The following is a 57,671-nucleotide window of genomic DNA, read 5'->3' as shown; positions in this document are numbered from 1 at the left end:
GCGACTGACCTTGCCACGCCGCGCCTTCGGCCAGCGCCGCTTCAGCTGCGGCGGCAAAATTATACGTGTGAGGCCCCAATAAAACCGGGCAGCCTACTGCGCACGCTTCAATAAAATTTTGGCTACCAAATGGCAACAAAGAACCACCCATCACGGTGATATCGGCAGCCGAAAACCAAGCCAGCATTTCCCCCATACTGTCGCCCAACAGTATATCGGCTGCGACCACCGTCTCGCTCTGCCATTGGCTACGGCGAAGCACGCTAAAGCCTTGGTTGGCGATTAAATCCGCCACTGCATCGAAACGCTGTGGATGACGCGGCACAATGATCAGCAGCGGCACTTGCTGCGTAAATAGCCCGCGCCATTGCGCGAGAAACTCAGCTTCTTCGCCATCACGACTCGACGCCAATAACACCACGCGACGGCTCGCAAACTGCGAACGCCATTGCTGACCTAGCTCGACTTTCGCCAAATCAATTTGATTATCAAACTTCACCGAGCCCATCACTTGCGGCGCAATCGCACCGAGCTGCGCCAAGCGCGCAGCATCGGCTGGTGCTTGTGCCAGTACGTTCGCCCAGCGCGCCATTGCCGGGCGAATTAAGGCGCGTGCTTTTTGATAACCCCGATAAGATTTCTCTGAGAGCCGCGCATTAGCCAGCACCAGCGGAATACCCGCATCGGCACATTCATGGATTAAATTAGGCCAGATTTCGGTTTCCATCACCACACCGCATTGCGGCTGAAACGTGCATAAAAAGCGACGCATCGCCGATGGATAATCGTAAGGCAGATACACAATCGTCGCGAAAGCACCGAATAATTCCTGCGCGGTGGCGCGCCCTGTCGGTGTCATGCAGGTCAGCAACAAGGGGCGTGTCGGATAGAGCTGGCGCAGCGCCGCAATAACAGGCGCACTGGCGCGCATTTCACCAACAGAAACAGCGTGCAGCCAAACCGGGGATGTATTTGACTGCAGGAATTGCTGCTTAATAGCTAGCGAGTAATACCCCAGCCTTTCCAACCAGAAATCGCGATATTCTGGCTGCTTTTTACTGCGCTTGAGTAAGTACAGCCAAATCAGCGGAAACACCAGCCATAGCAACAGCCGATACAAACCACGAGCGATCACGGCAAACGCCCAGACTGTACCGCATCCCAGACTTGCTCTACGCTTGGTGGTGTGCCATTGCCGCCCAAGTTCAAAGCGAACGTCGCAGCACGCACGCCAGTGAGCTCCGGCTCGGACGCGCAGAAAATCGCCACCACCGGTACCGCCACTGCAGCCGCCAGATGCGCCAAACCCGTATCAACGCCAACGACAATTCGACTGCCTGCCAGCAGCATCGCCGCATCGGTGAGGCTCAATTTTGGAGCCACAATCGCCGACGGCAGTGCAGCGGCCAAGCGCTGGGCGCGCTGCAATTCGGCCTCGCTGCCCCACGGAAACACAGGGCGCATCCCATCTGCGATACAACGCTGCGCCAACTCAATCCAGTGCGACTCAGGCCATTCTTTATCGGCACGGCTAGTTGCCGTCAACATCACCACATACGGCGCATCGCCCAGCCAAGGTAATTCTTGCAAGGGTACTTTCAAACCATAGTCCATCGCACCCAGCAGCGAATAACCATTGGCTGCAGCCGTCAAACGGCGATTGCGTTCAATCGCATGCAGGCTTTTGGCAATCGGATAGCTGCGGTGATAAGCAAAGCTCGCCAATGGTTCACGACACGAATGTCGATCAAACCCAGCCACAGGGCCGCAGGTCATCCGTGCCACGGCGGCACTTTTGAGCAAACCTTGTGCATCCAAAATCAAATCGTAACGGCAAGCGCGCAACTCAATTTTGAACTTGGCCCATTCTTCACGCGTCGCCGCCGCCAACGGCGCTTTCCGCCAACGGCGCAACGCCACCGGAATGACGCGCCGAATCGCAGGATGCAGCCGCGGCAACTCGGCAAACCCCTCTTCGACCACCCAATCAATCACGGCATCTGGAAAAGCGCGCGCCAAGTCAGTAATCGCTGGCATTTGATGAATTACATCGCCCATCGATGACAGGCGAACAATAAGTATTTTTTGCATTTGCCTATTCTATCAGGGACAAAATAACCTTTCATAACAAAGCAGCACTAGCCCTTAGCATAAAAGAGTCTAATATCAAAAAAACACCAAATAGAACCGAGGCTTATCATCAATGTCGCTGCTTATTTTTTTATGCATTGGCTTAGCCATAGGCTTGATTCTACAAACCATCAGAGTCAGGCAATTGCGCCATGAATTAGCCGAAGAACAATTGCGCGATCCGCTGACCGGTTTGTACCAACGCCCACACTTGTTCGCGCTATCCGAGCGTGAAGTCAATCGCGCGCAGCGCAGCCTACACAAAATGGCGGTTCTAATTGCCGATATGGATCATTGTGCGGACATCAACGCCAAGTACGGTCTACATGCTGGCGACTTGGCACTCAAGCGGTTAGCTGAATGCGCGCTGGGCTCGGTACGCGATTTTGACTTGGTTGGCCGCTATTCCGGCGAAGAAGTCGCGCTGGTCTTACCCGATACCGATTATAAAGGCGCCATGGTAGTCGCCGAGCGTTTACGCAAACTGGTCAAAAAGCAGCCCGTACAACTAGAAAACCAAGAAGAATTTTATGTCTCAATTACGATTGGTTTAGCGGCGCTCAGCACCGAAACCGAAACACTAGAAGACATCCTAGTTGCCGCAGATACCGCGCTCCAAGCAGCCAAACAGCTGGGCATTGACCGGATTGAAGCCTCCCCTGCCTCACTGCCGATGAGCATCTAGCCTTTTACAGTTTCACTCAGCTGATTTGCCTTAATTTCTTATCACTGCACTTGCTCCCGCCGCAATCAGCCGTTAGAGTCGAGCGATTCTGAACGGGAAGCTCATCATGAAAGCCATCAACCCTCAAGCTCTACACGCAGCGCAAGAGCGCCAAAGCCAACTGACCAAACCGATGGGCAGCTTGGGGCGACTTGAAGATATTGCCATTTGGTTTGCAGGACGAAGCGGCAACGCCATCCCAAAGCGACTGCAAGCAGCGATTTGCGTCTTTGCCGCTGACCATGGGGTCGCCGCAGAAGGCGTATCGGCTTTTCCTGCCGAAGTGACCGCACAAATGGTGACTAACTTTATGCACGGCGGCGCGGCGATTAGCGTACTGGCGCGGGAAAATCAGATTTCATTGAGCATTGTCGATGTTGGCGTCAAAAGTGATTATCCGACCCCTAGCAACAGCGTACACGGCAAGCTATTTCGCAGCCCAGTTTGCGCGGGAACCGCAAACCTGCGCGTTACCGCGGCGATGAGCGAAGCCCAAATGCATAAAGCTTGGCAAATTGGCGTTGGTAGCGCCATGCATGGTGCCGAGCTGGGCAAAAATCTGCTCATCGGCGGCGAAATGGGCATCGCCAATACCACATCAGCGGCAGCGTTAATTTGCGCTCTCACTGATGCCGCGCCTGAAGACATCGTGGGGCTCGGCACCGGCATTCAAGCCACTGCACACGCGCATAAAATCCAAGTCGTCAAAGACGCATTACAGCGCGCCAGAGCGGCTGGCGCAGTCAGCGCGCACGATTGGCTGCGCGAAGTAGGCGGGCTGGAAATCGCAGCGCTGGCAGGGTTTTATACTGCAGCGGCTGAAGCCGGAATTCCGGTGCTACTCGATGGCTTTATTACTACCGCCGCCGCCTTGGTTGCCGTGCGCGCCAATCCTGCGGTGGGCGACTGGCTGCTCGCTAGTCACGCTTCACAAGAACAAGGTCATCGTCGCGCCTTGGCAGCGCTCGATTTGACTCCGGTATTGGATTTAGGCCTACGCCTTGGCGAAGCCAGTGGCGCGGCGCTGGCGTTGCCCATCATTCAATCGGCGCTCACTTTACACCGTGAAATGGCAACCTTTACTGAAGCCGGCGTTGCAGCGGGTGCGATGTAATGGCATTTCGACTCACATTAATCCGCCATGGCGTGGCAGAAGGTGCAAACGAAGCGATTTTTGGCCAAAGTAATCCGCCACTGTCATCTTTAGGTCGAGAACAACTCGATCTACGCTGGGCAGCATTATCCGCGCAGCCCATCGATGCCATTGCTAGTTCAACCTTAGCGCGGTGTGCCGATTTTGCACTGGATGCAGCGATGTCATTAGGGCTAGCGGTGCATTTAGAGCGCGGGTTCAATGAAATGAATTTCGGCAGTATCGATGGCAAAGCCAAGTCCGAATGGGGTTTAGCGGAACATACTGCTTGGGATTTATGGCAACAAGATCCAGCTCAACATACTTTGCCTGACGGTGAAAGCTGGGCTGCGTTTTCTAATCGTATCCATACCGCACTCAATGCATGGTTTGCCAGTGGCGAAGCAGAGCACCGCGTTTTGATTGCCCATCAAGGCACGATCAAAGCAATTTTACTTGCAGCACTGGGTTTGCCAGCAACGCGGCACAACCAGTTTTGGCTCGCGCCAGCGGGCTGTGTCACATTGTGGTGGGATGAACACTGGCCGCCGATGTTGCTCGACATCAGCAATACGCTGCCCGACACGCCATGAAACGCTTTTTTGACTGGCGTGAGCCGATTCTAGCGATACAATTTTTGACGCGAATCCCCACCCCACAAATTCATGATTTTGAGCCTTCATTATTAGCTAAATCAGTAGGCTGGTTTCCTGCGGTGGGGCTAGTAATTAGCGCGCTTTTATTAGGTATCGTCTACGCCTGTGCGCTACTCGATCCGTGGCTTGCTGCCATCTTAGGCCTTGCATTTTGGACATGGATTACCGGCGGTTTGCACTTAGACGGTTTAGCCGACATGAGCGATGGACTCGGCGCGGCGCACCGTGATCCTGCACGATTTTTGGCGGTGCTGAAAGATCCGCATTTAGGCAGCTTTGGCGTGTTATCGCTAATTATTCAGTGTCTTATCAAACTCGTGCTATTGATGCTAATCGTCAAGCAGCAACAATGGGCAGCTTTACTATTGATTCCAGCATGGGCGCGCAGCGGCGTATTTATTTGGCAAACCTTGCCCGCTTTAGCGCCGGGTATGGCTGAACAATTTGCGTGGAAAAACAGCCGTAATGCGGCGCTCTGCTGGTGGAGCACCTTGCTCACTGCATCTGCCTACTTAAGCCCAGTGCTCTTGATTGCGCCTTTGGTCTTAGTCGCCTATCGACAGTGGCTCAAAGCAAAAATTGGAGGTGTGACGGGAGACTGCCTTGGCGCGGGTATTGAAATCAGCGAAAGCGGATTGCTACTCATTGCTGTGGTCGGCACAGGTATAATCGCCGCAATTCATTCGTAGTCGGCGCTGATGCTGACCGCCAGACATAAGGAAATCACATGAAAATCGTTCGCGCCATTGAAGTTTGGGAAAAAGACATGGAAGGCGGCTTTATCGGCCACCTACCGCTGAGCGAAACGGTGTCGGTTGAATTTTTGTACAGCCTTTTCGCTGCCGAACAAGACAAGCCCGATCCAGAAATGAAATTATCGTATATGCTCGATCTTGATCGCATCGCCCTATTGCAGCCCTTTGTGGCCGACATTATGGACGCAACGCAGCACGATTTTATTCTCACCGCCTACGGCCTACCCGATTACGATTAGCAGGTATTTCATTGTAGCCCTTACTTTTAAAAAGCTAGATGACAATACCAAAACAATAAAAAAACCGCTCCATATTAATGAGCGGTTTTTTTATTAACCGAATCGATCTATTTCAATCAAAAGAACTTATGCAGCCGATTCAGCAACTAAGCGGCGAATCAAACCGAGCAACTCGTCTTCCTGATACGGTTTACCTAGATACGCATTCACGCCCAACTCAAACGCATACTTTTTATGCTTCTCAGCCGTCCGCGATGTAATCATGATAATCGGGATATGTTTAGTATCGTCGGCCACGCGTACATTACGCGTTAACTCAAAACCATCCATCCGTGGCATTTCGATATCGACTAACATCACCGCAGGTTTCACATCGTGCAATTGCTGCAAGGCGTCAACACCGTCTTTGGCGGTCACGACTTGGAAGCCCTCACGCGCCAATAAACGTCCCGTAATCTTGCGTACCGTTAATGAATCATCGACCACCATCACCACCGGTGCGGTCGATAATTGTTCTGGCATCGTCGGTTGTGCTTGATGCGAGGTATCGACAGATTGAACCTGAGCGGTAATTTGCGCTGATTGTGCCAACAAGGCCAACGGATTCATGATCATGACGATCTCACCGGTACCGAGCACCGTAGCCCCAACCACACCCGGAATCCGCGCTAATTGTGGACCAATTGGCTTCACCACCACCTCTTGGTTTTTTACCAACAGGTCAACGTGGAGTGCAATTCGCTCTGCGCCTGAGCGCAATAAAATCACCGTTGAATAACGTTTTTGCTCCGGAATCGCTGCCACATCGCCCAATAAACGCGGCAAGTAAGCGAAGCGATAGCGCTGCCCCAGCCATTCTTGTTCACGATTTTCATAAAGCCGCGCCAGAGCATCGGATTTCAACTCTTGCACTTGCTCAATCATCACCGACGGAATCGCAATCAAACGCTCGCCTGCCTTCACCAGCAGCACTTGCGCTACCGCCAATGTCAACGGCAAATGAATCACAAAAGTCGTGCTTTGACCAGCAACGGTCGATACATCAATCTTACCGCCCAAATTGCTGACTTCGTTCTTCACCACGTCCATGCCAATGCCGCGACCAGACAATTGCGTGACCGTCGACGCGGTTGAGAAACCCGGCTCAAAAATCAAATGGCATAGATCATTATCAGAAACAAGCTGATCTGCGCTAATCAAGCCTTTATCCAAACCTTTCTGGCGAATTCGCTGTAGATCAAGGCCTTTACCATCATCTTTAAGCAACAAGACCAGCTCATTACCCTCTTGGCGAACTTCAATCAGAATTTCACCAAACTCGCTCTTGCCTTGGCGAACACGGTCTTCACTAGGCTCTAAACCGTGGTCAATCGCATTGCGCAGCATGTGCTCAAACGGTGAAATCATTTTATCGAGCACACCACGATCAATCTCAACGCGGCCGCCTTTGAGCTCCAAGTTGACCTTCTTGCCAACTTCTTTACCCGCTTGACGCGTCAAGCGATATAGACGATCAGAAACACTAGAGAATGGCACCATGCGCACACGCATCAAGCTTTGCTGCAATTCTTTGGTCATTCGAGATTGCGCCAACAGCGCAGCTGACGATTCATCCAAATTTTTGAGCAAACTTTGCTGCACCGTACCCACGTCATTGACACTTTCGGCCATAAAGCGGGTCAGCTCTTGCAAACGGCTAAAGCGGTCAAACTCCAGTGGATCAAAGCTGGTGTGCATTTCTTGCACTTCTTTTTCCCGCGCCTGCATTTGCGTTTCGGCTTGAATTTCCAGCTCGCGCAATTGCGTGCGTAACCGCGCCACGTTCTCAGTCAAATCAAGCAATGAGCTCTTGAACATCAGCATTTCTGCTTCAATTCGCGTACGCGAAATCGCCACTTCACCGGCCTGATTGACCAATTGATCAACCAATTCTGATTTAACGCGGATCACCGTTTTATTATCGGTTTCTGCTGCGGCCAGCAATTTCGGGACAACAGGCACCGCCCCTGTACTAACCTCCGCGACTTCCTCTGGTTTAGCGGGTTCGGTGAGTTCAGCAAACAAAGCGAGTAATAAATCGTAATCGCCTTCCAAACGAGCCAATAACTCTGGATTGACTTCAACCGCCTCAACTAGCCGCGACTCCATCCGATGCGCGGCTTCACCCATACGCATCGCACCGCTCATCCGGGCGCTGCCTTTTACCGTGTGCAGAGTACGTTTGATTTGCTGCAAGACTACACCGTGGTCTGAACCTTCGCTCAATAAACGCAAGTCATGGCTCAGTTGCGGTAATAACTCTTCGCTCTCCTCAATGAAAATCGGCAACAGCTGATCGTCGATATCATCAATCAGCGTGGCATCCAGCTCTGCACGCGCAGCATTGAGCGTATCATCGCTAGAAACCAATTGTGCTAGCGGGGATGATTCATCAATCTCGGCGGCAGTGCTCAGCCCCAAGTTACCGATCAGATCCGTGGCGACAAATGCTTCGGGTACGGCGATCAACTCAGACTCGCTCGTTGCTATTACCTGTGCATCCGTAGGCAGCTCCACTTCTTCAGTGAGAACCAATTCATCGAATGTAATGTCGGCTTCTGCTTCTGCTTCTGCTTCTGCTTCTGCTTCTGCTTCTGCTTCTGCTTCTGCTTCTGCTTCTGCTTCTGCTTCTGCTTCTGCTTCTGCTTCTAGTGTAACTTCCTCTGATAAGACCAAATCAAGCAAAGGTAAATCAGCGTCAGCCGATACATCGGCCGGTACCGAAATAAGCGCATTGCTGTCCTCTAGTGATTCAATCTGCGTGGCCAACTCGTCCACCTGCGGCTGCTCACCCGCAGCCTGCGCATCTTCCTGAGCTAAACTTAAATCAAGCGCAGCAAGTTCTGATTCGGCGGCATCTAAAGCGACTTCTATTGGCTCATCGGCTTCCACCTCTGGCAAAGCAAAGCTTGCTAAAGGTTCAGTAGCCTCTTCCAACTCGAAAGCATCATCGAGTGTCAGCGCGGAATCGCCACCGAGCTCTAAGTCCAACTCAGGCAAATCCAAGGCTAGCAACTCTGCCGTCTCTTCCGCTTGAACCTGCTGAGTGTCTTCTACCAAGTCGACCACAAAAGCTGGATTATGTTCAATATTGATCGGCGCGCTTGACTCGGCCGAGTCAAGTTCCAAGCTCGGTTCTTCTTCAAGCACCATCTCGGCGGACTCTGCTTGCAAAGCCTCCAAGCGTGCAATCAGTTCAGGCGCAACAGCAGGGATTTGTTCGGCAAAAATACTCGCCATCATCGCATGCAGTGTACTCACCGCTTCAGCAAACAATGGTACCTGCTCACGCCCCACTTGCGAGAGCTGCTGCAAAGCATGTTCAGTAGCGTATGCCAGCTCACCCTGAGGTCTAAAGCCAGCTGTAGAGGTAATCCCCCCTAGGGTATGTGCGGCCAAGATAAAATTGGCATCCACCTCACCTGATTCGGCCAACACTTCTACACCGTGCGATAAAGCACTTAGGTACTTCCGCGCTTCTTCACAGAAAATAGTAAATAAGGTCGCCGATACCGTCACTTCACCGATATGAACATCATCGGAAACAGTCATTTCTACTTCAGACGTAGCGGCTGCGACTGCAATTTCCTCTTCATCATCAGCCACCTCTACTTCATTACGTAGCGCCAACGCCTCGGTTTCAATAGCACTAGCTTCAACTTCAACTTGACCACTCTTTTGAAGTTGATCGACCCAGCCAACAAAAGCTAAATGAGTAAAATCGAGTAAGGCCAACAAACGCTCAGACGCGGGTTTATCCAGTTGCAGCCATTTATTGAGCAGTTGTTCAATTGACCATGCAACTTCACCCAATTGATACAAACCAACCATCCGCCCACTACCCTTAAGCGTATGGAAACTACGGCGCATCGTGGTAAAGGCTTCCCGGTCTTGCGGATTGCTATGCAATAAAACTTGCTGGCTTTCAATCGTTGCCAAGACTTCAACAGCTTCTTCTAGGTAAACCTCAAGCAACTCTGCATCAATTGCAGCCTCGGAAATCGGCATTGCACGAGATTCAACGACCGGCTCTGCAGCCACTTCTTTCACTGGCTCAGTAGCTGGCGTGGCCAACTCTGGCTCTGCTTCTAGCGCAACAAACTCATCGACCACCGCAACGTCATCAACATGACCTGTTAAGCGTTGCAACAACGGCAATAGCGCAGCTTCGTCGTCACGCTCTTGTGCCAAATCATTAACGTAAAATCCAAGCGCTGATAAAGCTTCAGCCAACTCTTCTAATTCGTGCTGCTCTGGATTTGCCTCGGTACCGGCATGATGAGCAATCCGCAGCAAACATTCGTGAGTCAGATCAACCGCGGTTTGTCGATCCAGCATCATCAGAGCACCTTGCACCTGACGCAACATTGGTTCGATTTCAACTAAGGCATGACGCTCTTCTGCATTACGGAAAAACGCATCCAATATCTCTTCAATCGCCAGCAAATTACTGCGCATTTCAAGCGCAAGCTGCGATAGCAGTAAGCGATCCTGCGCTTCACGACTGATTTCATCGAGATGCGGCAATTCATTGCTCGCACTTGGATCACTTAATCGACGTAATAAAGCGCTCACTTGCTGCGCAAAATCTTCTGCATGACTCGGATAAATCGCCAAGGCATTGTCAGCAAGCAACAAGCCTGTGGCAATCTCAAGCGCTAAATCTTGGCTAGATTGACCTTGCGAAATAGCAGTTAATAAGCCATCCCAGAGTGAGCCTAAACCATCAATATTTAATGGCGCAGATTTAGTAGCCAGTTGCTGAATCAACTGACGAACTGTGGCTGTTTTTTCCAAATTACCAGCGGCAACACGTGACCAAGCTTCTTTTGCCTGCGACAATTCATCACGCAACGAGCGTGCTACTTGCTCTGAAGCCATTGCCTCAGCAGACATCACCGTTTGTGCGTTTGGAAATAAATCACTTAAATCAAATTCACTCGCCAAGCGACGCGCCAAGGCGCTATCACAATCCAATTGCGGCAATAGGTACAAAATATCGCGAAACAATCTTTCTGCAACTTTGCTGGAACCATCGGCAAGGCGGCGAATTTGCAAGTTCAAGCGCAATAACACTTGTTGTGGATCTAAATCGACTTCAGCACGATTGGTCGCCAAGCCATCAACCAGTGCTGCAGCAGACCACCAAAAATTGCGTGGCAGAGTACTAGTTTGATGCTTGGCCAACTCGGCCAAACTCGCAGCCATCACTGGCGCGACTTCTTTTTGCCCTTTTAACCAGCGCAATAAGCCACTTTCATAGCGCATCCGTTGTTGTTTAATGACTTGAGCCATTTCAGCAACGCTAGTCGTTTTTTGCGGTAAACCCGCCGGCATATTTAGTAAAAACTGCGGGAAATACAATTCGGAGCCCGATGAGCTTCCCCCGCGTAACTGCGCAAGCTCACGGAAAGTAGGCAGCAAAGACAAAGGAATATTGGGCATGCCTGCCGTGAGGCGATCTAAGTATTGCCCAATTTCCTGAATCGCACGCAATACCAACGGTAAGCCAACAGCATCGTGCTCGCCGTTCTCTAACACCAATAAAACCTGCTCAACTTCTTCACAAAATCGTGCTAAGCCAGTCAATTCAACCAAATCAAGCGCACCATAGGCTTGGTGCAAATGGGTCTTTGCGTGTTTTAGTACTGCAGCATCTTTGTTGGTGGTGTATTGCGAAAGCGCATCACTGGCGCGGGCCAAGGTGCTATCAATTTCAGCCTTGACCCACAACAAAGAGCCCTTATCAAATTCGGTATGCATACTCATGGCGGGCTCCATGATGAAGGCCGACCTATACAGGGCGGCCTAAAGATTAATTAGGACAGTTTGAAACCAGAAACCGATGCTTTCAACTCAGCAGCAAGGCCTGTTAACTGACCGACTGCCGCAGCAGATTGTTGAGTACCTGCTGTGGTTTGTTCTGTAATCGCCAAAATATCACGCATCGTTTTACTAACTTGAGTTGCCAATTGGGTTTGATCTTCTGTCTCGTGAGCAATTGAGCCAATCAATCGCGCCAATTCATGGGAAACCTTACCGATTTCTGCCAGAGCATTACCTGCAGCATCTGACAGTTTCGCCCCTTCAACCACACCTTGCGTCGATAACTCCATCGCAGCAACCGCATCATGCGTATCGGCCTGAATCGTTTTCACAATCGCACCGATCTGCTTAGTCGCCTCACCCGAACGCTCCGCAAGACGCTGAACCTCTTCGGCAACCACCGAGAAACCGCGGCCTGCCTCACCCGCGGCGGCAGCTTGAATCGCAGCATTCAAGGCCAAAACGTTGGTCTGTTCGGTAATGTCAGAAATCAATTCAACGATCTCGCCAATCTCTTGTGACGATTCGCCGAGACGTTTAATTCGTTTCGCAGTTTCTTGAATCTGCTCACGAATCTCGCCCATCCCTTTAATCTGATTATTTACTGCCTCTGCACCTAACTCCGCAGCGGATAGCGAAGTTTTCGCCACGTTGGCAGATTCCGCAGCTGTACTTGAAACACCTTGAATCGAACTAACGATTTGCGCGACATTGCGGTTAGTTGTTTCAATCTCACGCGATTGGCGCTCGGCGGCAGACAACAATTCAGTTGAAATTTGTTGCGCTTCTGCGGATGAGGCATTCACTTTCTCGGTTGCCCGGTTAATACCGGTAATCAGTGTACGCAGCTCTTCAATCGTGAAGTTAATAGAGTCCGCAATCGCGCCTGTTAAGTCTTCGGTCACCGACGCACGAATCGTCAAATCACCATCAGCCAAATCGCCCATCTCATTCAACAATCGCAAAATCGCATCCTGATTTTTACGGTTTTCAGCTTCCGATGCCAAGCGGCGTTTTACTGACTCTTGGTTAAACACGCGAACTAGCAACAACAAGGAGGCAAGCGCAATCGCAATCAAAATAATCTCAACCAAGCCAACGATAAAACCGCCGACTGAGTTACTGTATTGTTCAGCAAGCGATTTAGTATCGGTCAACAGCTTTTCTGAATCGCGCACAATCGCTTGATTTGCCAAACGCGTATTAACCAATGGCTGCATATTCTTCGAGAATGCACTAACGACCACCTCAAAATCTTTGAACAAGACTTGAATTTGCTCTAGTTTTTTCGCCATTTCTGTCGTGGTAACTGGGCGAATTTGTAAATCTGGATTGCCATCCAAGAAAGATTTAACAATTTCATTAAACGTTGATACGTCTTTACCTAATAAAAACACCACTTCAGGATTAATCAGTTCACTCGCTAGCATTGCATTGGCATTTTTTGATGTCCGTTGTGACAACATCGCCAACTGATTTGCATAATCCAACTCACGCAAAGTACCACCACTATCGGCCAACAGAGAGGCAAATTGCTGAGTTTGTTCTAGCAATTTGGCATCATTACTATTAATACCTTCAACACTATTACCAACCGACATCAATGAGGCTTTTTGCTTCAGAATCGTGTCAACCGTAGGACGGCTTGGATTGGGACGAAATGAGGTATTCCAAACGGATTCAATTTGCGCTAATTGTTCAGAACCTGAAACTTGAAAAATATTCCAGACACTTTGTCTGTCCATTAATCGGGTCAAGTTATCATTAAAACGGTTGTAAGACTCTTCCAATATTTTAAAAGCCTCGGGGTTGCCACGTACGGCTTGAGTTGATGCTCGCGCAATACGCTGCGACAACATCTGCATTTCAGTTGCTGTTGCTTGATTTTCTGCATTGATACTACTTGAGCGGAATGAAAGGAAGGCGGTAACGGCAAACAATGCAACACTCAGCACCATTGCAACGAGAAAAATAGCCATTTGCTGGCGAGCAGGAAGATGGCCTATCAATGGAACAGGTTTAAGCGATTGGGCGTCATCGCCCTCAGGTAAACGAATCTTATCTAGAATCCATGTCGTTCTAGAGGGGTCGAATGATGTTTTACTTTCTCCCGACCGAGATTTACCCGCCTTGTCGCTACCTGAAAACAAGCCCTTGATGCGTTCCATCACTGCCATGCTACCTCCCGCGCCACCCCTGAGTGACTTTTAATTTTTTTATGCTATCCCTGTCTGCAAAAAAGCAGGCTCATTCACTAATTTCACCACATCCAAAACTTGCCACAACTGACCTGTTGCATCTTTATACTTACCACTCACCCACGCAGGCTCGGCACCACTTAAGCTTTGTAGTTCTAAATCTGCCAAATGCTTTAAACCCATCATTTTGTTGACCAGCACAGAAGCATGCGGCAAATGTCGAGGCTGCAGTAGCACCAAACGAGCAAGCATTGTAAATCCTTGATGCTGCTGACCAAAGAAGGCTGGTAAATCAACTACACTCACTAAATTACCGCGAATATTGGCAACCCCTTTAAACCATGAGTGCGCCAACGGCACACTTGCAACAGCAGGAACAGGCATAACCTCGGACACATCGGCTAAATCCACCAGCCAGTTGTCATTGCCAATTTGCAAACCCAAGCGGGCATCGACCTGTGCGACCGTCGTCGCCGTTTGTAGGCGCTGCATTACCCCTTGTTGGTACTCACGCAAACTCACTCGCTCAGAGATTCGCTTAGCCATATGACACCCTCGACTGCCTCGCCTTAAAGCGAGGCGATTTTATTCAGCAATTCTTGTGGATCAACAGGCTTAACCACATATTCAGTTGCGCCTTGGCGCTTTGCCCACACCATATCGGTTTCTTGATTCTTTGATGTGCACATAATAATCGGAATATTCTTAGTTGCCTCATCCCGCGTAATAGTCCGGGTCGCCTGAAATCCATTCATACCAGGCATCACCACATCCATCAAAATTAAATCGGGCATAATTTCTTTTGTGCGAGCAACAGCCTCTTCGCCAGACTCTAAAGTAATAATTTGAAACCCATTCTTAGTGAGTAATTCACCCAAAAAATGACGCTCGGTTGGCGAGTCATCCACAATCAGAATCTTTTTGATCGTCATAATTTAATTCCATTAGTTTTAGATTAGGTCGCACTCGTCGCGTGAGTGCCTACAGCAGCCAATAGGCTGTCTTTGGTAAACGGTTTGGTTAAGTACTCATCAGAGCCAACCATACGACCGCGAGCTCGGTCAAACAAGCCATCTTTTGAGGACAACATCACCACGGGAGTAGATTTAAATCGCGGATTTTTTTTGATTAAGGCGCAAGTCTGATAACCGTCCAAGCGGGGCATCATCACATCCACAAAAATAACATCAGGGTGATTGTCAGTAATTTTAGCTAACGCATCAAAACCATCTTCAGCCAAAATCACAGAGCATCCAGCTTGCCCTAAGAATATTTCAGCGCTGCGTCGAATGGTATTGCTGTCATCGATAACCATCACCTTAATACCAGCAAGACTAGACATTAGCTTTCCCCATTACTTATTGACTAAGACTAATTTCTTAGTCAACTCAGCGCTATCAAGATAGTACACCTACCACAGGTGAACTGATGAACAGTTTATACATATTGGAAAATCATAATGCCAGTGAGAGATATTAGACAAGGCTAATAACGGTGGGTGTTGGCATTTGCCGCCAAACTTCACCACAAATAGGCTAAAAAAAGAAACCCCGACCAGAAATGTACTAGATCGGGGCTATATAGAGCGCTTCGATGATACGAAGCCCCGCTCAGGGAGGAAAAGCGGGAGGTGCAGGGGCGCACCTTTGATTAAGATAGTTTTTCTTCCTGAAACATCAAGAAATTGAATCACCGCCCGTCGGTTCAGCAAGGGATTGTGGCTCTTGCGATGCCGCAAACCAACTTCCCACCACCCGCTCGACCTCATCGACACCTTGTTTTTTTAGGCTAGAAAACAGCTGCACTGTAATCATCGCATCGTCAGCAAATTCTGCCTTCACTGTACGTAATGCCAACACTTTTTCTTGATTGTTTAATTTATCAGACTTGGTCAATACACAATGAATTGGCTTTCCAGTTGGCCTAAACCACGCCAGCATATTTCGATCTAGTTCTGTTAATGGGCGTCGACTGTCCATAATTAGCACCAAACCAATTAAATTATCACGATGCGACAAATACTGTGCCAATAAGCCTTGCCAGTGTTTGCGCACTCGTTCTGGAACCTCTGCATAACCGTATCCTGGCAAATCAACTAGTCGCCGCTCATTACCAAAATCAAAATAATTGATGTGCTGCGTTCGCCCCGGAGTCTTAGAGACATAAGCCAAACGAGTCACATTCGCCAGCGTATTGATTGCACTTGATTTACCCGCATTAGAACGCCCAGCAAAGGCAACTTCTAAGCCTTCATGCGGTAAAGTTTTTAAATCATTAACAGTTGTGAGGAACTGTAAACCTTGAAATAGGGACATCTGTAGGTGCCATTGTGGTTTGTATCGGAGTCTTGCTATAGAATACCAGTATTTACATGATTATCGTCGGCACCTTAGACCGACGTTCTCCACATACGGGAGCGGATATATGCGCAGCATGTCTGTTGCAGTGAGCATTGCAGCACTTTTGATGATGTCACCAGCCGTTTACGCGGCTAACCTGAAAGGCGATCCGAGCAAAGGCAAGGTCATCGCAGAACAAGTTTGCGCAGCATGTCACGGCGCAGACGGTAATAGTGCTGCCAGCGCTAATCCAAGCCTTGCGGGACAACACCCAGACTATATCATCAAACAGTTACAAGAATTCAAAAGCCAAAAACGTAAAAATCCAATCATGCTCGGCATGGCAACGCCATTATCCGATGCAGATATGGCTAATGTTGCGGCTTATTTTAGCCAGCAAAAACCTAAACAACGCGGTGCATCTGATAAGGCGTTGATTGAAGCTGGCAAAAAAATCTATCGTGGCGGCATTGCAGCGAAGAGTGTTCCTGCCTGTATGGCCTGTCATGGCCCAGCGGGCGCGGGGATTCCATCACAATATCCTCTCGTGAGCGGTCAACATAGTGCATATACCATTGCACAGTTGAAAGCTTTCCGTGATGGCGAGCGCACCAATAATTTACCTATGACTGAAATCGCCGCTAAATTGTCTGATGCAGAAATTAAAGCGGTTGCTGAATTCATTCAATCGATTCACTAAGCGTAGTCCGGAACTCATTCCGGCTTTCGCGTACTAAAGGGGGCGATTCGCCCCTTTTTTGATTTTACAATGACACAAAAAACCACCACATTTCGTCGTGCGCTGTTCGATTTACTATCGTCCATGCGCTTTGCCATTAGCTTACTGACCATTCTGGCGATTGCTTCAATTATTGGCACAGTACTCAAACAAAATGAACCTTATGTGAATTACCGCGTTGAATTTGGTGATTTTTGGTTTGCTATTTTTGAGCCGCTCGGCTTGTTTGATGTTTACCATTCGGGGTGGTTTTTAGTCATTCTGGCGTTTTTAGTCTTCTCTACTTGCTTGTGCATTTGGCGACACTTCCCCGGCTTGATGCGCGAAATTCGCAGCTACCGCGAAAAAGCCAGCCAAAACTCGCTACGCCTGATGTCGCATCATCACGAAACGGATACGCCATTAGAACAAAGCCAAGTTCTTGCCCATCTAACTGAACACGGCTACCGCTATCGCGTGCGGGCTGATGGCGACGCCACCCTCGTTGCCGCAAAAAAAGGGAGCTGGCAGCGGCTTGGCTATTTATTTACGCATTCGGCAATTGTCGTGATTTGTATTGGTGGCTTGATGGATGGTAACTTGCCACTCAAAGTCATGGAAATGCTCAAGATTAAAACCTCTGAAACGCGTAATATTCCACAAAGCCAAATCCCAGAGCAGTCTCGCCTTGCTTCGAACAACCTTTCGTTTCGTGGCAATGTCAACTTGAGCGAAGGCAGCTCCGCCAGCGTGATTTTTTTAAATTCCGGCAATGGCTACTTTGTGCAAGAGCTGCCATTTATCCTCAAACTAAAAAAATTCCATATCGAGCATTATTCAACGGGCATGCCCAAACTATTTGCCAGCGATGTTGATGTACTCGATCTGAAAACGGGCGAATTAAGACAAAGCGGCACCGTCAAAGTAAATCATCCTTTGATTGTTGATGGCATCGCGATTTATCAAGCAAGCTTTGGTGACGGCGGTTCGGGACTCGACTTTATCCAATGGAATCTCAACACCCACCAACAATCTCAATTAAAAGCACAATCACAAAGCGAACTGGCACTCGAGATTGGCAAAGAGCAATTCCGCTTGGAAATCGGTGACCTGCGTCCATTCAATATTGAAACCCTAGCCAAACCAACGGAAGACACTTCGACCGTAGCGGTTAATCAATTTCAAACAGCACTGGCCTCAGCGCAATCGGTCAAAAGCGATAAAAACTTACGTAACCTCGGCCCAACGATTCAGTTCAAAATCCGTGATAACACCGGGCAAGCCGTTGAATACCAAAATTATATGCAGCCATTCACAGTGGCTGATGCAAGTTATTTTCTAACAGGTATGCGTCGAGAAGTTTCAGCTCCGTTTAGATTCACACGTATACCCCTTGATGAAGATATGCGCCTTGATCACTATATGCGTTTTAGATCAGCACTGCTAAATCCTGAACTGCACGCAGAGATTGCCAAACGAACAGCGGCAAAAGCGCTCGCAGCAGGTGGCGTCTCCAAAGCGGGTGAGGCACAATTTGCAGACATCACCCAAGGCGTATTAACCCAATTTAGCCAAGGCGGCTTTCCTGCGATTGAACGCTTTTTAAATGAAAAAGTGCCAAAAGAACAACGGCAAACCGTGGCACAAACTTATTTGAAAGTATTACAAAGCGCTGCAATTGACACGATGGATGTCGCACAAGAACAAGCGGGCTTGCCGCCAATTGCAGTCAGCGAAGCACAATATCGCTTCCTGATGGATAGCTTAGTCGCAACCAGCAGCCTTTTTGATTACGGCTCGCCGACCTTGCTGACCCTAAATGGATTTAATGAAGTCAAATCCAGCGGCTTTCAGCTGACACGTTCACCAGGCAAGAATGTGGTCTACCTTGGTTCTTTACTGCTAATCATCGGCATTTTCTGCATGTTTTACATTCGAGAAAATCGTTTGTGGGTTCGAATTAGCCCAAGCAACACCCTGATTGCGATGAGTAGCAACCGCAAAACGGCGGACTTAGATCGCGAATTTGCCGCCCATATTGCAGCACTCACCTCCACCACCCAGTCAACACACTGAGCTACGTGAAAATGAATACCTTGAGCTTAAAAAACCGCCGCTTTAACTGGATCGACCTGCTGTTTAGCATTGTGATTTGCGGCTCCGCCCTCATCGCGTGGCAAAAATATCACAACTACCTTGATTACTACGAACAAGGCATCTTGCTCGGCAGCGTGGCAGGGCTGATTTGGTTTGGCTGGTTTTGGCCAGCGATGCGCATTTTTTTCCCGGTTTGCGCGGCACTCTCTTTGGTCGCGATCAATTTATACGACGGCGATTTAAGCCGAGGCCAAACTGCTTTTTGGCTCAAGTATGTGCTGGCCAGCCAATCGGCAGTGCTGTGGATGAGTGTGCTGTTTTTCCTTGCCACCATCATGTACTGGGTGGGTTTACTGCGTAAATCCAACACCGCACTGAGCATAGCAAGCGGTCTGACCTGGGCTGCGGCTAGCGCAGCAATGATTTCAAAATTGGTGCGCTGGTATGAAAGCTACCTCATCGGTGCTGATGTGGGACACATTCCAGTATCGAATTTGTATGAAGTATTTATCTTGTTCTGCCTGATCACCGCATTAATGTATTTGTATTATGAAGCCAAATTTGCAGCTAAAAGCATGGGCGCTTTTGTGCTGCTGGTGATCTCCGCCGCAGTGGGCTTTATTCTGTGGTATTCACTGGATCGACAAGCCCATGAAATCCAACCTTTAATTCCAGCTCTGCAATCATGGTGGATGAAAATTCATGTGCCAGCCAATTTTGTTGGTTATGGTAGCTTTGCGATTGCCGCGATGCTTGGCATGGCACAGCTCTTATCTGCTCGTGGTATTTTGCGCGATAAACTACCAAGCTACGATACGCTCGGTGAAGTGATGTACAAGGCCATCGCCGTCGGCTTTTTGTTCTTCACGATTGCGACCGTGCTCGGTGCGATGTGGGCGGCAGATGCTTGGGGTGGCTATTGGAGCTGGGATCCAAAAGAAACTTGGGCGCTGATTGTGTGGCTCAACTATGCCGCGTGGTTGCACGTTCGACTCATCAAAGGCTGGCGTGGTGACGTGCTCGCCTGGTGGGCGGTTATTGGCTTATTTGTCACGACATTTGCCTTTATTGGCGTGAATATGTTTTTATCTGGCCTTCATTCTTATGGCGGGTTATAAACTGCAGCCTGAAACCAAAAAAGCCGCTCATCTTATTGAGCGGCTTTTTTTCCACCTTGTACATTCAGCAAGGTCTTGAATTAAGCTAAACGCTTAATCGAGGTCATCATGGCACATGCTTTCTACGAAAAAACGGCAGCTGGGCAACAAGAAATCTCAAGCCGAAGCGCGAATTTGAGCTTTCGTGAACGACAACTATTAATCGTGATTGATGGCCAAATGAGCGTCGAAGCTCTAAGCAAATTGATGCCGTTAGCAGATCTTCTGCTTCGTCTTGAGAAATTAGAAGCGGCTGGACTGATTACGCAGCACGACGCCCCGGTGATTCAAGATCTAACCGCCAATCAGCCCCTACCCAATCCAGCAGCCCTCGCCGAGATCAGAAGCATATTACAACAAGGCAATATGCTGTATTTAGGTGGTGATTTTACAACAACACTCCAATCTGATTTCGATCAGGCAAAAACCCGACAAGAGCTAGAACAACTGATTGCGAAGTGGTACGAAGAATTACTAAACCAAGGAAAAATGCGCTACGCAGAGCAGCAACTCACACAAATTCGCTTGCTCCTTGCCTCAAAACCATAGTGCACTGCAATATTTCTTTACATTCAACAAGGTATAACCCCGATATTATAAAACGCTTATTTTAATATACGCTGCGGCAAAGAAGCTCTGAGATTGCTTATGAATACCAATACCATCTTTAGCAAAACCGAAGCCGGTCTGCGAGAAGTCCAAAGCCGCAGCGCCGGATTTCCAATTCGCCTGCGCCAAATCCTCATCATGATTGATGGGCATAAACGCTTTGATGACTTACTTGGGCTACAACCCGATCCAGAAGAGTTAACAAAGCAGCTGCTGCAATTGATGGAATTGCAATTAATCGTAAACACTGGCGCAGATGATCTGCGCCCACCTGTCGCTCGACCTAGCACAGCGACTACGCCAGCCGCAGCAACAGCCAGCCCAGTGCTCAATCAAGCTCAAACGCTACCCAGCGCGAGTGCGCGCAATAAAGTCCGCCGGATTATGGCAATGACAGATCAAGCGTACTTATCGAATAAATTGGAATTTATGCTCAGCGATGTGTTTGATGTCATGAGCAGCGCAGAAGACATGAATTTCTGCATCGACCGCTGGCAAAAAGCAATGCGCGACGCTGGGCACGGCGATATGGTCGATGCGTATATGTTTCAAATTAGGTCAGCACTGGCGAGTTAATTAACGTCGCCATTAACGCCTCAGTCAATAAGGACCAATCAGGCGCTTGTTCGCTCTCAACAATCACTTCAAAACGACTATCGCGTCGATATGCGGTTGGCGCTGCGCTACTCATGCCATCCACCCAATCAAAGCGATACCAATCTCGCTCAGTATTAAAAATCCCCTTGCCGCGCGTCAATCCCTGCAACCCCAACATGGTAGGATTCGACAGCGCAGTAAATAAATCCGCCACTTTGCTACTGCTAAACAATGCATCGGGTGCAAAAATCCAACCACAACTGTGCGAACCCAAACTCGACTGCGTTTTGCAAATCGGCCACACCTTAGGCTCAAGCGATGCTTTTGCAGCTCCGCTCTTTAACTTGCTAGGGTAATTAAGAGCAGGCGAGTAAGCGCCATACTGAGCCCCTTGCAAATGCGAGTTTTCTAATGCATCGGGCCAACGTTCAGGGTGTAGTTCTAAATCCAAAAGCTCAGGTGAGAATTGCCCCTTTACACTGCGTACCATCGCTAATTTGGGCGGAAAAAATGCTCTGCCCATCGCTTCGGCATGGGTAATTTGCGCTTCATCCGCAATATCACATTTGTTAATCACCAACACATCAGCCAACTGCAATTGATCACGCCATGTTTCATGCAAAGTATAACGCTGGTCAGCCAAGTGACGTGGGTCGAGCAAGGTGACGACGGCGCACACCTCAAAAGCACTAGCCAACATTGGGTCACGCAATAAATCAATGATTCCCGCAGGATGCCCCAAGCCTGATGGCTCAATTAATAAGCGATCAGGGCGTTTTCCGCGTGCTAGCTTTCCCAAAGTCACACGCAGCATCGGGCTCGTTGTACAGCAAATGCACCCACCGGGCACTTCGGCCACTTGCAAATCCTCACCCAATGAGGAAAGCGTTGCACCATCGATCCCCACTTCCCCAAACTCATTCACAACAATCGCCCAATACTCATCCGCAGGCTTTTGCGCTAATAAATTCATCACAGCGGTGGTCTTACCCACTCCGAGAAATCCAGTCACCAAATTGACTGGCATCACTTTACCATTCATAACTATCCATAGGGTATATAAAGCAGAGCAATAAGAAGCAATAACTTCAAGGCAATACATAACACAATTAAGGTGCAGGCTTGTGCTCTCGCTTCTTGGACTCATCCGTATGCAAAAGACTCATTGCAGGTCCAGTTTGACCCTGAATAATCTTGGGCAACACCGCTAGCGATTTTAAAATCGCATCATCAATCAACTCTTGCTCTTCTTTGCGCGGCGGCTTCAGTACGAAATTAGCCACTTCATTTTTATTACCTGGATGACCAATTCCTAAGCGTAAACGCCAAAAACTCGGTGTTGATAAATGCGCTTGAATATCTTTCAAGCCATTGTGCCCGCCGTTACCCCCGCCTTGTTTCAGCTTCACCAAGCCCGGAGCAATATCCAATTCGTCGTGTACAACCAATATTTCATCCGGCAATATTTTATAAAACTGCGCCAAAGCCACGACCGCCAGCCCGCTGCGATTCATAAATGTCTGCGGTTGTAACAACCAAACATCCTGTCCGGCGATTTTGACGCGGCCGCATAAACCATGAAATTTACTATCATGGCGCAAAACAATTTGCCCATCCCTCGCCAAGTGATCAACTAGCCAAAACCCAGCATTGTGCCGCGTCGCTTCATACTCTGCTCCGGGATTCCCCAAACCCACTATCAACTTAATCGCCATCCTACCCTCAATACAACAACGCTGAATAAGAGCACTATGATACCTGCGCCAGCCAATCTACGGCATCGTAACATTCATATCGATGTATTCAACGCAGCTGTCTAACTGCAAAAAGTATTCGAGTGGGAGTAAAGACAAGGCAAAGTGTTTAGATTGATAAAAAAAAGACGAATAATTACAGCGCATCCCTAGTTATGTACGATACTAAGTAAAACTATATTTTTTTACCCTTTGCACACACTGCTTTAACGCGCGTCGTAATTCTGCGCGAGTTAGGAGATAAGTATGTCAGTTAGTCAGCGCTTAATGGCCATTTGTCTTGCTATTAATATTGTTTGCTTAGCCGCAATTATCAGTGCCGTTCAATACTCAGGCTCGGTGTGGTTGCCCTGCTTGCTCGGAATTCCGATCACAGCAGGACTGTTGTTTGTTGCAGTCCATTTCCAACTGAGCCCTTTAAAGCGGCTTTGCAACACCATGCAAAGTCTCGCAGCGAGCGGTGGCGACCTCAATACACGAATTGCGATTGATTCCCACGATGAGTTTGGTGAAATTGCCCAAGCCTTTAATCAATACAGCCAAAACCTGCAAGCAACTTTCCGTGAAGTGCAGCGCGATATGGAAGGTCTTTCGCTCGGACTACGTGAACTCACTACCGTTACCGGCCAATTAGTCAAAGACAGCCACACTCAATCGGACTATGCTGCCGCCACCGCCGCGGCAGTCGAGGAAATCACCGTCAGCATCACCCATATTGCGGACAATGCCAATGACGTAGACCAAACCGTCGGCGAAACGCAAGGGCTTTCCAGTATCAGCGCAGCTGCCGTGCAAGGTGTGGCCGATGAAGTTGGTCAAATGACCGCCTCGTTTCAATTACTCGGCGAAACCATGAATACACTGAGTAAACACTCGCAAGAAATCGGCACCATCGTCAGCGTCATTAAAGACATTGCCCAGCAAACTAATTTGCTCGCTCTGAATGCCGCCATCGAAGCCGCCCGAGCCGGTGAACAAGGACGTGGTTTTGCGGTAGTCGCTGATGAAGTACGTAAACTCGCTGAGCGCAGCGCCAGTGCGACGGTTGAAATCACCGAACGCATCGAAACGGTCGATCGTGAAACCCAAAATGTCGTTGCATCGATGAATAGCACCGCAGGCCGCATTACTGGTAGTGCCGAGCGCGCCGAAGAGGCTCGGCAGCAAATGCTCACCATCGGCGATCGGATGTCCACCGTTGTGACCGTGGTAAAAGAAATCGCCGATTCAACTCGCGAGCAAACCGCGGCCAGCACGACGATGGCGCGCTCAGTCGAACAAATTAACAATATGAGCCAATCCAGTGATTCGGCATTACAACAAGCCAAGCGCGCATTAGAACAATTAGATGGTCGTGCCCGCGAATTAATGGAGGCCGTGGGTAAATTTCAACTCGGCGATATTGAAGTCTTGCATGGCTGGTTCGCTGCCAGTGGTTTTCGCGCCGTCGCCGACATCAAAGCGCGCTTGAATAAAATTAACCACCACTGGTCCGATAGTCACAGCGGTAAAGATGTACCCGGCATGCTGAAAAAAGCAGTCGAAGCGGGCAACCTACCGACCGCGGTTGCGATTGGTGGCGTCAAAATCCAAAATTGGACCGGACGAGACATCTTTGCCAATCTAGATTCACTCGCGCATGAACAGCAGTGGAACCAAATTCTGCCCAAAGTCCTAGATGACCAAATGCATGCCGAAGGACATTATGTTGCCGTACCGCTGGGCGTTGCTCGCGTCAACGTGCTTTGGGTCAATGCGGCAATTATGCGTCGGATCAACCAAGTTCGCGCACCGAGCACGTGGGATGAATTTATTCAGCTTTGCGAACGTCTACAAGCTGCTGACATCACACCGATTGCGCATAGTGAAGTCAAATGGCAAGTAGCAACTTTATTTGAAGCGGTAACTCTTGGGGTATGTGGCGCCAATCACTATATCAATGCATTTAGTAAGCTTGATCAATCCGCCCTCTCTGGCGCCCAAACTATCAAAGCCCTTGAAATGTTCCGCCGAATTAAACCGTTTTGCTCCGTCGATCCGGTCGGTCGTGAATGGAACTTGGTTACGGCCGATATTATTAACGGCCGTGCAGCGATGCAATTAATGGGCGATTGGGTCAAAGGTGAATTTGATACAGCAGGCAAACAAGCTAATACCGATTATCTATTCTGGGCGGCACCAACCCAAAATGGTGAATACAGCTTTGCTGCCGATACACTTACTTTCTTCAAGCAAAAAGATGCCGCGCGGCTCAAAGCACAAACTGACTTTGCCACACTGCTGATGACGCCCGAAGTACAAATTGCCTACAACAAACACAAAGGCAGTATTCCAGCCCGCACTGATATCGATCTAAACCAGCTCGACGCCTATGGCAAAGCCTCAGCGCAAGACTTTACGCAGGCCTCTAGCAAAAATAGCCTGGTGCCATCTTGGGCGCATAATATGGCGGTACAGGATGATTTGAAGAAAGCATGGATTGAGGTCGTCTATGAGTTCTGGCACAACGACAATCTCAGCGCAAGTGCAACCGCCAGCAAACTCGCCGCGCTCGCCAGAAAATAAGCGCCAGCCAAACGACGTAAAAAAACCCGCCGAATCGGCGGGTTTTTTGTTGAATATCGAAAGTTAAATATTAACCTTTCGCGCCATTCAACATAGAAACAGCCAAATCTGCACCGCGCAATAGCGATACCAATTGAACGCCTTCTGGCAAAGCGATGTCAGACAAGTGAACTGACAAATTACCTACAGCCAATTTCGATTGGTCAACAGTAATGAATTCTGGCAATTTAGAAGCAACGCAACGAACCATTACTTCTTTCAAGATGTTGCTGATTGAACCGCCTTGCATCTTAACGCCGAGGCAAGTATCGCCACCAACGAAGTGCAATGGAATACGCAATTCGATTACAGACTCAGCGCTTACGCGTTGGAAATCGATGTGTTGAACTTGTTGTTTGAACGGATGGTATTGAACCGCACGTACAACCACTTGCTCAGCAGCTGCGCCGTCAACAGACAAGTTGATCAAAGCAGTGTGGAATTTTTCGTCTTGCAGCGTGTAGTACATGCTGTTGTGGTCCAGGTTGATTGCAACTGCATCCGCAGCGCCACCGTAAACGATACCTGGCAATTGACCGGCTTTACGCAGGCGGCGGCTCGCACCAGTGCCCTGCTTTGCGCGGCTTGTAGCTTTTAATTCGAAAGTCATTGTGATACTCCAATAGGAAAAATAACATACGCCCCCCGCGACCAGAGAAGCATACGATTCGGGGTATAAGCCCTGAATTAGTGGTGAGGTGTGAGGTGTGATGAGGTGTGAGGCGTCAATGCACCTGCTTTACCCCTATCACTTTACTCCTAACTCCTCACTCTCAAATCAATCAACGAACAAGCTAGAAACTGACTCTTCGTTATTAATGCGGCGCATCGTTTCGGCCAACAGACCGGCAATCGATACCACGCGAACGCGGCCACTTGCTTGTGCCACTTCGCTGACCGGAATCGTGTCAGTCACAACGACTTCATCCAATTCCGATTGCAAAATACGATCCACAGCAGCTCCAGAGAACACCGCATGCGTTGCATAAGCCATCACACGTTTCGCGCCAAATTTTTTCAATGCTTCAGCGGCTTTGCATAGCGTATTAGCGGTATCAATCATGTCGTCGATAATCACGCAATCACGGTCTTTCACGTCACCGATGATGTGCATTACTTCAGCGACATTAGCTTTCGGACGACGCTTGTCGATGATCGCCATATCTACACCCAACTGTTTCGCCATCGCACGGGCGCGCAATACGCCGCCAACGTCTGGAGAAACAATCATCAGGTTTTCATAATTTTTTGCGCGAATATCCGCCAACAACACCGGTGTTGAATAGATGTTGTCGACCGGAATATCAAAGAAACCTTGGATTTGATCGGCGTGTACGTCAACAGTCAATACACGATCCACACCGGCAACTTGCAACATATTGGCAACCACTTTGGCCGAAATCGGTACCCGCGCTGAACGCGGACGGCGATCTTGGCGAGCATAGCCAAAGTAAGGAATCGCTGCGGTAATCCGACCCGCCGAAGCACGCTTGAGCGAATCGACCATCAACATCATTTCCATGATGTTGTCGTTGGTCGGCACACAGGTTGATTGCAGCACAAACACATCACGGCCGCGAACGTTTTCCAGCAATTCAACGGTCACTTCACCGTCAGAGAAACGGCCAACCGTGGCGCGCCCCAATGAGATGTCCAGATGATTTACTACACGTTCAGCAAGGCGCGGGTTGGCGTTGCCGGTAAATACCATGAGGCTGTCGTAAGCCATTTCCAAATCCTGAAAAAACGAAAAGCGTGTAATTGACATAATTACACGCTTTCTTTTTATAGGTGGCAGGGGAAGAAGGATTCGAACCTTCGCATGCCGGAATCAAAATCCGGTGCCTTAACCAACTTGGCGACTCCCCTAGCGATTTATTTGCTGATGCTAATTATCAGCATATTCGTACAACGGATGACGACTTAGCGTCTTTACTGCAAAACCGTTGATACTTTCAAGAAGGCCGAATAATACAGCATCAACTTCGGTTTGTGAAGCAATTTCTGCAAACACACAGCTTCCTGATCCGGTCATTCTAGCAGGAGCAAATTGATTTAGATAATCCAAATGCCGACCAATCTCAGGATACTTTTGCACTGCGCAGCGCTCTAAGTCATTTCGCGTCACAGCACCTTCGAGGTCGCGAACTTTAATAGAGGGCGTATCTCTTGTCAAGTTAGGGTCTTTAAAAATTTCTGGTGTAGAAACATGCACCTGCGGGTGTAAAACCACAAAAAGTCGCTCTGGCGTTTCAATCTCGGTCATGATTTCACCAATGCCTTCGACAAACGCATTACGCCCAAAAATAAAGAACGGCACATCGGCGCCAAGCTGCAAACCCAAGGCCATTAAATCGCTGCGCGATAGATGGAGATTCCATAGCCGATTAAGCGCAAGTAACACAGTCGCGGCATCCGAACTACCGCCCCCCATTCCGCCCCCCATCGGCAAGCGTTTTTCGACACGAATATCAACGCCGAATTTGTGATTTGCTGACAACTTAGACTGCAGCAACCGCGCTGCGCGCACCGTTAAATCGGTGTCAGCGGGAACCCCTGACATTGGATTGTGATGCACGACTTGCCCATCATCGCGCAGCCGCAAATAGATCGTATCGTGGACATCCACCAACTGAAACACCGATTGCAACAGATGATACCCATCAGCGCGACGGCCAACGATATGCAAAAACAGATTCAATTTGGCAGGCGCAGGAAATGCAGTGAAGCCTGGTTCATCAAGCACAGCGGTCAAACTCATGGTACAGCAGCACTCCATTCACTAATCATTACGCGAATCCGTAGATCATCTCGCGTTAATTCAATTTTGTACGGCAAAGTCCCATCGCGAAAATCGGTCGCAGTCACCAACCAGCCACTTTGGCTAAAAGAATCATCGGTGCGCGTAAATGGCATCCGCGGATCGGGCAGGCCTCGTAGCCACCAACGCATGCCTGAAACAGGCAGGGTCAAACCCGCTAAATTCTGCAGCAAAGACTCTGGATCTGGCGCTATCTCAGTCGTTTGCCCGTGCTTAAGCGTGGCCGAGACGATCTCGCCTTGCTGATACAGGATACTTAACTCGGCCAACGTATTACCCAATGGCGACGACAGCGATAGCACGTCGCGCTCAGGCGTCGCCAGCCAATCAAACATGGCGGTATTCGCCTCAGTTTGACTGCGAATATTCACGCGCCCTTGCGCCGCAAAGCCTTGACTTGGTGGCTGCAGCGGTTTTTGCGCACACGCGGCGAGCAAAAGCAGCAAGCCAAGAAAAACAATATTCAAAAAGCGCAATTACAAACCCAATCTTTTACGCGTCGCGATTAATGTTTCGTCATCAGCATCTAATAAAGAAGCCGCATCAAGCACTTCAAGCGCTTTACTTTTATCACCAGCCAGCCACAAGGCCTCGGCATAATGCGCGGCAATTTCTGGGTCAGGTAAATCATTGTAAGCACGCTTCAGAAAATCAAGCGCAGCTTTTAATTGCCCCTGCTTTAAGCGCAACCAGCCCATACTATCGAGAATAACCGGATTATTTGGATCTTTAGCCAAGGCCTTAGTTAGAAGGGTATCAGCCTCAGCCAAACGATCAGTCCTGTTTGCAAGGATATACCCAAGAGCATTCAACCCCTGCACATGCTCAGGCTTAAGTTCTAAATAGCGCCGCAAATCCGCTTCCGCTCCTGCAATATCACCCAATAAATCCAAGTATAAAGAACGGTCGTAATACAATTCGGCTTGATCTGGGTGCTTTGCGATGGCCGCCGTCATCGTGTCGCGCGCGCGCGGCAAGTCTTTGCGCTCCCGCCAAACTTGGGCTTCAATCTGCGCCTTGCTCACTTGCTGCTCAGCGGTCTCTGCAGGCAAGGCCGCTAACGCCGCATCGGCAGCTTTTTGCTGACCTGTTTTGGCATACAAACGCGGTAACCGGTTTTTGACGCGGGCCGATTGCTCATCACCCACTTGCAGATACCATTTAATCGCATCTGCGTCGCGGTGCTGTTGCTCGGCAATTTGCCCCAAATAAATCCCCAACTGCGTCACACTTTTTGGGCTCAGGGTCACAGCGCGCTCGAGATAGCTTTGTGCCTTATCTAAATCGCGCAACTCCAGCGCCACAAGCCCTGCGCCGACCAAGGCCTCCAATTGCTGCGGATCTTGCGCCAACGCAGCTTCGTATTGCTGCTGAGCCTGCGTGTAGTTTTGATTTTCAGCGAGATTTCTCGCTTGTGCCATTGAAATGGCCGACGATTTAGGATGAGCTTTCGCCGCATCCTGTAATAGCTGCTGCACTGCCGTGCTGTCCTTGCCGCCAAGCAGCTGCACTTTATATAAAACCGCAGGCTCCCATGATGGGCGCAATTTCAAAGCGAGGTCTAACTCTTGTAAGGCCAGCGGATCTTGGCTGGCGTTGCTATAGGCAACCGCGCGCGCAAAACGCGCTTCTGGCATGCTTAAATGCGGCTCAGTCAATTGCTCGGTCACTGAAATCACCGCCGCCCGATCAGCGTCTTTATCCCACAACTGATGCATTTGCATAAAAAATGGTGCCATTTCAGCGGGCTTGGCATTCAGCATCATCCGTAAATGCGGTTCCACCTGATCCAAACGTTTACTACGAATCAATAATCCCACCAAAATTTGCCGCGCCTGCATCGAATACGGCGCGCCCGCCACCCATAACTGCGCGGCTTCTTGCGCCAGGGCCAACTGGCCAGCAGTTAAGCCCAATTGCGTGGCCCGTTGCGCAGCGCGCGGATCTTGGGTGCGCTTAGCAATATCGAGCCAAGCTTGCGCTCCCAAGGCCGGATTGCCACGCTGCGCAGCGACGTCGCCAACCAAAAATCGCATCAGCAACTCGTCGCTCAGCTCAACCTTGGGCAGCGTATCAGGGTCAAACCCATTCCGCGCAGCAGAATCGGAATCGTCTAATTCTGCCTGCGCGACGGCCGAAGCGGCAGTCGGCGGTGCAACCGGCCCGAAAGCGGAGCAGCCCGTCAAACCCGCAATCAATACGGCCAGCAATGAGTGCATACGCAATGACATAGACAATTCCAAAATTTGAAAGTTAAGACGCGATATTAGGTAAACTTGGGGCGAAAGTCCAACGAGAGCCTTTATGCCCGAATTACCCGAAGTTGAAACCACCCGCCGTGGCATTCACGATCATTTGCTCAACGCCACAGTAAGCGAACTCATTGTTCGCAACGGCCGCTTGCGCTGGCCTGTTCCCACAGATTTACCACAATTACTGGCAGGCAAAACAATATACAGCATAGCGCGCCGCGCCAAATATTTACTACTGGGCTTTGAGCATGGCACACTGATTATTCATTTAGGCATGTCAGGCAGCTTGCGAATTTTGACCGAAGCTTTCCCCGCCGAAAAACACGACCATCTTGATCTACTCCTGAGTAATGGCAAACGCTTGAGGTATCATGACCCGCGCCGCTTTGGTTCTTGGCTTTGGTGCAATACCCCAATTAACGAGCATCCATTACTGAAAGCACTTGGCCCAGAGCCTTTAGCGAATGATTTTGATGCGCCCTACTTCATCGCCAAACTCGCGTCACGCAAAACGGCGATTAAACAGCTGATTATGGATAACGCCATCGTGGTCGGCGTCGGCAATATTTACGCCTCAGAATCACTGTTTCGCGCCCGCATTAACCCGACCCGTAGCGGTAGCAGCCTGACTGAAAGTGAAATCAATCACTTGCTTACTGCCATAAAAGAAACACTCAATGAAGCGATTGCTGCAGGCGGCAGCACTTTAAAGGATTATGTCGATAGTGATGGGCGCGAAGGCTATTTTATGATCAATAGCTATGTTTATGGTCGAACCGAGCAGCCATGCCGACTGTGCGGAACAACAATCAAAACAATCCGACAAGGCCAAAGAGCGACATTTTATTGCCCGCAATGCCAATTGTGATAGCCACCTCACAATAAAGATGGCGAGCGGCATAAAGCACACTAATATTCAAGCAGATGATATCTGCATAGCGCAAGCGCAAGGGGTATGTATGAGTACGGATTTCCTAAAACAAGAAGAAGCGGCTGCCAATGATCACTTGGTCTCTGATTTTCAGGCCTACAGCGCATGGCGCGGCTCATTAACACAATCCATCGCCCAGCTCTCGCGCTGGTTATCTGAGCAAGATTTAAACGATTCGCAAACAACATTACGCATTCAAGGCCTGATTGACCGCCTGAAAGAAGACAAACTGAATATTGCCTTTGTCGCTGAATTCTCACGCGGCAAATCCGAACTCATCAACGCAATTTTCTTTGCACACTATGGCAAACGCATTTTGCCATCCAGCGCGGGCCGCACGACGATGTGCCCAACTGAGTTATTGCACGACGGCTCACGCGCACCATGCCTGCAATTACTACCGATTGAAACACGTGGCGACAATGTCACCACCGTTGAATATCGTAATTACCAAGACGAATGGCACACCATTCCATTGAATATCGACGATGCCGATTCAATGCAAGAAACCTTCAAAGAAATCGGTCGCACGCAACGCGTCAATGTCGAAACGGCGAAGAAATTCGGCCTATACGACGAAAGCGACCCCGACCAAGTGGTTGCCTTAGATAAAAATGGCGAAGTCGAAATTCCATGCTGGCGCCATGCAATTATCAACTTCCCGCACCCGCTGCTAGAACAAGGCTTGGTGATTCTCGATACACCGGGTTTAAACGCCATCGGTACCGAGCCAGAATTAACACTCAATTTGCTGCCAAATGCACACGCGATTTTGTTTATTTTGGCAGCTGACACCGGCGTCACCAAATCGGACATCGAAGTTTGGCGCAACCACATTGTCCGCAATCAAAGCGGTAAACGTGGCCGCTTGGTGGTGCTGAATAAAATTGACGGTCTGTGGGATGATTTGCGCAGCAAAACCGAAATTGATGCTGAAATCGCTAAGCAAGTGAAAACTACCGCTGATTTGCTAACGATGCCAACGTCGCAAATTTACCCCGTTTCCGCGCAAAAAGCCCTGCTCGCCAAAGTGCAAAATGACGATGCGCTATTAACGAAATCTTGCCTGATTTCACTAGAACGCGCGCTGTCCGACGATCTATTGCCCGGCAAACAAGACATCGTGCGCGATGCAACGCAATCCGAAATTGAAGACGTGGTGTCATCGATTCGCTCGATCTTGCAAGCGCGACAAGACGGCGTAAAAGAGCAACTCACCGAGCTCACTGGCTTGCGCGGTAAAAACCAAGACGTCATCGCGCAAATGATGGAAAAAGTGACTGACGACAAAAAGCACTTTGAGCAAGGTTTAGTGCGCTTTCAAGCGCTGCGCTCGGTATTTACCCAACAGACCAACAAGCTATTTTCTTTACTCGGCAAAGACGCACTCAAAGCCGAAATCGACCGAATTCGAGACCAAATGGATCGCAGTTTATTCTCGTTTGGAGAAACCGGTTTGCGCGCCACGATGGATAAATTCTTTATCGACGTGAATGGATCCATCGCCAAATCTGCCGAGCAAGTGGCCGAAATTCAAGCGATGATGGCCGCGATGTACAAAAAATTCAGCGAGGAACACGGCCTAGGCCAAGTCACGCCACCACCGTTCTCCACCTTGAAATACCACAAAGAACTAGCGCGGCTAGAAAAATCATTCCGTGAGCATTTCAACACCGTTGGCAATCTACTCACCACCAGCCAAGGCCGCTTGACGCGCAAATTCTTTGAAACCGTCGCCAGCCGCGTCGTGTACGTGTTTGAAGTCGCCAACCGCGATGTCGAAAACTGGCTCAAAGCGGTGATGGCCCCGATGGAAACGCAGGTCCGCGAGCATCAACTGCAATTGCGCCGCCGTCTGGAAAGCATCAAACGCATTCATAACGCGACCAATACCTTGGAAGATCGCATCCAAGAATTGGACGAAATGAACCGCCAGCTCACCGAGCAAATCGCCGAACTGAACGGCAAGCTGCGCCAAGTCTACGGTGCGCTGCATGCAGAAATGCAGGAGTTCGCCGCGAAAGCAGCCTAAATTTATCGTCTCAAATAAAAAACGCAGCTCACAGAGCTGCGTTTTTTATTCGCCTAAACCTAAGAATAAGCGAGAAACCAGGTATCTCAACAAAAACAAATAGTTTCAATACTTTCAAAGATATACCCACACAACAAGCAACTCGCGCAAATCAACGAAACTCGAAATAAAGTCAATGTATTGCCTTCTAAGCCTTGCAAATAAAAGCCCGTAATCAAATACATCAACAAAGATACCAAAAACCAGCCATACAGGCACAGCACCAGCTAGCACCAAGTACGCGAATGGTGGCTTCGTGGTTTTTAAATCCCGTCTAAGCGCACCGAGTATGGAGCGAGACCTAGGCTCGCGACAATCGAGGCGACGCCAAAGCTTAGCGACGCGGGGTGCAGAGCTCATCGGGGACCGATGCGCGCCCGGGGCTCCTTTTCTTTGGTTCGTTTCTTTTGGAGAAGCAAAAGAAATGAACCTGCCGCGCGCAGCCCGCGCCCAAAAATCGACGCGGCGCAGCCGCATAAAAAACAAAACCGCCGGAATTAATCGGGCGGTTGTTTAATACAACATGCGGCGCACTACGCTTCACTTTAAGTGCGCTCTAGCTTTTTATCACTTTTTGTACTCGTTCCACTCCTCTTTGTCTTGATTCACTGCTCGCTCCTTCAACAGCCAAGAGTTGAACTCTTCTTTTCCATTCAAACTCCAGTGAAGACGAATACTCCGAATGTCTTCAGTAGATCTTAACGTATTAAGTGCACACGAAAAACCCGGGTAATACTGTTTAAAGCCCCTAGAAAAGAAAACCTCAAGTATCCAATGAACCTGTTCATTTCCTTGCCAATGAAGAATAAATCGTCGATTGGCGCTACCGACAATCTTTGCACCACAAATTTCATGAGTATGCTCGGAGAGGGATATATCATTGTTCAGTTCAATATCATTCCATTGCTTCACGTACCGACGATACATTCGGTAAATGGCCTCCCGCTCCTCATCGCAGATAAGTTCGATTGCTGAAGTTGTATAAGTCCAACCCTTACCGTCTGATGGACGAGAACCGATCCAGTATGTGGACTTTGAAGCCATAAATTCCTCCTGAAAATTTTTAGATACCGCATAGTTATCACATAGTATCGATTCTGCATCAGTAAACAGGAGCTATACTTTTCTACCTTGCCGTACCCCAGCATCAACTGCAGACAAGACAAGCCAAAGAAAAACACCGTAAAACCAAGGCATGTAAAACAATAAAATTAAGCTTGCAATCGTAACACCTAAAGATGGCTTAAATTGCAAATCACAAGCTACGCAAGCCAAGGAGCAAAAAGTGAAAAAGGTAACGAAGTTCAAAAAAGTCGTATATTGGCTAATGTGAATCGCAGATGCCACCAAAAAATAGAATAGGCTGATCATTTTTTAATCTCCGTTGTTAAAACCCATCGGGCATACTCAAATCCGATCCGGCGCAACTCCACAGCATTGCGCCCCCATCACTCCACCGTCAACGCCACCAGCGCCGCAGCCACATCATCACTGCTCACACCTTCCGCCAACGCCACAGGTGCATCTGCTGGCAGTGCGGCGGCGCTCTTCAAACGCCCGACCCATTGCCCCGCATCTTTACCCGACGCAAAGCCAGAACTCGTCAACAACAAACGCCCTGCTGCGTCGCTGAAGTTGAAGTAGAACTGGCCGTCTTCCAAACGGAATTGCTTGAACGTTGGCAAAGCGACTTTCACCGCTTTCTCTTTTACCGCTGGCAAGGCATTCATACGGCGCAGGCCAACTGCTTCGCGCACTTGTTTCAGCAGCGGCGCGGCAATCGCGCGCGCTTTGGCGGCGCCGATTTGCAGCAATTCTTCGATTTGCTCTGGGTGCGCCATCAGGGCTTGGTATTTTTCGCGCATCGGGCCGATGTGGCTTTCGAGCAGTTCAATTGTGTGCTTTTTCGCGTCGCCCCAGCCTAGGCCAGCAACCAAATCAGCGCGGAATTTCGCGGCTTGCTCAGGGGTGGCAAAGGCTTCGTAAATGGTGACCAGATGGCATTCTGGGTCTTTCGGCTCGCCCGGCAATAGACTGTTGGTGACGATTTTGGCCACGGCGTCTTTGAGTGCTTTGGCACCGCCTTCAAACAGCGGAATCGTGTTGTCGTAGGATTTGCTCATTTTGCGACCGTCGAGCCCCGGTAGCGTGGCGACTTGTTCTTCGATGTGCGCTTCAGGCAGCACGAAGAAATCCTTGCCTTGGCCGAATAGATGATTGAACCGTGCGGCGACGTCACGTGCCATTTCGATGTGCTGAATCTGGTCGCGCCCCACTGGCACTTTGTGCGGATTAAATAGCAAAATATCCGCCGCCATCAAAATCGGGTAGCAGAACAAGCCCATCGTGATGCCGGCATCTAGGTCTTCGCCCGCCGCTTCGTTTGCGTCGGTCGCTCCCTTGTAGGCATGCGCGCGGTTCATTTGGCCTTTGGCGGTCACGCAAGTCAGTAGCCAATTGAGTTCGGTCACTTCGGGAACGTCCGATTGGCGATAGAACGTCACGCGTTCAGGATCGAGCCCCGCGGCGAGCCACGTCGCGGCGATTTCAAGGCGCGAGCGCTCGATACGAGCCGGGTCGTCGCACTTAATCAGCGCGTGATAATCGGCCATAAAAAAGAAACAGTCGCTATTGGGTTGCTGGCTGGCGACAATCGCCGGGCGAATCGCGCCGACATAGTTGCCCAAATGCGGTGTACCCGTCGTGGTAATGCCCGTTAAAACACGCAAACTCATCACAAATCCTTTAAAAAACACGCCATACAATGGCAGCAAGTCTAGCAGGCGGCGCGGTATCGTGTCAGCAGAATGCTTCGGTCTGAAACCGGAGCAAACCTTCCTTGAGGGTATGTTGATAAATCGCTTACTTAATAATTGACATGTAAAAATACCCCTCAAGAAAGATGATATTGATGTCGTGCCGCGATAATTGAGTTGGGGCTTAAAACCCCGTCCAAGCACACCGAGCACGAAGAAAGACAAACAGTTCTATCGTTTGGCTTTCGCCACGCGAGGGCATCGGGGACCGATGTGCGCTCGGGGCGGCTTCTTTGCTTACTTTCTTGGCCGCTCAAGAAAACGAAGTTTCTGCGTAACTAAAGTAAGTCCCCGTCGCGGATTGCGACTGTAAAACACCGTGCCGCAGGCACTTGAAATAGGCACTTGAAATCATCAACACGTATCGAATATGACCTCAGCAAAATGCACTTTCTCTGTTATCCAATTCAATCGGTATTCTTGCTGATTACAAATCTTAGACACTGGCCGATAATCAAGACTTCAACGCACAGGAAACCCGCCATGACACAAACTCAAGCCATCACTCTCGAAATTTGCGCTGGTTCAGTCACCTCTTGCCTTGCGGCGCAAGAAGGTGGCGCGCAGCGGGTTGAGTTTTGCGACAACTTGCTCGAAGGCGGCACAACGCCATCGTACGGCCAGCTGGCGGCGGCAAGAGATCGCTTGTGGATTACGCTGAACGTGATTATTCGCCCGCGTGGTGGCGATTTTTTGTACAGCGATGTTGAGTTTGAAGTAATGGAGCGCGATGTACTGGCGTGCAAAAAAATCGGCGTCGACGGTATTGTCATCGGACTATTGACCAGCGATGGCCACATCGACATACCCCGCACCAAGCGCTTGGTTGAACTGGCAAGACCTATGCAAGTGACGTTTCACCGCGCATTCGATGTGGCTTGCAATCCAGAGCAAGCACTGGAAGACATTATCGCCACTGGTTGCAATCGCCTTTTATCGAGCGGCCAAGCGGCAACGGCTTTAGAGGGCGCGGCTTTACTGAAAAAACTGCAAGCACAAGCGGGTGATCGACTGATCGTGATGCCGGGCGCAGGCGTGCGCGGACACAATATCGCGCAATTAGTTGCAGAAACGGGTTGCCGCGAATTTCACAGCTCAGGTCGTGCACCATTCCCAAGTGGTATGACGTACCGCAACCCGAACGTCAAAATGGGCGCGCCGGGGCAAGACGAGTACAGCATTGTCGAAACCAGCGCGGATTTGGTGCGTGAATTGCTCGCCAATGCCAATGCAGACCGGATTGCCGATTAAAAACATTAGAAAGTACGCAAAACTTTCTGCTTGCTGTATTTTGTCATGGTTTTAATGTATGTTTACTGAACAAATAAAATAATGACGACGTCAGAAAGCGGTATTTCACACCCGCCTTCAACCATGAACAGCATGCCATTCTGGCGTCATCCTTTGTAGCGATCATCAATCACAAGGATTCGAAGACATCATGGCCGCCAGAAAAAGAAAAATCGCCATCACTTGCCAAGGTGGCGGTAGTCAGACTGCATTTACTGCGGGTGCGCTTAAAGCGCTGTACGACAATGGCTTTGCCGAGCATTTTGAACTGGTCAGCATCACCGGCACATCAGGTGGCGCGCTGTGCGCCACGCTGATTTGGTACGCGATGTTGAACAAAGACGCCTACATTCCGCAGCGGATGCTCGATTTATGGGCCGACAATACCGCGCAATCGGATGCCGAATTGCAGTTTAATAATTACGTGGTGGATTCATTGCGTAAGGTTAATAGCGGCCAAATTCCACAATTTAATATCAGCCCCTACTCGCCGCTGATGCAAATGATGAGCAGCGTGACTGGCCAGCAATTTCGCCGCAACTTTACCGATTTTCGTGCTTTGCTCGAATCACATATCGACTTTGCCGCGCTCAAAGCGATGGGTCCCAATACCGAGCTACCGGCGCTGATTTTAGGCGCCGCCGAAGTGCTCACAGGACAACTGAGCAAGTTTAATTCGCGCACCGAAGCGATTCGGGTCGAGCATATTTTATCGTCGTGTGCTGTGCCGAATATTTTTGAAGCGGTTGAATTTGACGGCAAGGCGTATTGGGATGGTTTGTTCTCTGACAATCCGCCGGTTGATGAGGTCATTCGCCCGATTTATGTCGGAGAAAATAATATCCCAGAAGAAATCTGGGTGATTAAAATCAACCCAAATGGCTGCAAAGAAGTCCCCAAAACGCCGGAAGCGATTGCCGACCGCCGCAATGAAATGATCGGCAATATGTCGCTATTCCAGCAGCTTGCTAGTGTGCGTACCTTGAACGAATTGCTACTCAAGAATGCGTTTACGCCGGAGTTTTTGGCGCTCAATGGCGTAAAAGCACCGATCAAGATTCCACGCTGCCTGAGCATGGATGAAACGCGCCCTTACCATATTCCATTTCTTGAAATGTCGACCGAACTGCAAAGCACTTTGGACTACGAAAGCAAGCTCGATCGCAGCCCGAAAAACATTCGCCCTTTGATGGCCGATGGCGAATCACAAGGGAAATTGTTTATTACCGAACGGATTGCTGCACTGAAGCCATAAACAAGTGCTACAAATATTAAAAAAGCCCCGATCATTTTCGGGGCTTTTTCATTTTAAATCAGAGCAATCCGTCGTCCCTCGGCATCACTTTGCCGCGCGATATCCAAAATTCGCATTACATCGCGCGCTTGCAAGGTGGTGACGGGGCTTTGTTGTTGATTCAGTAAAGCATCGCGGATACCGGCGTAATACGCGGCATAATTGCCCTGCGGTAAAGGCATCAGCTGACTACTGATTTGATCGTTGTGGCTCGTAAAGTGCTGCGCCTGCCTATCATCCACACCCCAAGCCGCATTGCCAGGCAAGCCACCGGCTTTCAACCAAGTTTCTTGCTGATCCAAACCCGACACCGACCACGCGCCTTGCGTGCCTTGCACCAAGAAACGTGGCGTGCCACCACTCACCAAAGTACTGGCAGCCAACACCGCACGCATTTTGGCGTAATGGAAAATCACATGAAAATCATCAACCGCCTGCGCGCCGTGGCGACGCAGCGCCAAATCAGCGGTCACTGCCGCCGGCATGCCAAATAATTGCAAGGTTTGATCAATTAAATGCGGGCCAAGATCGTACCAAAGCCCAGCACCAGCGACATTCGCTTCGCGCCAGCGATTTTTGACTGCGGGGCGGTAACGGTCAAACCGCGTCGTAAATTCGACGATTTGCCCCAGCTGACCACTGCGAACGATGTCGCAAAGCGCGATATAGTCGTTATCCCAGCGGCGATTATGAAATACCGACAGCAATAAACCCGCCCGCTCCGCGCGCACCCACAGGTCTTCGGCTTCGCGCAAATCTAAGGTAAACGGTTTATCAATCACCACGTGCTTACCCGCCGCAATCGCCGCACGCGCCAAAGGATGGTGCGTGTCGTTCGGTGAGGCGATCACGACCAAGTCCAAGCCAGGATGGGCCAATAAGCGATCTGGCTCAGTTTTCACGACAATATCAGGCCAATCAGCGAGCACGTCAGCGGGGCGCGAGCTGGCAATCGCCACTAGATTTAATCCGGGCGTGGCATGAATGAGTGGCGCATGGAATGTTTTACCCGCATAGCCATAACCAATCAGGCCAACGCGTAATGAATTTTTTTTCGTCATTCAATTCAAAGAGCAAAGATTGAAAGCAATTTATAACAGAAAAAGATTAAAAACTCGCTAAGTAAAAACCGTCATTTCACTGATTTGATTAAATAAATTGCCAAAACAGAATCTCCACACCATAAGCTGACACGAAACAAGCAAAGAATATAAAAAACAATTTCAAACTATCGAAATTAGCTTTCCAGTAACGAAAATGAAGATTCAACAATAAAGTAGGCAGTGTTTTCTAATGATGAGCATCAGCAATCAACTGTGGTCAATCTAAATTCAATTTACGATGCTCAACAAGATTAAGCGGAGCGGAGCATATCAACGTGCAAGATACCATCTTCGTCGTATTCATCCGAAACGGTGACAAAACCGTGTCGCGCATAAAAACGCTGTAAATGCGACTGAGCACCGATTCGATTTGCCATTCCGGGGTATTGTGCTGCAGATCCTTGTAAACCTTGGTCTATCAGCTGATACCCAAGACCTGTACCACGCATGGCCGGCACCGCGATCACTCGACCAAGCGATGGCTCGGCATATTTTAAACTGGGCGGCACCAAGCGCAGGCAAGCCACGATTTGGCCGTCGAGCCAGCCCAATAGATGAGTCGAGACCACATCAAGATCATCGATATCGGGATAAGCGCAGTTTTGTTCGACAACAAACACTTGCTGCCGCAAACGCAGGTATTGAAATAAAGTGGACGTATCAAATTCAGAAAATGTATACCAGCGCCAAGTCAGTGACATCGCAAACTCATCATCGCAACAAAGAACACGATTATAAGTCGAACAGCGGCGACGTCACTCAGCTTGATGTGGATGTGCTTTGCGCGGCGCAGTCAAAGGCAATAAGAGCGTAAATGTCGTGCCCACATTAACTTGGCTCAGTACCTCGATTTTGCCACCAAGAATTGATGTCACTAGGTTATACACAATACTGAGCCCTAATCCCGACCCACCCTGCCCTAATTTGGTGGTAAAGAAGGGCTCAAAAATATGCGCCAAATGCTCTGGATCTATCCCTAAGCCGTCATCACTGACGATCAGCTCGAGCTGAGCATCGCCTACTGCCTGAGCGCTAATTGTCACTTTGCCGTGCTGACGCCCAACAAAACCATGCGTTTCAGCATTGGCAATCAAATTATTCAGTACTTGCACCAAAGCGCCAGGATAGCTATCAAACTGAAAGCCACTGGGCACAGAGGATTCAAGCTCAATATGGGAGTCAAACAAAACCTGCATCGTTTGGATCACATGATGCACCGTTTCTGCCAAATCAAAGTCACGCCGCTGATCACTCGCCTGATCGACCGCAACTTTTTTGAAGCTATTCACCAAATTGGCGGCCTGCGCCAAATTTCGACTTAAAATCGCTAAGCCCTGCTGATTTTCACTGACATATTCAGCCAATACCGATTTGCGTAAAGTTTGCTCTGCTAATTGCTGGACTAATTCTTGATTTTTCTCCAGCAAAGTGGAGCTAATAGTGACGCCAACACCAATCGGCGTATTGAGCTCGTGCGCCACTCCAGCGACCAAAGCACCGAGTGCGGCCATTTTTTCCGATTCAACCAGCATCTTTTGTGTGCTTTTGAGTTGCTCAATCGACTCTAGCAGGGCGGTATTGGCGTGGCTCAATTGTTCGGTTCTTTGTGCCACCGTTTTTTCCAAATCTTCTGCTTGTGCCTCTATCGTTTTCAAATAAGTATGTCGCTCTTGGGCTGTCGCCGCGACCTGCTCAAAGGAGGGTTGCCATGCTTTTGGAACGGCAGGAATCTGCTGCTCAGGATGACTGATTAATTTATTTAAAAAATCCACCAAGCGTAAAGCAGGAAAAGCAAAATGGCGCGACATCAGCCACATCGCAATCGCCAAAAAGCCAATCAATCCGAGCAAAATCCACAAAGTGCTTTTGGCTTGTTGATCTGCCAGCAAACTCAATTCCTGCGCAGAAAAATACACCAATAAATCCCACTCACTGCCTTTGAGCGGCACACTCATCCAATACCAATTACCCATTTGATGAATTTTGTTTTTCTCCATCGTATGGCGCGCCAGTAGCAACTGCGCCAATTCGCTGGGTAAAGCCTTATCTAGCTTAAGAATGTCTTTATTGCTTTGCACTAGGCCAACATCATCTGCAATCACATTCCCCGCGCGATCCACCACGATTGCATGTCCTAAATGTCGCGCCGAGCCTTGCAGCACTTCGCCAAACATCCGCAATGTCACGTCAGTGCCCAACACCCCAACAAATTGCTGATTTACATACTGTGGCAGCAGCAAACTCACCATCGCGCCTTTACCACCGGCATCGTAATACGGCGCGGTCCATTGTTGCTGCTGTTGTGGATTCCGGTTCGGGCCTATCATTTGCACGGGCTTGGTGCCACCCGCATCAAACACAACTTTGAGCGCGTCTTCTATTGAGCGGCTCGCGGTGGCTTGCATAATGTCGGCTTCAGAAACATAAGGGTAAAGCGAGGAAAAATCCTCGCGTGGTGAATAATAATAAGTCCATTGAAAAAATGGATAGGCACGATGCGCAGCTTTAATGGCTGGGAAAATCGCCATTGTGGCGCTAATTTCTTTCTCTAATTGAGCATGCTGCAGCGCCTTAGGGCTAACAAAAAGCGAACCGTAACGATCACGTAGCGCAGCATCTAGTTTGCTGCCAGTCAGTTCACCACTACCTTGGCGACGAATCCCCAATTGACTCAGCGATTGCCACTGACTGTCGTTAAGCGCCATCTCTGGATGATTGAGCGCATCGATCAATTGCACACTCAAACGCTGCAAGTGAGAAGTAGCAATCTGGATGACTTGAGTAAATGCCAGCTGTTGCTGCTGGGTATGCGCTATCACCTCAGCAAAAATGCGCTCTTGTAGGGCCACCTCCGTGTGCTTTTTATAGAGCCAGACCACCGCCATAATCGGAATCGCAATCGACAATAAAAACAACACAAAATGCCGTTGTAATCGACGCAATTGCACGACCGAGGATGAGGAGCTTGAGTTCATAGCAAACACAACGCAGCAATCAACGAAGATTCACTATAGGTATAAAAACCACTTGATGCGAAGGCTTTATATCAGCAAGAATTCAAAGACAGGAACAAGAAAACCCAAGGTATATCAATACAAACAAAACAAACAAAGTATTTGAAGAGAATACATCAAAAAAAACCCAGCCGAAGCTGGGTTTTCGTGATTGACGCTAGCCTAGCTTAGCAGCCCAAACGTTCACGCCATTTTGCCACTTGCACCAAAACTTGGAACGGCGCAGTGCCACCCACGTGATTACGCGCCTCTAAGCTGCCTTGCAAGGTCAATACATGGCAAACGTCTTCTTCGATTAACGGCGAGAAGCTTTGCAATTCAACCAAGGTCAAGTCCGATAAATCTTGGCGTTTTTGTTCGGCGTAACGCACGGCCAAAGCCACCGCTTCGTGTGCATCACGGAATGGCAAACCACGTTTTACGAGGTAATCGGCCAAATCAGTTGCTGTCGCAAAACCTTGCTTGGCGGCACGCTCCATCGCATCGGCTTTCACTGTGATGCCGCGCATCATGTCCGCGTAAATGCGCAGCGTGTCAGTCAAGGTATCCACCGTATCAAACAGCGGCTCTTTATCCTCTTGATTGTCTTTGTTGTACGCCAGTGGTTGACCCTTCATCAAGGTAAGCAAAGAAATCAAGCTGCCATTCACACGGCCAGTTTTGCCGCGCACTAATTCTGGCACGTCTGGATTTTTCTTTTGCGGCATGATTGAGCTGCCGGTACAGAAACGGTCGGCAATATCGATAAAGCCATAACGTGGGCTCATCCACAGGATCAGCTCTTCGGACAGACGCGAGAGATGCGTCATGATCAAGCTGCCAGCCGCAGTAAATTCAATCGCAAAGTCACGATCCGAAACGGCGTCGAGTGAATTTTCGCAAATGCCTTCAAAACCCAATAATTTCGCGGTAATTTCACGATTAATCGGGAAAGTCGTCCCCGCCAGCGCGGCTGAACCCAAAGGCATACGGTTCACACGTTTACGCGCATCGATCAAACGCTCGGCATCGCGGCCCAACATTTCGACATAAGCGAGCATGTGGTGACCAAACGTCACCGGTTGCGCTACTTGCAAATGCGTAAACCCAGGCATCACGGTGCCCGCATTTTTTTCTGCCAAATCAATCAATGATTTTTGTAACTCACGCACCAAGGTCAGCAATAAATCAATTGCACCGCGCAAATACAGGCGAATATCAGTGGCCACTTGGTCGTTACGCGAACGGCCAGTATGCAAGCGCTTGCCTGCATCACCGATTTTGTCGGTCAGGCGACGCTCGATATTCATGTGCACGTCTTCGAGATCAAGGCTCCATTCAAAACGCCCAGCGCGAATATCGTCCAGAATATCGGCCATGCCGCTTTGGATGGCACGCAAGTCTTCATCGCTCAAAACACCAACTTGGTTGAGCATACCCGCATGCGCCAACGAGCCTTGAATATCGACTTCGGCCATGCGGTTATCAAAAAATACCGATGCGGTATAACGTTTGACTAATTCAGACACCGGCTCGTTAAAACGGCCAGACCAAGCTTTGCTTGTTGATTCGGACATGCGAAAAATCCAGAAAAAGTTGAAACAATGATCCGATTATACGGGTCTAGCCGCAATGCTGCACGACCTTACCGCTGACCAGTCAAATCTTTAAATTGCGAAATTAAACTTTACGCACCCTCAGCGTCAGACCTTTCAGGAAGTTGCGCAAAAACTGGTCTCCGCACGGGCGAAAGTGTTTGTGGTCTTTTTTGCGGAACAACGCAGAAAGCTCTGGTTTCGAGACTTCAAAACCCGCATCAGCCAGCATCGCGTAGATATCATCGTCTTTGAGCTCAAACGCGACGCGCAGTTTTTTCAGTACCAGATTATTGGTCACCGGCAATTCAATTGGCAGCGCTGGACGTGATTCATCTTTGCCACGACGAAAATACACCAAACCATCCAAGAAATGCGCCATCGTGATGTCGTCGCATTCGGCGTAGTCCAGCTCAGTGTCTTTTTTCAGAAACGATTGCATCGTGGCTTTGTCGACCGTATGACCTGCCAATTGCGCGATCTCAACGAGCTTGGCATCGCTCAAATCCAGCATATAGCGCACGCTACGCAGTACGTCATTATTTAACATGGTGGCAATCCTTTTGCGGTGAATCTCGCTATTGTACCTGCCTTAACGCTTTGCAATCACCAGATGATTATCCCAGCGGTGAGTTGCGACCGACTTTAATGGCGTCAACTTCGCCGAATGGGGCTCGAAATGCGCCAAAATACCGCTTTCACTACTCACCCAGGCTTGCTGCCCATCGCTGACAATCCCCGCTGGGCGCGGCATTGCGATTGGTGCTAAAGGCGTACCATCGCTACGCCAGCGCGCCAGCGCATTGCCTTTTAAGGCTGAAATTAAAAAGGTATTCCCTACCGCCGCAATACTCGCAGCATAGCCTTGCAAACCGTCGGGCTGCGCAGCGAGCTGCAATTGCCCTTGGCGCAACACCGCCAACAGCGGCGCATTCCTATGAGCAGTGCGGTCTCGATATTCGGCCTGCAAAGCGATACCCAAGCTACCATCGGCGGCGAGTGCCAGATGACGGATACTTAAGGCCGGATCAGATAGCGCATATTGATTGAGCAATTCGCCTGACGGCCATGCCAGCAAAGACAGCGTGGGGTGCATCGCGTCAACATTCAGTTTACGTCGCCCCGTTTCTGGCAGCGTTAAAATACCACCATTGGCAACAGCCAGTATCTTACCCTGCTCCAGCCAAATCAATTCATGTGGACCAATACCATGGCTAGGTATTTCACCGAGGCGTTTTAAAGTTGCCGTTGAATAGAGACCTAAAACCCCCTGCCCTGTTTCACCGTCATTTTCAGTCGTGATTAGCGTTTTACCATCGGGCGTTACGAGCGCATGACCGAAAAACTGCCGATCAAATTCCGCCTCAATCAATTGCAGCAGCTTGCCCTCTCGCCAATCGACCTTGGCTAGCCAAGAACCCAAACGTCGGCTGACAATAATCGCTTGCCCTTTCAGTTCATGGGGCAAAGGCACAATCCCATGGCCGCGCCCGGGCAAAGTGATCGCTGGCGCGGTGGAGTTCGCTAGAGAATGAAAAACACCTTGCGCCTCGCCATCGGCCGTGGCATCCCAGCTCGCACTAAGCAGCACTTGCTCAATATCAGCCGAATTGCGACTGGCCGCCAACACTGGTAACGATAAGGAGTTAGGCAAGGCCAGCGCCGCCAATTGCAATAAAAACTGCCGCCTCGCCAGCATCAATCGCCATCGCCTTCGGTAAAGCCCAAAGTTAAATCGAACTGTTCACCGACCTTGCTTTGCAAACGCCCTTTCAATGTGTCAATCGCCTTGCTGCACGCCGACCTTGCTTTTACTGAGCTTTGCGCCAGATTGGATGGCACACTTTGACAAGTCATTTGCACTTGCGCCATGTCTTGGCTCACTTGCTGCGCCAAATCAGCGGCGCCCTCCATCTGCAAGCGCTGCACCACAGCTTGCAGCGCTAGATTCATCCCAGCCACTTGCGCCATAAATTGCGCGTGACTGCTACCGCTACGCCATTCAGCAAATTGCTCTGGTTTTAACTCTGCCGCCGTTGGCATTCGTTTATGCAAGCTGCCCATACTTGAAAGCAGCAAATTGATATGCTCCGACAAGAGATTTTCGCGGAAGAATGGGTTTTCTGCGCCCAGTTCAAGTCGATAAACCGACCACGGTTGATCAAGCAGATGAGTCTGCTCGGCCACTTGCTGCGCCATTTTGTGCAAATACGCACAACGCTCAGGCTGCTTGAGCTTGGCCAATTGCAATTTCGGCTGCGCATTGCCCCACAATAAATACTCCATCGCAGGCAAACCGCGCGTCGCGGCGTTGCTGTTGTCGCCACTGAGAATCGCCGCTTCTAAATCATCCACTCGGGTCGGACGAAAGTCGATTTTGCGCCCCAAACGCTCCAGCACCATCGGCCCCGCCGGGGCTCCATCCATCGCCCGCCATGCTTGACTGGTCCGAAGCCAATAGTGTTTAACCGTCTCAAGCTGAGCTGGTGTTGGCTGTTCGCAAAATGCCGAGCTGGCGCTGGCCAATGCATCGGCAGCTTGCGTTAAAGCCGCATGGCGCGGCAAATAAGCTTGGTCCACCCATGTTTGCGACCAAGCCACGTCAGGCACGGAGGGCTCAGCCTGGGCTAAACCTGCGGCGAGCAATACAGTAGCAATCCAACGCATTAATGTCGTCCTTCTTATCTGCCGCATAGCTTCAACACCAGCTATGAGCACCAATTTTTTTAAAGAGAATTCAAAAATTTCAGCAGCTTGTCTCGATCTGCCGCACTCAATTTCAGCACTGCCTGCTTACTGGCCTCGGCTTCGCCACCGTGCCACAACACCGCCTCCAGCATATTGCGCGCGCGACCATCGTGCAGGTAGCGGGTATGACCATTGACGGTTTTTACCAAACCCAAACCCCACAGCGGCGGCGTTTTCCACTGTTTGCCGTTGGCGCGGCCATCGGGGCGACCATCGGCCAAGCCGTCGCCCATATCGTGTAATAGCAAATCGGTGTAGGGATAAATCGTCTGATTAGCCAATTGCGGGATCGCCGTAAACTCGGCGGTTTTGTAGCTTGGCGTATGGCAGCTCGCGCAATTCGCATCGCTAAAAATCTGCTTGCCGCGCAGCACATCGCTGCTGTCAGCATCACGCCGCGTTGGTACCGCCAGCGTTTGTGAATAGAAAATCACTTGCGCGAGTTTGTCATCGTCGATTTCCGGCTGGCCGCCATTCGGTGCACGCAAGCAATCTTTTTGCTTGGGCATGCATTCTTCGTGCGGATTTTTGCTGGAGGTAATGCCAATATCGCCCAAAAACGCGCCGGCAGTTTGCTGCGCCACGCTACCAACATTCGCTTTCCAGCCAAAACGACCAATCAATTCTTTGCCAGCAAATGCATCCATCACATAATTGGGCTGCCCAGCGATGCCTTTGCCCTCTTGCCGCTGACGTGTCGCATTCTGCAAGATCGCTGCCTCGGGTATTGCCTCCAACAGTCCTAAACCTATCATCTGCGGCGCAATACGTGGTGAAATCATAATTTCTTTATGCAGTGGACCATAGGCCAACTGCGAAATTTGATAATGCGGTTTTTGCAAGGAGTACGGCGTGCCATCGGCAAACTGACCATGAATTTCCTCATAACGAATCGCCACTTTACCTTCGGGTTTCACGCCACGCACCGCTTGATTATTCAGCTGACCGCCATACACCGGATCAGGCTTCGGTTCCGGCTGCCCCGGAATCGATAAACGCAGTAACAAGGCCATTGGTTGCTCTTGTTGAATACCATTTTTAAAATCTGGTGGTGCGCCACGACCATCAAGCGCATGGCAAGCGCCGCAAGAATTAGCGACAAAATGCGGTCCCAAACCATCTCGCGCAGTCGTCGATGAGGGTGCTTCAACCCACGGTTTTTTAAAAAATGAATTGCCGACCACAAAATCGGTTTTTTGCTCGTCAGTTAAGCCCGGATACGGCAAAGAAAACGCATTTTTACCATGATCATCAATGGTTCCCACTTCGCCAGCAGGGAATTCTTCGCTAGGTTCAAACAAAGCCAGCATCGCTTGGCCTTCGTAAGCCAGTACCGAACCTGCCAGCAAGCAAGCGATCAAGCTCAATTTACGCTGCATCATTACTTTCCTGAATAACAAAACCCCAGCGCAGCACGCTGAGGTTGTTGTGAGAACGGAAGCCGCTCGAACTTGGTCTAAGTTTATACGCTGGTATTGAGCCGCTTAATCCCCAAGACTTTGGCGGCCTCAACTAAGCTTTTAGCTTGCGCTTTGAGTGATTCGACCAAAGCTTGTAGACGTTGCCGACCTGGAGCATCTTTTTTGCCGACGATTTCACGATCAAACGGCGCTTGAACCGCTTCGGCCAGCTTAACTGACTGAGCGATATCCCGACTCACGGTTTGTGCCACTGCCGGATTTTTCTGCGCCACTAAGTCACGCAAGCTGGCGCCTTCAACGATCTCGCCCGAGCGACGGACAAAACGCGCTTCCCAAACGTTCTGAATGCCTCTGGCGTTATTAACTAAATCGCGGTGCGTGTTGTCCGAAAAACAAGAGTGCTCGTCTTCTTGATTTTGCGTGTCGAGTGCCACTTCGGTGCGCTCTCCCGCCAACTCGCCACGGCTTAGCGTCCCCAAACCAGTGAGCATTTTTTTGATGCTCTCATCGCCTTTGGCTACAAACTGAGCACGGAAATTCTTTTCACCGGCACGCCATTGCTTTTCAACTCGAGCCAAGTCGGCCACGAGCATTTGCGTCACCAGCGTCAGGTATTGCTTGCGGCGCTCGGCATTGGCTGCCGTCGTGTAATCGGTGTAAGCGCGTTGCCCAGCACCGTCCTGATTAAAATCCTGCCCCCACAACAAAAACTCAATAGCGTGCCAGCCAGTGGCAATGTTTTCTTCACCGCCACGCTCGTTCAAACTGCGTAATTTGGCCTCGGTAATGGGGGTTTTGCTATTAATAATGCCGGCTTTGGGTTTGCCTTTCACATAATCAATGTACGCTTCATCCAACGGCCAGCCATTGATAAAGCCTTCCGGTCCGGTTTCTGAATCAATAGGGCCGCCATAAAAACGGAACGCTTCAGTTTGACCGTACCACTCACGCGCCTCGAGCCACGCCGCCTGCGCGGCTTTAAGCGTCTCCGCACTTGGCTGCGCCACAAATGCATCAATCTTGCTTTGCATTTCTTGTGCGCTAGCTAAAGCGTCTTGATACGACGCAGAAACCAAGCTGGCATACTGCTCAATGACATCGGACTGAGTGACTTCAGCAGCCGATACCCAAAGCGAGCACAAGCTAAGCAGACACGCTGCAATGATTTGTTTCAATTCACTAACTCCCAATCTGGTCTTCATTCAAAACGGTCTATTTGCAGAGCATGCTGTCAAACGATCGCGAGTGACTCACAATCGTTTAGCAACAGTCGGCTAGAAATGGAAAGTAAGCCCAGCGCTCACAACATGATCGTCTGCGGCATGATTTAAGCCGTGGTGATAAGCAACATCAATATCCAGCAATTCCGAAGGCGAATAAGTCACCCCCAAGCCCACCGTCGATGGATCGCGATTTGAATTGGCATCGGCGTTGCGCTCCAAAGTCCACTCGGTATTCACTGACCATTGCTCATTGAATTTGTACTCCGCTGCAACAGCGGTTTGCCAGATGTTTTTGCGTTCATCCACGCGATTATTGTTATAGAAGTAACCAGCATTACCGAATAAAGTCACATCGCCCAGTTCATAAGCGGCAATCAAAGTTGCTACATATTGCGTGCGCCCTGCGCCTAGGCCTTTGTCATCATTGCCCGTCGCGGTGATCAGCTCACCTGCTAGCGCCATTTTTAAAGCATCGGCCTCTAGAAAACGCCATTTCAGACCTAGGCTTACGTCACCGAGCCCCGATTCAGTCGCCACATCATCGGCCTTATTAACCAGATGCGGCAGCGTCAACGACAGATCAAATGTCTCGGTCACACCATAAGTAAGGGTCGCCGTGGTTTCCCAATTTTCCGTATTGCCAATGTCATTAGTCGCGCGTTCTGTCGCGATTTCTAGTTCCACCTTACCCAAACCGGCCGTGTCGGCATCATCATAAGCATGCGCCCAGCCCATCGCCGAACACAGCACTGCAGTCATGATTAAATTATGTTTTCGCATCAAGCTCACCCTTTTGTATTGAGAATTATTCTTTATTACTGCGAATATATTACAATTGAGAATTATTATCAAAGAAAACAATCTTCCCGACTAACTTACAACAGAACCAAGCAAATGATATTCATGCTTTTGTTCACAACCGCAATTGCAAAGTCAATATTGCGCTGTCGTAAACCGCAAAGCACGGTAGAATTAGCCGATTAAAGACTGATTAAATTGCACTGCATTGTTAAGGTTAGTTGACGCTTGGCTTTGTCATCGTGTTTGAGCTGATTGTGTGCTGAAATACGAAGCCCAAGCCGCTGTTAAGCGACAACAAGTATTAACCTAGAATAATGCTAGGCACGATACAAGGCGCGAATCGCCGGAGATAGTTTGACCATGAGCCGTGACATGAAATCCAGCCGTAACAACCGCACCGCGAGCGCCAATAGCAGCAAAAAAAATGGTGGTAGCTCACTGATTACGGGGCTGTTACTGGGTTTATTTGTGGGGATTGCGATTGCTGTAGTAGTGGCCTTATTTTTAAATCGCAGCAATCCATTTCAAAGCAGCAAAAGCACGCCAGCGGATGCAATTGGCTCGGCGCCAGAAGCAGCAGCCAATATACCTGAAGTATTATTGCCCGGAAATGGCAAAGAAAACCCTGCTCCCGCAGTAGAAACCAGTAGCGCAGTCGCCAGCAAACCTGCGACAACGGCAGCCAGCGAAGAGCGCTTTGATTTTTATAAAATGCTACCCGAGCTCAATGAGCAAGCGCCAGCAGAAGCCAAACCGACCCCAGTCAAAGCATCGGCAGCCAAAGCCTCTGCGGTTAAAGCATCAGCCGCAAAAACGGCAGCCAGCAGCACCGCTAAAGAAGAAGCAATGAAACCCGCTTGGCTGCAAGTCGGCGCATTTAAAGACGAAGGTGACGCCGACAACCTCAAAGCAAAACTCGCACTAATTGGGGTTGAATCACGAATTCTGACGTCTGATGTACCCGACAAAGGAATTTGGCACCGAGTTCGCGTTGGCCCCTTTAATTCTGCCGCTGAACTCGATACAGTACGCAAACAATTGAAAACCAATGGCATCGACAGTGCTGTGATTAAAGCAAATTAATTTGTGAGGCAAGGCACGAGGAGCAAAAACAGATCCGGCTCCTCTTTTGCCGAATGCCGAACTCCTTACCTTTTTCTAGGAAGCAAACATGCTCAAAAACTGGATTAAAACCGTTGTATTGGCCGCCTCTTTGCTGAGCGCATCAAGTGCTTTTGCCTTTACCGAAGGTAAAGACTTTAAAGCGCTGAGCAAACCAATGCCGGTTGCCGTTGCTGGCAAACAAGAAGTGATCGAATTTTTTTGGTACGGCTGCCCGCATTGCTATGCCGTTGAACCGCATGTAGAAGCATGGGCAGCAAAATTACCGAAAGACGTCAACTTCCGCCGTGTGCATGTGATGTGGGATGGCCGTAACGATATGGAAGGTCACGCCAAAATCTTCCTCGCTTTGCAAGCGTTAGGACTCGATGGCAAGCACCAACAAGCCGTAATGAAAGCAATACAAACCGACCGTATCGAACTACGTAACGAAGCCAAATTACTGGAATGGGTGAAAAGCCAAGGCATTGACGTCGCTAAATTCAAAGCCGTCTACAACGGTTTCTCCACCAATGCACAACTCAAAAATTTGGCAGCGATGACGCGTGACTACCAAATCGATGGCGTACCAACTTTTATCGTTAATGGTAAATGGGTGACCAGCCCTGCGATGGTCGGTGCAGAAGATGCCACGATCACCAAAATGCTCGACGAGTTGATCGCCAAAGGTCGCAAAGCACCGGCCGCGAAAAAGAAATAATCAGTCAATCCTGATAAAATACAGCGCCATGATGAATAATCATCATGGCGTTTTTTTATTGATAGCGACGTATATCACGCCAGCCATTACGAATGAATGGCTAGCAAGCAATACCCTGTTGAATAAACCTCAACCTTGAAGGATCACCATGCTCCGCATTACCGAACTCAAACTGCCGCTCGACCATACTGAAGCCGAGCTCAATACCGCCATCGCCACCTATCTCAAAATTAGTGAATCTGACATCAATAGCTATATCGTCTACAAACGCAGCTACGATGCACGCAAAGGGATGATGAATCTGGCGTATATCATTGATTTGGACGTCGGCCAGCTAGAAAAGAAACTGCTCGCGCAATTCAAAGCCGATACGCACGTGCTGCCCACGCCCGACACCAGCTACCACTTTGTCGGCCAAGCACCAGCGACCCTCACCCATCGCCCCATCGTCGTTGGCTTTGGCCCCTGTGGCATCTTTGCTGCACTAATTTTGGCGCAAATGGGCTTTAAACCCATCGTGCTTGAGCGCGGGAAAAAAGTGCGCGAACGCACGCAAGACACTTGGGGCTTATGGCGCAAAAGCACGCTCAATCCAGAATCGAATGTGCAATTTGGCGAAGGCGGCGCGGGGACTTTTTCCGACGGTAAACTCTACAGCCAGATCAAAGACCCGCGCCATTTAGGTCGTAAAGTCTTGAATGAATTTGTCAAAGCCGGCGCGCCCGAAGAAATCCTGTATATCGCCAAACCCCATATCGGCACGTTTAAACTGGTTGGCATGGTGGAAAGAATGCGCGCCGAGATTGAATCGCTCGGTGGTGAAATCCGGTTTCAGCAACGCGTTGATGATTTGATTTTGACAGACTTGCCCGATGGTAATAAGCAAATTCGTGGTGTGCGTGTTACCGAAATCGGCGTAGCAGGTCAGCCAAGCAATGAAATCCTCAGCGAACACGTGGTGATCGCGCTCGGTCATAGCGCACGCGATAGTTTTGCAATGATGCACAACCGTGGCGTATTTATGGAAGCCAAGCCGTTCTCGGTCGGTTTCCGTATCGAGCATCCACAATCCTTGATCGACAAAGCGCGCTGGGGCAAATACGCCGGTCATCCAATCCTTGGTGCTGCGGACTATAAACTAGTGCATCACGCCACCAATGGCCGCGCCGTGTATAGCTTCTGTATGTGCCCGGGCGGCACGGTGGTTGCCGCTACAAGCGAGGAAGGCCGCGTCGTCACCAACGGCATGAGCCAATATTCGCGCAACGAGCGCAATGCCAATTCCGGTATGGTCGTCAGCATCAACCCGAGCGATTATCCTGGCGGCGCGATGGCGGGGATTGAGTTCCAGCGGCAGCTTGAAAGCCATGCTTATATACTCGGCGGCGAGAACTACAATGCGCCAGCGCAGCTGGTTGGCGATTTCCTTGCTGCTCGTCCATCGAAAGAAGTGGGTAGCGTTGAACCATCGTACAAACCCGGCGTAAACTGGACCGATCTAGCAAGTGCACTGCCTGATTACGCGATTACTGCAATGCGCGAAGCGCTACCTGAATTTGGCAAAAAAATCCGTGGCTACGATATGCACGATGCAGTGCTCACCGGCGTAGAAACGCGCACCAGCTCACCGTTACGCATTACCCGTGGTGACAATTGCCAATCGCTGAATGTGCGCGGCTTGTATCCTGCGGGCGAAGGCGCGGGTTACGCGGGTGGGATTTTATCGGCGGGTGTGGATGGGATTAAGGTCGCTGAAGCTCTGGCCTTGGATATGCTCAAGTAAGTAAATGACTGGCGCATCACGCAAACAAAAGGCAATGTTCGGATTTAGTGTTGATATTGTTTCGCTCTCGTCGAGCTGGGGATTTTAAAATCCCTCATATCAAGCCGACGAAGTCGGTGCAGATATATGGGTCGCCTTCTTTTGCTTACTTTTCGCAGCGAAAAGAAAAGTAAGTCCCCATCGCGGATTGCGGCTGTAAAACACAGTGCCGCAGGCACTTAAACCATCAACACCAAATCTGGTCATCACCAAATAAAATGATGTATAGCCATGTAGCCATTGCTTAACAATACTCTCAAAGCAATACCCAACAAAAAAGCCATCCACAGCGGATGGCTTTTTTAATCAACTTCAATTCAGTTTAATGCGCGCCCATCAATTGCATTGGGTCAAACGGTTTACCGTTGAGCGTAATATTGCCTTGCTGCGCGATAAAATTCGCCTTAATCAATTTGCCATCAGTCACGACAAAGCCTTGTTGAACCCCCATGCCCAAGCCTTCTTGGAACGAAGCCAGCGTATTTTCGACCGCATCAGCAGGCGAGAGATCTTTAATCAAGCGTTCAACCAAGCTTTTTGGCACTTGCATCGACACGGCTGCATCTAGTTTTTTGGTCAATGTATCTGGATTAGCAAAATCGTTTTTGGTTAAGCCTTTGGTTTGCAAATGGAAGGCCAATACCGATTCACCCTCACCCGTTTTCAGGCTCATTTTTTGGCTGTATTTCGGATCTTTGGCCAACAACGCTTCGGCTTGCGCTTCCAAAATCTTCATTTGCTCAGCAGGATTGCTGCCTTTGCATTGCAGCATGGCTTGCACACCAAAAGCCTCGTTAAACGCTTTCATCGCGCCCGCATCCAAGCGCTCTAAGCCAGCTTCCAAAGTGAGCGTACCGACTTTCTGTTGATTAACTTGCACATCATCCATCTGCCCTTTCACCACACCGCGCATCAAGCCGCCCTCAATCGCGCTCTCGCCGCTGACTTGGCTCAGCCCAAGGCGGAAATCAACAGGTTTTTCTTGTGTTGAATCAGCGAGCACCAATGATGCCAATTTCACTTGATCCTTGCCCACGTACAGGCCTTCCGATGATTTCTTTAGTTTTGATTCATAATCCAAAGCACCTGTCGCGAATTTGCTCTTTTGCGCTTTGGTCACCACTTCCAAGCCACCTTGCTTGAGCGTGGTATCAAAGAAACTAAACTGGCGATCTGACTGCACCGTCGCGTTCAGCGCTTGCACGGTCACTGTCGTGCCAGATTCTTCCACCATAAAGGCAGGAACTGCAAATTCAGTGCGAAATCCGCCCGAGAAATCGAGCTTGGTATGAATGCTGAGCGGCTGTTTATCTTTAAAAATTTTAGCCAATTCTGCCTTGGTTTTTTCATCGAACTGAATTGCGGTATCAATCGTCATATTAAACGGATGATGGCTGATGGTATTTTGCAGCGTGAGCGTGCCCAACTTGCCATTAAGGGGATGAGCCGCGTCGACACCCGTTTCGCAGCCAATTTGGTAGGTGACATTTTCAACTGCACCAAATAAGCTTTTTTGCAGATCACGTTTCACCACTTTAATCGCAGGATACTGGCTCAAGGCTGCCGCATTATTATCGAGCGCAGTCGAGATTTGATTGCCCGCATACCAGCTCGCCCCAGCGTAGCCGCCCCCTAACACCACCACAGAACCCAATGCCAGCAATACAATCTTATTCATCATCGCCCTCTGACTTTCAATTTACCAAAAATTAACGTAAGCAATAAATTTACCACGTAATGATAAAGAAAGACATGACTCTGGGCGATTGATCAACGGCAACTCACAAAAATCGACTACTGCGTAACAACATGCCCACTTAAGTAATGGGGAAAATCACATTTTGGCGGCTAAAATCAGGCGGGCGCGGGCAGAGTGATCACGCTCAGCCCTTCGGGTTTGACAGCGAGTAAAGCAAATTTCAATGGACTTTAGGCATCCACTGAATCACGCTAATTGCTTGCTCTAGGCGCTGCAAAGCGGTATTTTTTTTCGTCAATTCAATATTTAAAGCCGCCGCCAACGGTACTGTGTGGGCGATTTCACCATTGGCATTTTTGATCGCGCGGGCAATCATTTGGGCGTCTGATTCGGTAAAGCGCGTCGCCCACTGCGCCGGCACGGTACTCGCTTGCTTGGCTTTGCGGCCTTCCATCACAAACTGCAATGCGGCGCTGCCTATCATCACAATATATTGCGTCGTGCGTGGATCTAAACTGGCTTTTGCGGCTTCGATTTCGGCGATTTGCTGGCGAAGCTCTTCAGCAGGGGTCATGTCGATGTCCTGATTATTTGGCGCGAAGTGCAATGCGTTTTTCATCGTTTTCTACTTACAAAGAAGGTGGCGAACAATAGCATAACAAAGCAACAACAACTTCAATCCTCAGCCAATGCGCACTCACCTCAATCGGATTGAGCGCACAGAACGCTTCAATCAATCCAATTAAACTGGATTAGTTGCCTGATTTTAATCGTCTTGCCAATAGGCCTCAATCAACTCACCATCCGCATCGATCACCCAATATTCCTTGCCATATAAATACACACTATCGCCCACCTCGTATTCCACCCACGGTGGAATTTGCTCAGGCAGCAGTGGTATCGCAGCAACATCGTCGGGTTTCTGCTTAGCCATGACTGCGTGCCAAATTGAGCACCAACAAGCGGCGCAAGATTTCTTCATCGCTCATCACGGGCGTGTAGTCATCCCAGCCATAGGCTTGTGCTACGGCCAGATCCAGCTTTTCGTGGGCGCGGGCAAGCCAGCTTGGGCGCTCGTTGTAGAGATTGGTCAGTGTGCGTTTTTTCAGCGCAGCGGCGTGTTCGGGTTTGGGGATAATGCGGTCGGGAAAGCCCGCCACCACTTCGGGTATGCGGGTGACCCATTCGGGCGGGTTTAGCCAGTTTTCGCGCAGGGTGTTTAGCCGGGCTGCCGCAGCGGCGATGGCGCGGGCGTGCTGGATTGCTGCTTTGGGGTATTGCTCGCTAAGCTTTGGTAAAACTAGCTCGCCATCTGATACCGTGCCATGTATCGTGTCGGCGGGCGTTAGGCCGGCGGGGAAGGGGAAGGTAGCAAAGGTAGTGGTTGGTGTGTAG

The 57,671-nt window shown here is 49.7% G+C and carries 49 protein-coding genes and 1 tRNA gene (2 of these 50 cut by a window edge); 18 read left to right on the top strand and 32 right to left on the bottom strand.

Going from position 1 to position 57,671, the window contains the following annotated elements; genetic code table 11:
* Together GM173_RS12940 and waaC are read right to left on the bottom strand one after the other, a co-directional pair.
* Positions 1-1,135: the 5' portion of a 3-deoxy-D-manno-octulosonic acid transferase gene (locus GM173_RS12940; protein WP_203571800.1), read on the bottom strand. It extends 152 nt beyond the left edge of the window; 1,135 of the gene's 1,287 nt are visible here — the first part of the coding sequence; its start codon is at positions 1,133-1,135; its stop codon lies beyond the left edge, outside the window.
* On the bottom strand, positions 1,132-2,091 hold the full coding sequence (gene waaC / locus GM173_RS12935) for a lipopolysaccharide heptosyltransferase I (protein WP_203571799.1): 960 nt from the start codon (positions 2,089-2,091) through the stop codon (positions 1,132-1,134). Before waaC ends, GM173_RS12940 begins: the two co-directional genes overlap by 4 nt.
* Positions 2,092-2,203: 112 nt before the next feature.
* On the opposite strand from waaC, the gene GM173_RS12930 reads away from it, so the two are divergent.
* The 5 genes from GM173_RS12930 (at position 2,204) to GM173_RS12910 (ending at position 5,636) form a co-directional block, all read left to right on the top strand.
* Entirely contained in the window at positions 2,204-2,815 is a 612-nt protein-coding gene (locus GM173_RS12930) for a GGDEF domain-containing protein (protein WP_203571798.1), read from the top strand.
* 106 nt (positions 2,816-2,921) lie between these two features.
* Entirely contained in the window at positions 2,922-3,968 is a 1,047-nt protein-coding gene (gene cobT, locus GM173_RS12925) for a nicotinate-nucleotide--dimethylbenzimidazole phosphoribosyltransferase (RefSeq protein ID WP_203571797.1), read from the top strand.
* Positions 3,968-4,579 (top strand): histidine phosphatase family protein, encoded by a 612-nt coding sequence (locus GM173_RS12920; protein WP_203571796.1) that lies wholly within the window; start codon positions 3,968-3,970, stop codon positions 4,577-4,579. Before cobT ends, GM173_RS12920 begins: the two co-directional genes overlap by 1 nt.
* Positions 4,576-5,331, top strand: coding sequence for an adenosylcobinamide-GDP ribazoletransferase (gene cobS / locus GM173_RS12915; RefSeq protein WP_203571795.1), 756 nt, complete (start codon positions 4,576-4,578; stop codon positions 5,329-5,331). Before GM173_RS12920 ends, cobS begins: the two co-directional genes overlap by 4 nt.
* 38 nt (positions 5,332-5,369) lie before the next feature.
* A complete protein-coding gene (locus GM173_RS12910) occupies positions 5,370-5,636 on the top strand; it encodes a hypothetical protein (protein ID WP_203571794.1) in 267 nt (88 codons plus the stop codon).
* Between the two features lie 126 nt (positions 5,637-5,762).
* On the opposite strand, the gene GM173_RS12905 is transcribed toward GM173_RS12910, so the two are convergent.
* The 6 genes from GM173_RS12905 to yihA all read right to left on the bottom strand — a co-directional run bounded on the left by GM173_RS12905 (position 5,763) and on the right by yihA (position 16,014).
* Positions 5,763-11,444, bottom strand: a complete 5,682-nt coding sequence (locus GM173_RS12905; RefSeq protein ID WP_203571793.1) for a hybrid sensor histidine kinase/response regulator — start codon at positions 11,442-11,444, stop codon at positions 5,763-5,765.
* A 50-nt stretch (positions 11,445-11,494) separates the two neighbouring features.
* Positions 11,495-13,678 (bottom strand): methyl-accepting chemotaxis protein, encoded by a 2,184-nt coding sequence (locus tag GM173_RS12900; protein WP_239078512.1) that lies wholly within the window; start codon positions 13,676-13,678, stop codon positions 11,495-11,497.
* 39 nt (positions 13,679-13,717) lie between these two features.
* Positions 13,718-14,245, bottom strand: coding sequence for a chemotaxis protein CheW (locus GM173_RS12895; protein ID WP_203571792.1), 528 nt, complete (start codon positions 14,243-14,245; stop codon positions 13,718-13,720).
* A gap of 23 nt (positions 14,246-14,268) precedes the next feature.
* Positions 14,269-14,631, bottom strand: coding sequence for a response regulator (locus tag GM173_RS12890; RefSeq protein WP_239078511.1), 363 nt, complete (start codon positions 14,629-14,631; stop codon positions 14,269-14,271).
* 23 nt (positions 14,632-14,654) lie between these two features.
* Positions 14,655-15,041, bottom strand: a complete 387-nt coding sequence (gene pilG / locus GM173_RS12885) for a response regulator (protein WP_203571791.1) — start codon at positions 15,039-15,041, stop codon at positions 14,655-14,657.
* Positions 15,042-15,375: 334 nt separating this feature from the next.
* On the bottom strand, positions 15,376-16,014 hold the full coding sequence (yihA, locus tag GM173_RS12880) for a ribosome biogenesis GTP-binding protein YihA/YsxC (protein ID WP_203571790.1): 639 nt from the start codon (positions 16,012-16,014) through the stop codon (positions 15,376-15,378).
* Positions 16,015-16,123: 109 nt separating this feature from the next.
* On the opposite strand from yihA, the gene GM173_RS12875 reads away from it, so the two are divergent.
* From GM173_RS12875 to GM173_RS12855, 5 genes are all read left to right on the top strand, one after another.
* The gene (locus GM173_RS12875; protein WP_373309381.1) at positions 16,124-16,738 is read left to right on the top strand and encodes a c-type cytochrome; all 615 of its coding nucleotides are present in this window, start codon (positions 16,124-16,126) and stop codon (positions 16,736-16,738) included.
* Between the two features lie 69 nt (positions 16,739-16,807).
* A complete protein-coding gene (locus GM173_RS12870) occupies positions 16,808-18,832 on the top strand; it encodes a cytochrome c biogenesis protein ResB (RefSeq protein WP_203571789.1) in 2,025 nt (674 codons plus the stop codon).
* A gap of 11 nt (positions 18,833-18,843) precedes the next feature.
* Positions 18,844-19,971 (top strand): c-type cytochrome biogenesis protein CcsB, encoded by a 1,128-nt coding sequence (gene ccsB, locus GM173_RS12865; RefSeq protein ID WP_203571788.1) that lies wholly within the window; start codon positions 18,844-18,846, stop codon positions 19,969-19,971.
* Positions 19,972-20,079: 108 nt separating this feature from the next.
* The gene (locus GM173_RS12860; RefSeq protein ID WP_203571787.1) at positions 20,080-20,559 is read left to right on the top strand and encodes a hypothetical protein; all 480 of its coding nucleotides are present in this window, start codon (positions 20,080-20,082) and stop codon (positions 20,557-20,559) included.
* A gap of 99 nt (positions 20,560-20,658) precedes the next feature.
* On the top strand, positions 20,659-21,195 hold the full coding sequence (locus GM173_RS12855; protein ID WP_203571786.1) for a hypothetical protein: 537 nt from the start codon (positions 20,659-20,661) through the stop codon (positions 21,193-21,195).
* On the opposite strand, the gene GM173_RS12850 is transcribed toward GM173_RS12855, so the two are convergent.
* Positions 21,173-22,258, bottom strand: coding sequence for a CobW family GTP-binding protein (locus tag GM173_RS12850; protein WP_203571785.1), 1,086 nt, complete (start codon positions 22,256-22,258; stop codon positions 21,173-21,175). The genes GM173_RS12855 and GM173_RS12850 overlap by 23 nt on opposite strands.
* Before the next feature lie 67 nt (positions 22,259-22,325).
* Positions 22,326-22,931 (bottom strand): aminoacyl-tRNA hydrolase, encoded by a 606-nt coding sequence (pth, locus tag GM173_RS12845; RefSeq protein ID WP_203571784.1) that lies wholly within the window; start codon positions 22,929-22,931, stop codon positions 22,326-22,328.
* A 285-nt stretch (positions 22,932-23,216) separates the two neighbouring features.
* On the opposite strand from pth, the gene GM173_RS12840 reads away from it, so the two are divergent.
* The gene (locus GM173_RS12840) at positions 23,217-25,535 is read left to right on the top strand and encodes an extracellular solute-binding protein (protein WP_203571783.1); all 2,319 of its coding nucleotides are present in this window, start codon (positions 23,217-23,219) and stop codon (positions 25,533-25,535) included.
* A gap of 70 nt (positions 25,536-25,605) precedes the next feature.
* Here the strand turns inward: GM173_RS12840 and GM173_RS12835 are convergent, their stop codons facing one another.
* From GM173_RS12835 to GM173_RS12810, 6 genes are all read right to left on the bottom strand, one after another.
* Positions 25,606-26,184 carry a 50S ribosomal protein L25/general stress protein Ctc gene (locus GM173_RS12835; RefSeq protein ID WP_203571782.1) on the bottom strand — a complete coding sequence of 193 codons (579 nt, stop codon included), beginning with the start codon at positions 26,182-26,184 and terminating at the stop codon, positions 25,606-25,608.
* A gap of 168 nt (positions 26,185-26,352) precedes the next feature.
* A complete protein-coding gene (locus tag GM173_RS12830) occupies positions 26,353-27,303 on the bottom strand; it encodes a ribose-phosphate pyrophosphokinase (protein WP_203571781.1) in 951 nt (316 codons plus the stop codon).
* A 63-nt stretch (positions 27,304-27,366) separates the two neighbouring features.
* A tRNA-Gln gene (locus GM173_RS12825) sits at positions 27,367-27,443 on the bottom strand.
* Positions 27,444-27,462: 19 nt separating this feature from the next.
* Positions 27,463-28,335 carry a 4-(cytidine 5'-diphospho)-2-C-methyl-D-erythritol kinase gene (gene ispE / locus GM173_RS12820; RefSeq protein WP_203571780.1) on the bottom strand — a complete coding sequence of 291 codons (873 nt, stop codon included), beginning with the start codon at positions 28,333-28,335 and terminating at the stop codon, positions 27,463-27,465.
* Positions 28,332-28,871: a lipoprotein insertase outer membrane protein LolB gene (gene lolB / locus GM173_RS12815; RefSeq protein WP_203571779.1), complete on the bottom strand. Its 540-nt coding sequence runs from the start codon at positions 28,869-28,871 to the stop codon at positions 28,332-28,334. The genes ispE and lolB overlap by 4 nt, the downstream gene beginning before the upstream one ends.
* Positions 28,872-30,626 carry a tetratricopeptide repeat protein gene (locus GM173_RS12810; RefSeq protein ID WP_203571778.1) on the bottom strand — a complete coding sequence of 585 codons (1,755 nt, stop codon included), beginning with the start codon at positions 30,624-30,626 and terminating at the stop codon, positions 28,872-28,874.
* Positions 30,627-30,699: 73 nt separating this feature from the next.
* On the opposite strand from GM173_RS12810, the gene mutM reads away from it, so the two are divergent.
* The gene (mutM, locus tag GM173_RS12805; protein WP_203571777.1) at positions 30,700-31,515 is read left to right on the top strand and encodes a bifunctional DNA-formamidopyrimidine glycosylase/DNA-(apurinic or apyrimidinic site) lyase; all 816 of its coding nucleotides are present in this window, start codon (positions 30,700-30,702) and stop codon (positions 31,513-31,515) included.
* A gap of 91 nt (positions 31,516-31,606) precedes the next feature.
* Positions 31,607-33,610 (top strand): dynamin family protein, encoded by a 2,004-nt coding sequence (locus tag GM173_RS12800; RefSeq protein WP_203571776.1) that lies wholly within the window; start codon positions 31,607-31,609, stop codon positions 33,608-33,610.
* 606 nt (positions 33,611-34,216) lie between these two features.
* Here the strand turns inward: GM173_RS12800 and GM173_RS12795 are convergent.
* The gene (locus GM173_RS12795; protein ID WP_203571775.1) at positions 34,217-34,693 is read right to left on the bottom strand and encodes a hypothetical protein; all 477 of its coding nucleotides are present in this window, start codon (positions 34,691-34,693) and stop codon (positions 34,217-34,219) included.
* Between the two features lie 404 nt (positions 34,694-35,097).
* Positions 35,098-36,387, bottom strand: a complete 1,290-nt coding sequence (locus GM173_RS12790) for a tryptophan--tRNA ligase (protein WP_203571774.1) — start codon at positions 36,385-36,387, stop codon at positions 35,098-35,100.
* Between the two features lie 561 nt (positions 36,388-36,948).
* Between GM173_RS12790 and GM173_RS12785 the strand changes: the two genes are divergently transcribed.
* Together GM173_RS12785 and GM173_RS12780 are read left to right on the top strand one after the other, a co-directional pair.
* Complete coding sequence (locus GM173_RS12785) at positions 36,949-37,716, top strand: copper homeostasis protein CutC (RefSeq protein ID WP_203571773.1); 768 nt, start codon at positions 36,949-36,951, stop codon at positions 37,714-37,716.
* 190 nt (positions 37,717-37,906) lie between these two features.
* Positions 37,907-39,010 (top strand): patatin-like phospholipase family protein, encoded by a 1,104-nt coding sequence (locus tag GM173_RS12780; protein WP_203571772.1) that lies wholly within the window; start codon positions 37,907-37,909, stop codon positions 39,008-39,010.
* 53 nt (positions 39,011-39,063) lie between these two features.
* On the opposite strand, the gene GM173_RS12775 is transcribed toward GM173_RS12780, so the two are convergent.
* The 10 genes from GM173_RS12775 to GM173_RS12730 form a co-directional block, all read right to left on the bottom strand.
* The gene (locus GM173_RS12775) at positions 39,064-40,110 is read right to left on the bottom strand and encodes an oxidoreductase (RefSeq protein ID WP_203571771.1); all 1,047 of its coding nucleotides are present in this window, start codon (positions 40,108-40,110) and stop codon (positions 39,064-39,066) included.
* Positions 40,111-40,403: 293 nt separating this feature from the next.
* A complete protein-coding gene (locus tag GM173_RS12770; protein WP_203571770.1) occupies positions 40,404-40,853 on the bottom strand; it encodes a GNAT family N-acetyltransferase in 450 nt (149 codons plus the stop codon).
* Positions 40,854-40,907: 54 nt separating this feature from the next.
* Positions 40,908-43,127: an ATP-binding protein gene (locus GM173_RS12765; RefSeq protein WP_203571769.1), complete on the bottom strand. Its 2,220-nt coding sequence runs from the start codon at positions 43,125-43,127 to the stop codon at positions 40,908-40,910.
* 206 nt (positions 43,128-43,333) lie between these two features.
* Complete coding sequence (argH, locus tag GM173_RS12760; RefSeq protein ID WP_203571768.1) at positions 43,334-44,722, bottom strand: argininosuccinate lyase; 1,389 nt, start codon at positions 44,720-44,722, stop codon at positions 43,334-43,336.
* Between the two features lie 103 nt (positions 44,723-44,825).
* A complete protein-coding gene (locus tag GM173_RS12755) occupies positions 44,826-45,290 on the bottom strand; it encodes a YehS family protein (RefSeq protein WP_203571767.1) in 465 nt (154 codons plus the stop codon).
* A 42-nt stretch (positions 45,291-45,332) separates the two neighbouring features.
* Entirely contained in the window at positions 45,333-46,439 is a 1,107-nt protein-coding gene (locus tag GM173_RS12750; RefSeq protein WP_239078519.1) for a DUF1513 domain-containing protein, read from the bottom strand.
* Positions 46,439-47,407, bottom strand: a complete 969-nt coding sequence (locus GM173_RS12745; protein WP_203571765.1) for an imelysin family protein — start codon at positions 47,405-47,407, stop codon at positions 46,439-46,441. The genes GM173_RS12750 and GM173_RS12745 overlap by 1 nt, the downstream gene beginning before the upstream one ends.
* Positions 47,408-47,466: 59 nt before the next feature.
* Complete coding sequence (locus tag GM173_RS12740; protein WP_203571764.1) at positions 47,467-48,867, bottom strand: di-heme oxidoreductase family protein; 1,401 nt, start codon at positions 48,865-48,867, stop codon at positions 47,467-47,469.
* A gap of 83 nt (positions 48,868-48,950) precedes the next feature.
* Positions 48,951-50,084 carry an imelysin family protein gene (locus GM173_RS12735; protein ID WP_239078509.1) on the bottom strand — a complete coding sequence of 378 codons (1,134 nt, stop codon included), beginning with the start codon at positions 50,082-50,084 and terminating at the stop codon, positions 48,951-48,953.
* Between the two features lie 99 nt (positions 50,085-50,183).
* Positions 50,184-50,912, bottom strand: a complete 729-nt coding sequence (locus GM173_RS12730; protein ID WP_203571762.1) for a transporter — start codon at positions 50,910-50,912, stop codon at positions 50,184-50,186.
* A 393-nt stretch (positions 50,913-51,305) separates the two neighbouring features.
* Between GM173_RS12730 and GM173_RS12725 the strand changes: the two genes are divergently transcribed.
* The 3 genes from GM173_RS12725 (at position 51,306) to GM173_RS12715 (ending at position 54,538) form a co-directional block, all read left to right on the top strand.
* Positions 51,306-52,016, top strand: a complete 711-nt coding sequence (locus tag GM173_RS12725; RefSeq protein WP_203571761.1) for an SPOR domain-containing protein — start codon at positions 51,306-51,308, stop codon at positions 52,014-52,016.
* An 88-nt stretch (positions 52,017-52,104) separates the two neighbouring features.
* Positions 52,105-52,755 carry a thiol:disulfide interchange protein DsbA/DsbL gene (locus GM173_RS12720; protein WP_203571760.1) on the top strand — a complete coding sequence of 217 codons (651 nt, stop codon included), beginning with the start codon at positions 52,105-52,107 and terminating at the stop codon, positions 52,753-52,755.
* 148 nt (positions 52,756-52,903) lie between these two features.
* Positions 52,904-54,538 (top strand): NAD(P)/FAD-dependent oxidoreductase, encoded by a 1,635-nt coding sequence (locus GM173_RS12715; RefSeq protein WP_203571759.1) that lies wholly within the window; start codon positions 52,904-52,906, stop codon positions 54,536-54,538.
* 361 nt (positions 54,539-54,899) lie between these two features.
* Here the strand turns inward: GM173_RS12715 and GM173_RS12710 are convergent, their stop codons facing one another.
* From GM173_RS12710 to GM173_RS12695, 4 genes are all read right to left on the bottom strand, one after another.
* Positions 54,900-56,255: a YdgA family protein gene (locus tag GM173_RS12710; RefSeq protein WP_203571758.1), complete on the bottom strand. Its 1,356-nt coding sequence runs from the start codon at positions 56,253-56,255 to the stop codon at positions 54,900-54,902.
* Positions 56,256-56,496: 241 nt separating this feature from the next.
* Complete coding sequence (locus GM173_RS12705; protein WP_203571757.1) at positions 56,497-56,895, bottom strand: hypothetical protein; 399 nt, start codon at positions 56,893-56,895, stop codon at positions 56,497-56,499.
* A 147-nt stretch (positions 56,896-57,042) separates the two neighbouring features.
* Entirely contained in the window at positions 57,043-57,210 is a 168-nt protein-coding gene (locus tag GM173_RS12700) for a hypothetical protein (protein WP_203571756.1), read from the bottom strand.
* Positions 57,203-57,671 carry the final stretch of a class I SAM-dependent DNA methyltransferase gene (locus GM173_RS12695; protein WP_203571755.1) on the bottom strand. 2,504 nt of this gene lie beyond the right edge of the window, so only the last 469 of its 2,973 coding nucleotides appear in the window; the start codon falls outside the window, past its right edge; it ends in the stop codon at positions 57,203-57,205. Before GM173_RS12695 ends, GM173_RS12700 begins: the two co-directional genes overlap by 8 nt.

It is taken from the genome of Deefgea chitinilytica (assembly GCF_016881405.1).
Lineage (GTDB): Bacteria > Pseudomonadota > Gammaproteobacteria > Burkholderiales > Chitinibacteraceae > Deefgea > Deefgea chitinilytica.
This window is presented reverse-complemented; position numbering and strand designations above follow the sequence as displayed.

Coding starts and splice junctions, on each gene's coding strand:
- GM173_RS12900 (WP_239078512.1), bottom strand. CDS start 13,678: ATGGCAGTGATGGAACGCATCAAGGGCTTGTTTTCAGGTAGCGACAAG.
- GM173_RS12905 (WP_203571793.1), bottom strand. CDS start 11,444: ATGAGTATGCATACCGAATTTGATAAGGGCTCTTTGTTGTGGGTCAAG.
- GM173_RS12795 (WP_203571775.1), bottom strand. CDS start 34,693: ATGGCTTCAAAGTCCACATACTGGATCGGTTCTCGTCCATCAGACGGT.
- GM173_RS12725 (WP_203571761.1), top strand. CDS start 51,306: ATGAAATCCAGCCGTAACAACCGCACCGCGAGCGCCAATAGCAGCAAA.
- waaC (WP_203571799.1), bottom strand. CDS start 2,091: ATGCAAAAAATACTTATTGTTCGCCTGTCATCGATGGGCGATGTAATT.
- GM173_RS12720 (WP_203571760.1), top strand. CDS start 52,105: ATGCTCAAAAACTGGATTAAAACCGTTGTATTGGCCGCCTCTTTGCTG.
- GM173_RS12930 (WP_203571798.1), top strand. CDS start 2,204: ATGTCGCTGCTTATTTTTTTATGCATTGGCTTAGCCATAGGCTTGATT.
- GM173_RS12830 (WP_203571781.1), bottom strand. CDS start 27,303: ATGGCTTACGACAGCCTCATGGTATTTACCGGCAACGCCAACCCGCGC.
- GM173_RS12800 (WP_203571776.1), top strand. CDS start 31,607: ATGAGTACGGATTTCCTAAAACAAGAAGAAGCGGCTGCCAATGATCAC.
- GM173_RS12870 (WP_203571789.1), top strand. CDS start 16,808: ATGACACAAAAAACCACCACATTTCGTCGTGCGCTGTTCGATTTACTA.
- GM173_RS12700 (WP_203571756.1), bottom strand. CDS start 57,210: ATGGCTAAGCAGAAACCCGACGATGTTGCTGCGATACCACTGCTGCCT.
- GM173_RS12855 (WP_203571786.1), top strand. CDS start 20,659: ATGAATACCAATACCATCTTTAGCAAAACCGAAGCCGGTCTGCGAGAA.
- GM173_RS12895 (WP_203571792.1), bottom strand. CDS start 14,245: ATGGCTAAGCGAATCTCTGAGCGAGTGAGTTTGCGTGAGTACCAACAA.
- GM173_RS12875 (WP_373309381.1), top strand. CDS start 16,124: ATGCGCAGCATGTCTGTTGCAGTGAGCATTGCAGCACTTTTGATGATG.
- GM173_RS12710 (WP_203571758.1), bottom strand. CDS start 56,255: ATGAATAAGATTGTATTGCTGGCATTGGGTTCTGTGGTGGTGTTAGGG.
- GM173_RS12785 (WP_203571773.1), top strand. CDS start 36,949: ATGACACAAACTCAAGCCATCACTCTCGAAATTTGCGCTGGTTCAGTC.
- mutM (WP_203571777.1), top strand. CDS start 30,700: ATGCCCGAATTACCCGAAGTTGAAACCACCCGCCGTGGCATTCACGAT.
- yihA (WP_203571790.1), bottom strand. CDS start 16,014: ATGTCCCTATTTCAAGGTTTACAGTTCCTCACAACTGTTAATGATTTA.
- cobS (WP_203571795.1), top strand. CDS start 4,576: ATGAAACGCTTTTTTGACTGGCGTGAGCCGATTCTAGCGATACAATTT.
- GM173_RS12740 (WP_203571764.1), bottom strand. CDS start 48,867: ATGCAGCGTAAATTGAGCTTGATCGCTTGCTTGCTGGCAGGTTCGGTA.
- GM173_RS12765 (WP_203571769.1), bottom strand. CDS start 43,127: ATGAACTCAAGCTCCTCATCCTCGGTCGTGCAATTGCGTCGATTACAA.
- GM173_RS12755 (WP_203571767.1), bottom strand. CDS start 45,290: ATGTTAAATAATGACGTACTGCGTAGCGTGCGCTATATGCTGGATTTG.
- GM173_RS12810 (WP_203571778.1), bottom strand. CDS start 30,626: ATGTCATTGCGTATGCACTCATTGCTGGCCGTATTGATTGCGGGTTTG.
- GM173_RS12705 (WP_203571757.1), bottom strand. CDS start 56,895: ATGAAAAACGCATTGCACTTCGCGCCAAATAATCAGGACATCGACATG.
- GM173_RS12775 (WP_203571771.1), bottom strand. CDS start 40,110: ATGACGAAAAAAAATTCATTACGCGTTGGCCTGATTGGTTATGGCTAT.
- GM173_RS12780 (WP_203571772.1), top strand. CDS start 37,907: ATGGCCGCCAGAAAAAGAAAAATCGCCATCACTTGCCAAGGTGGCGGT.
- ccsB (WP_203571788.1), top strand. CDS start 18,844: ATGAATACCTTGAGCTTAAAAAACCGCCGCTTTAACTGGATCGACCTG.
- GM173_RS12910 (WP_203571794.1), top strand. CDS start 5,370: ATGAAAATCGTTCGCGCCATTGAAGTTTGGGAAAAAGACATGGAAGGC.
- GM173_RS12770 (WP_203571770.1), bottom strand. CDS start 40,853: ATGTCACTGACTTGGCGCTGGTATACATTTTCTGAATTTGATACGTCC.
- GM173_RS12835 (WP_203571782.1), bottom strand. CDS start 26,184: ATGACTTTCGAATTAAAAGCTACAAGCCGCGCAAAGCAGGGCACTGGT.
- ispE (WP_203571780.1), bottom strand. CDS start 28,335: ATGAGTTTGACCGCTGTGCTTGATGAACCAGGCTTCACTGCATTTCCT.
- GM173_RS12920 (WP_203571796.1), top strand. CDS start 3,968: ATGGCATTTCGACTCACATTAATCCGCCATGGCGTGGCAGAAGGTGCA.
- GM173_RS12840 (WP_203571783.1), top strand. CDS start 23,217: ATGTCAGTTAGTCAGCGCTTAATGGCCATTTGTCTTGCTATTAATATT.
- GM173_RS12890 (WP_239078511.1), bottom strand. CDS start 14,631: ATGACGATCAAAAAGATTCTGATTGTGGATGACTCGCCAACCGAGCGT.
- GM173_RS12745 (WP_203571765.1), bottom strand. CDS start 47,407: ATGCGTTGGATTGCTACTGTATTGCTCGCCGCAGGTTTAGCCCAGGCT.
- GM173_RS12715 (WP_203571759.1), top strand. CDS start 52,904: ATGCTCCGCATTACCGAACTCAAACTGCCGCTCGACCATACTGAAGCC.
- GM173_RS12750 (WP_239078519.1), bottom strand. CDS start 46,439: ATGCTGGCGAGGCGGCAGTTTTTATTGCAATTGGCGGCGCTGGCCTTG.
- cobT (WP_203571797.1), top strand. CDS start 2,922: ATGAAAGCCATCAACCCTCAAGCTCTACACGCAGCGCAAGAGCGCCAA.
- GM173_RS12850 (WP_203571785.1), bottom strand. CDS start 22,258: ATGAATGGTAAAGTGATGCCAGTCAATTTGGTGACTGGATTTCTCGGA.
- GM173_RS12730 (WP_203571762.1), bottom strand. CDS start 50,912: ATGCGAAAACATAATTTAATCATGACTGCAGTGCTGTGTTCGGCGATG.
- pth (WP_203571784.1), bottom strand. CDS start 22,931: ATGGCGATTAAGTTGATAGTGGGTTTGGGGAATCCCGGAGCAGAGTAT.
- GM173_RS12860 (WP_203571787.1), top strand. CDS start 20,080: ATGGCACATGCTTTCTACGAAAAAACGGCAGCTGGGCAACAAGAAATC.
- argH (WP_203571768.1), bottom strand. CDS start 44,722: ATGTCCGAATCAACAAGCAAAGCTTGGTCTGGCCGTTTTAACGAGCCG.
- pilG (WP_203571791.1), bottom strand. CDS start 15,041: ATGTCTAGTCTTGCTGGTATTAAGGTGATGGTTATCGATGACAGCAAT.